Source organism: Selenomonas sputigena, from assembly GCF_026015965.1.
Classification (GTDB): domain Bacteria; phylum Bacillota; class Negativicutes; order Selenomonadales; family Selenomonadaceae; genus Selenomonas.
Map to the genome: position 1 here is coordinate 113,192 of NZ_CP110383.1, position 57,671 is coordinate 170,862.

Sequence of the window (57,671 nt, forward strand, 5' to 3'; positions counted from 1 at the left end):
GGTGTTTGTCCGTGCTTTTCGAAGAGGAGGGGCAAGATGAAGATCATGATGTCGGCGGGCGAGGCGTCAGGCGATTTGCACGGCGCACGCCTCGCGAAAGAAATGCTGGAGATGGAGCCGGACGTGGAGCTTTTCGGCTTCGGCGGAGCCAAGATGGCGGAGGCGGGCGTGCGCCTCGTGCGCGACTGTCGCGACTACAGCATCATGGGCGTGTGGGAGGTTGTCCTGGGACTCGGTCGCCTATTGCAGTTGGAAAAGACGCTCGTCGAGTCCATGCGCGAGGAAAAGCCCGATCTCCTTCTCATCATCGACTATCCCGACTTCAACTGGCGGCTTGCGGCGAAGGCGAAGGCACTCGGCGTCCCCGTCTTTTCCTACATCCCGCCGTCGGCTTGGGCATGGCGCAAGGGGCGTGCGAAGAAGTGCGCGGCGATCGCCAAGGAGATCGTCACGATCTTCCATCACGAGATCGGCCCCTACGTCACGGCGGGCGCGAACGTCTCCTTCCTCGGCAACCCGCTCGTCGACACCGTACGCGCTGATATGGAACCGGAGGCGGCGCGCGCCTTTTTCGGACTCAAGGACGGCGAGCGTGCCGTGCTGCTCCTGCCCGGCAGCCGACGGCAGGAGATCTCGTTTCTTCTGCCCGACATGCTCAAGGCGGTGCAAATCTTGAAGGAGAAGCGCCCCGAGACGCGCTTTTTCCTGCCCGTCGCGCCGGGACTCGAGCGCCAAGAGCTCGAACGCCATATCGAAAAGTCGGGCGCTCCCGTCGAACTGACGGAGGAGCACGTCTACGACCTCATGGGCGTCGCCGACTTCGCCATAGCGACATCGGGAACGGTCGTCATGGAAGCGGCGCTTATGGATCTGCCCGCCGTTGTCTGCTACCGCATGGGCAGGCTCAACTACGCCATCGGCAGGATGCTCGTGAAGATCGACCATTTCAGCCTGCCGAACATCATCCTCGGAGAGGAGGCGGAGCCGGAACTGCTGCAGGACGAGGTGACGCCGGAGCGCATCGCCGAGGAAGCTGCGAAGCTCTATAAGGGCGAGCCGCAGCGCGACTCCGTCATGGCGCGTCTCAAGGTCGCCGTGCTGCAGCTCGGACCTCCGGGCGCTTCCGTGCGCGTCGCGGCGCATGTGCTCGCGGCGGCCGCAGGAAGGGAAAACGAGAGGGAAGCATGAAGAACTACATCCGTTTGATGAACTACATACGGCCCTATGTGAAGCATCTGGCGTTTGCCATCGTCTGCATCGTGCTTGCGGCGGCAGCGAACCTTTATGTGCCGTGGATCATCAAGGACATGATCGACAAGGTGCTCATGGAGCGCGACATGGCGATGCTCAACCTCATCGCGGGTGGCATCATCGTCGTCTTTTTCTTCCGCGGCATATTCTACTATGGGCAGAGCTACCTCGTTTCCTTCGTTGGGCAGCGCGTCGTCATCGACATCCGCGAGGCGCTCTTCGAGAAGTTCCAGCGCATGCCGCTCGCCTATTTCGACCGCCATCAGACGGGGGAGATCATGAGCTTCGTGACGAACGACGTGCAGGCGCTGCAGAACGCGCTCGTCGATAAGCTCATCGAGCTTGTGACAGAAAGCTCCGTGCTTGTTGGTTCCATCGTGCTCATGTTTTATCTCGACTGGAAGCTCACGTTCATCACGCTCATCACCGTGCCGCTCGTCGGACAAGCGATGAATATTTTTGGCAAAAAGCTCAAGCAGTCGGGCATCGTCATACAGGAAAGGCTTGCCGACATCAATTCGCTTCTGCAGGAAAGCATCTCTGCCGTGCGCGTCGTCAAGTCCTTCGTGCGCGAGCGCTACGAGATTGAACGCTTTCATCGGCAGAACGAGTTGAATTTCCAGGCTGAGATGAAGAACGTGCAGCTTACGAGTCTCCTGACCCCGACCGTGGAGTTCCTAGCGGCGATCACGGTCACCTTTATCTTGTGGATCGGTGGCTACGAGGTTGTGCAAGGCGATCTGACGGCAGGCGCTCTCGTTGCGTTTCTGACGTATGCCGTGAATCTCGCGAACCCGGTCAAGCGCATCAGCCGCATCTACGGCACCGTGCAGCGTGCGATGGCGGCGGCCGATCGCGTCTTTGACGTGATTGATATGGAAGAGACGATTCATGACAAGGAAGGTGCCGTTCCGCTGCCCGAAATCGAAGGGCGCGTCGCTGTCAAGGACGTGTCCTTTTCCTACAAGGAGGGCGCTCCCGCGCTCTCTCATGTGTCGCTTGAGGCGAGTCCCGGCCAGCTCGTCGCCTTCGTCGGTCCTTCGGGCGCGGGCAAGTCGACGATCGCGAACCTCATCCCGCGTTTCTACGAGGTGAACGAAGGTGTGATCGAGATCGACGGTCACGACGTGCGCGACGTGACGCTCGACTCCTTGCGCGAGCAGATCGGCATCGTGCCGCAGGAAACGATGCTTTTTTCGAGCAGCGTGCGCGAAAACATCCGCTATGGCAGGCTCGACGCGACGGATGAGGAGATCGAGGAGGCGGCGCGTGCGGCGAACGCCGAGGAATTCATCTTGCAGCTTCCCCAAGGATATGAGACGAAGATTGGCGAACGCGGCTTGAATCTTTCGGGCGGCCAGCGTCAGCGCATCGCGATCGCACGCGCCATCCTGAAGAATCCGCGCATCCTGATCCTCGACGAGGCGACGTCGGCGCTCGATACGGAGAGCGAAAAGATCGTGCAGGCGGCGCTCGACAAGCTCATGGTGGGCAGGACGTCCTTTGCCATCGCGCACCGGCTGTCGACGATCTTCAACGCCGACTGCATCTACGTCATCGACGGAGGATGCATCGTCGAGCAGGGAACGCATGCGGAACTTCTGGCGGCGGGCGGGCTTTACAGCACGCTCTACAATATCCAGTTCCGAGGCGAGGGAGAAGGCGAGAAGAAGGGCGAAGGAGCTTTGCAGCCCGCTACATGAAGGAGAGGAAATATGCGGTTACTCTATAATCTCGCGGCGATCCTCGCCGTCGTCCTCATCATACCCGTGTTCCTCGTTCGCGCGGTGCGTGAGCGCGGCTTCGTCGAGCGCGTGCGCCAGAGCCTCGGCTTCTTTCCTGAGCACGCGCTCGACAAGGTGGCGAAGAAGAACTGTATATGGGTTCATGCGGCGTCCGTTGGCGAGATCGTCGCCGCCAGCCCACTGATCCGCGAGTTCCACAAGGAATTCCCGAAGAGCCCGATCCTCGTATCCGTTGTCACGACGGCGGGGTACGAGATGGCGAATCGCATCATCAAGGATGCGGACAGCATCATCTACTTCCCGCTCGATCTTCCGTGGCGCGCCGGCAGCATCCTGCGCCGCATCCATCCGCGCGTCTTCATGCCCGTCGAGACGGAGCTTTGGCCGAACTTCCTGCGGACGGCGAAGAAGCTCAAGATTCCCGTCATGATGGTCAACGGGCGCATCAGCGACAAGAGCGTCAAGCGCTATAAGCATCTGCACAGCGTCCTTGATGACATGATCGGCACGGTTCGGAAGTTCGCCATGCAGTCGCCCATCGACGCCGAGTACATCATGCGCCTCGGCGCACCACCCGAGCTTGTGACCGTCACGGGGAATACGAAATTCGATCAGACGTACACGGACGTGAGCCTTGCGGAGAAGGAAAAGCTCCTGCGTGAGATGGGGCTTTGCAAGGGCGGCGGCATCTTCCTCGCGGGCAGCACGCATCGGGGCGAGGAGACGCCCGTCCTCGAGGCATTTGCCGCGCTTCGGGAAAAGTTCCCCGAGGCCAAGCTCATCATTGCGCCGAGAGAGCTTCTGCGCACGACGGAAGTCGCTGCGCTCTGCAGGCACAAGGGATTTTCCGTCGCGCGCCGTACAGAACTTCTGAAAGAGCCGAGCGAAGGCCACGACATCGTGATCCTCGATACGATCGGCGAACTCGGCAGGGTCTACAGCATCGGCGACGTCATCTACGTCGGCGGCAGCCTCATCGCGCACGGCGGTCACAACATCCTGGAACCTGCGGCGCACGGCAAGGCGATCGTCGTCGGGCACAACATGTTCAACTTCAAGGATACGCATGTACTCTTTACAAAGAGGAATGCCTGCATCACGGTGCACGATGGAGAGGAGCTTTCTGCAGCTGTCTGCAGACTCTTCGAGGACGAAGGGGAAAGGCGGCGCATGGAGCGCGAGACGCTCGCCATCATCGGCGAGAACAAGGGCGCATCCCGAAAGACGGCTGTGCTCCTGCATGACTTCCTGGAGGACTTCGAACAGGGCGAGAGCGCGGGCAAGGTGCGCACGACGGAGCGCGTCGAGAACTTCCGCACCTACGTCACCGACCTCATGCGCCGCCGTCATGCCGATGGCTTTTGTCTGCGCGTCGTCATGGGGACGCTCTACAGTTTTTCCCTCATCTACCGCCAACTCGTGAACTTGAAACTCTGGGGCTACAAGGCGAGACTTTTCAAGCGCAAGCATCTCTCCTGCTACGTCATCAGCCTCGGCAACATCACGGTCGGCGGCACGGGCAAGACGCCGACCGCACAGTACCTGGCGGCGGCGATCCGCGACATGGGATATCGCGTCGTCATCTTGAATCGCGGCTACCGTGCGAAGTGGCGCGGCGACGTCGGCATTGTCTCCGACGGGCAGAAGCTCTACATGGACGCGACCGAGGCGGGCGACGAAGCCTTCATGCTCGCCAAGCATCTGCCTGAAGTGCCCGTGCTCATCGGCGCCGAACGATCGCTTACGGGGCAGTACGCGATCGAGCACTTCGGCGCGGAGGTCGCGATCTTGGACGATGGATACCAGCACTGGCAGCTCGCGCGCGACATGGACATCCTGCTCGTCGACGCGGTCAATGTCTTTGGCAACGGCTACATGCTGCCGCGCGGCACGCTCCGAGAGCCTGTTTCGCACATCGAGCGCGCCGACGTGTGCCTTTTGACGAAGGTCGATCAGGCGGTCGGCGTCTCGCGCGAGCACATCAAGAACACGATACGCAAGTACAACGAAAAGGCGCTGATCATGGAGAGCATCCATCAGCCGCGCCGCTTCGTCAACCTCAAGGACTGGCATCGCGACATCGCAGGCGAGGGCGTCGACATCAAGACGCTCGAAGGCAAACGCGTCATGGCGGTCTCCGCCATCGGCAATCCGATGTCGTTCGAGCAGACGCTCTTCGATATTGGCGCGAAGATTGTCGAGAGCCTGCGCTTCCCCGACCATCATGAGTACACGACGAAGGAACTGCAGGACGTCCTCGATCAGGCGATCTCCCTCGGGGCGGAAGCCATCGTCATCACGGAGAAGGATGCCGTGAAGATCCCGCTGACGATCATCGAGGCGAAGGTGCCGATCCCTGTATTCGTCATCTGCGTCGAGGTCACGTTCCAGGAGGGGGCAGAGGAGTTTCAGGATATGCTCGCCGCACATCTGCAGGAAAGGATCGCTGCCTTGCGAAAGGGAGGAGAAGAAACATGAGGACACTTTGCGTGATTCCGGCGCGCTATGCGTCGACGCGCTTGCCAGGCAAGCCACTCGCCGACGTCTGCGGCAAACCCATGATCTGCCGCGTCCTGGAGCGTGCGAACCGCGCGCAAAAGCCCGAGAAGGTGATCGTGGCGACGGACGACCAGCGCATCTACGATGTCGTGCGAGCGGAAGGCGGCGAGGCGCTCCTGACGCGTGCCGACCATCCGACGGGCACGGATCGGCTCGCTGAGGTGGCAGAGGCGTACCCTGAGGTCGACCTCATCGTCAACGTGCAGGGAGACGAGCCTCTGATCGAGCCGGCCGTGATCGACGATCTCATCGCGCCTTTCGAGATGGATGAGAACCTGCCGATGGCGACTGTCATGACGCGCATGGAAGACGCGGCGGAACAGCTCAATCCGAACAACGTCAAGGTCGTTGTGGACAAGCTTGGCTACGCACTCTACTTCTCGCGCTCGCTCGTGCCCTATCCGCGTGCAGCGGCTGGCCCCGTGTACAAGCATATCGGCATCTACGCCTATCGACGCGACTTTTTGCTGCGCTACGCGCGCCTTGAACCGACGCCCTTGGAGAGGGCGGAGTCGCTGGAGCAGCTTCGGGCGCTGGAAAACGGCTATGGCATCCGCGTGCTGGAAACGGACTGCCGCTTCGTCGGCGTTGATACGCCGGAAGACCTTGCGCTCGTGAACAAGATCTATCGTGAGCAGGGGCTGGCGTAAGAGATAAATGTGTTTCGGGCAAACGCGGTGCGGTGCAAAGAATCTATCAGCGAATCTTTAAGCATTTTTAAAGAAACCCTGATAAAATGAAGTCGCTCGGATGTGTGAGGCTGGGCGACTGAATTTATCCGTGACTCCCTAAGAGAAAGGCGGTACTATGATGATGAACAAGGTGAAGGTCAGAGATTTCACGATCGGCGGGGGAAGCCCGCTCGTGCTCATGGCGGGGCCGTGCGTCCTTGAGGAGATGGAGCGCTGCCTTTTGATCGGACGCACGATCAAGGAAATCACATCGAGGCTCGGCATCCCCTACATCTTCAAGGCCTCGTTCGACAAGGCGAACCGCTCGTCTTTCAACAGCTTCCGCGGCCCGGGGCTCAAGAAGGGACTCGAAATGCTGCAGGCGATCAAGGAAGAGCTCGATGTGCCCGTCGTGACCGACGTCCACAAGGAGTCGCAGATCGCGCCTGCGGCGAAGGTTGTCGACGTGCTGCAGATCCCTGCGTTTCTGTGCCGCCAGACAGACCTCATCTACGCGGCGGCAAAGTCCGGCTGCGTCGTCAACGTCAAGAAGGGGCAGTTCCTCGCGCCGCGCGACATGGGAAACGTCGTCGACAAGCTGCACGAAGGCGGCTGCTCTGACATCCTTCTGACGGAGCGCGGCGCCTCGTTCGGCTACAATAACCTCGTCGTCGACATGCGCAGTTTTCCCATCATGCGCACGTTTGGTGCTCCCGTCATCTTCGATGCGACACACAGCGTGCAGCTGCCGGGCGGCGCGGGCACGTCGTCGGGCGGCAACCGCGAATTCGTTGAGCCTCTGGCACGCGCCGCCGTCGCCGCTGGCGTCGACGGACTTTTCATGGAAGTGCACGACAATCCTGAGGAGGCGCTCTGCGATGGCCCGAATAGCCTCTACCTCGACAAGCTCGAAGAGCTCTTGAAGGAAGTGCTGGCAATCTACGACGTGGTGAAAGGGAAGCTGGTCTAAATGATTCTTTCTGCAGATGCGATGGAGCGTGCGCGTCGCGTGCGCTTCCTCATCTTCGATGTCGACGGTGTCCTGACGGATGGCGGCATTTATACGGGTGAGATGGGCGAACTGATGAAGCCGTTCCATGTGCGCGACGGTCTCGGCATATGCCAGTGGCAGAACGAAGGTTTCGGTACGGCGATTATCACAGGGCGCGACTCTGCCATTGTATCCCGACGTGCCGCCGAGTTGAAGATCGGGGATGTCTACCTCGGGCACGCCGACAAGCGTAGCGCCTATGCTGAGATCAAGGAGCGCCATGGTCTTCAAGATGATGAGGTCGCTTATGTCGGCGATGACCTCATCGACCTCGCTGTTATGGCGCAGGTCGGCTTTCCTGCCGCGCCCGCTGATGCGGTGGCCGAGGTGCAGAGACTCGCATGCCTTGTGTCCGGAAAGCCGGGAGGCAAGGGAGCTGTGCGCGAGATCATCGAGTTCCTTCTGAAGGCGCAGAGGCGCTGGGAAAACGTCGTCGCACGCTTCACCGCGTCGGCGAAGGTCGCAAACGTCTCGCAGTGACAGCTTTGACAAGGGCACGCAGCACTCTATGAGGTGGGCGCGCGTGCGCCCGAGATCTCACATATCTGAAGACAGCAGGTGAATGTTCATGCTCTACAACTCGTTAATGGCGCTGAGCCGTGCGCTGCGCTTCCTGCCGCACGGAGCGTTGCTCTTACTCGGCGCGCTGCTCGGCAGGCTCTATTATATGATCATCAAGAAGCAGCGCGAGCGTGCCGTGCGCCAGATGATGCAGGGGCTTTCCATTTCGGAGAAGGAAGCACGGAAAATCGTGCGCGCCTCCTTCGTGAACCTCGCGCAAAACATGCTGGAGATTCTCTACATGCCGAAGCTCAACCGAGAGAACCTGCATGAATACATCGAGATCGAGCACCTGGAGCGCCTTAAAGACGCGCTAGCCGAAGGGCACGGCGTCGTCGTCCTCACGGGTCACATCGGCACGTGGGAGTGGCTGTCCGCCGCTTTCTCACTGTCGGGCCTGCCCGTCACGGCAATCGCTAAGACGCAGCCGAATGCCGAGTATTCGCGCGTCCTCGATGATCTTCGTGCGACGATCGGTGCGGAGATCTTTTCGCGCGGCACGAGCGAACTTTTGGCGGCGGGGCGCGCCTTGAAGAATGGCAAGATCCTCGGCTTCCTCGCTGATCAGGATGCAGGTCCCGGCGGCGCTTTCATCGAGTTTCTCGGCAAGACGGCTGCGACGCCCTTGGGACCTGCCGTCTTTTCGCGCAAGTTTCGCGCGCCCGTCGTTCCCGCGTTCATCCTGCGCCGCCCCGACGGCAAGCATACGGTGCGCGTCTATGAGCGCATGGAGTACGTCGACACGGGCGATACGGAAAAGGATCTCTACGACCTGACCGTGCGCATGACGCGCCTTATGGAGGAGGTCATCCGCGAAAATCCGACGCAGTGGCTGTGGTTTCAGAAACGCTGGAATACGCCGCCTGAGATGAAGAAGGAGAAGCGCCACGGCGCGATGCTGCAAGGAGGGAAAGATGAAGCATAGGAAGACTCTTCTCGCAGTCCTCGCCGCAGCCCTCTTCGCCGCTGCACTCGCATGGGCAGTGCTCTCCGTTCCCGAGGTTCCGGCCTTGAACGATCCTGCGCGCACGTTGCGTTATGAGGGAAATACGCTGAGCTTGGAGAAGGACGGGCGTACCGTCTGGCAGCTGACGGCGGAATCGATCGAGGCGGATGCTGATGGCAAGGCGGCAGAGGCGAGAAACATCGAAGGCGTTTTTCATGAGGAAGGCGGGCGCGAACTGAAGTTCACTGCGCCTCGTGCTCATTATGATCTGACGTCTAAGGATCTTACCGTCGACGGCGGCGTGAGGATCGAGACATCGGACGGCATACACCTGACGAGCCGAGAGGTCATCTGGTCGTCAGAAAAGGAGACGCTCGCCGCCGTCGGCGACGTCCTGCTCACGCAGGATAAAGAGAAGCTTCGCGTGAGCGCGGAGCGCATCGAAAGCTCAGACGGCTTCGCGAAGTTCACGGCGAGTGGCAAGGAAGGCAAGAAGGCGCGGATTGAAAAGGGGAGTGGAGCGAATTGAGGAAGAGAAAAGGGAAGGCTGCACTCGTAGCTGCCGCCTTGGCTGCAGCTCTGAACATGGGGACGCTGCAGGCGGCGGATGAGCCATCGTCCTTGGAGGGAGAGAGCGTCAGCTACGACATGGCGACGGGCGAGATCACGGCGGAGGGCGGCATTACATTGAAGCGAGGCACGGCGACCATCACAGGGGCGAGAGCCAGCTACAACACGAAGACACAGCAGGGCGAGATCACGGGCGGCGTCATCGCTGTGCGCGATGCGATGCGTCTGACGGCACAGACCGTGACGCTCGAATCTGCCGACGCCATCCATGCGACGGGCGGTGCAGAGATCACGAAGGATGATCTTTGTCTGACTGCTGCAAGCCTCTCTGTATTTGATAAGGATCGCTACGTCGCGGAAGGTGACGTTCGTGCCGTGAAGGCGGATAAGACGTTTACAGGCGCGCGCGCCGAATTTACGCAGTCGGCGAACTACATGCTCGTTCCGGCGGGCGGCACGATGACGACGGCGGACGGCACCTTCACGGCAGATCGCATGGAAGGCTGGCTGACAGAAGAGCATTACCGCGGCACGGGCAACGTGCATGTCGTCAGTCCGCCGAGAAGCTTCGAGGGCGGCGGCGATACGGTCGACTACTTTGCCAAAGCTGAGGACGGCAAGGGCAAGTGCGTGCTCGATGGCAACGCCTGGGCATATCAGGGAAATAACATGCTCAAGAGCAAGCATCTGACGGTTTATCTTGCCAACACGGGCAATCTTGCGGTAGAATGAGAAGGATTCAATATAAGAAGAGAGGTGGAGGGTATTGCATCTGGAAGCGAAAGATCTGGTCAAGACGTTCAAGCGGCGCAGTGTCGTCGATCATGTGTCCCTGCGCGTCGACAAGGGCGAGATCGTCGGGCTTCTAGGGCCCAACGGCGCGGGCAAGACGACGACGTTCTACATGATTACGGGGCTTGAGCGGCCGACCTCGGGCGATGTCTTCGTTTCCGATGTGCGCATCACGAGCATGCCCATGTATGCGCGTGCGCGTCTCGGCATCAGCTACCTCGCGCAGGAAGCCTCGATCTTCCGCAAGATGACCGTCGAGGAAAATCTCCTCTCGATCCTGGAGATGACGAAGCTCTCCGCGCAGGAACGCAGGGAGAAGATGGAGAATCTGCTCGCGGAGTTCCGCATCGGCCATGTACGTAACCGTCTCGGCACGGAGCTTTCGGGCGGTGAGCGCCGCCGCGTTGAGATCGCGCGCTGCCTCGCCATCGAGCCGCAGTTCATCCTGCTCGACGAGCCGTTTGCAGGCGTCGATCCCATCGCCGTCGCCGACATACAGGAGATCATCGCGTATCTGCGCAAGCGAGGTATCGGCATCCTCATCACCGATCACAACGTGCGCGAGACGCTGCACATCGTCGATCGCGCCTATATCCTGAACGACGGCAAGATCCTCCTCGAAGGGGACAGTGCGACCATCGCTGCGAGCGATCTCGCACGCAAGTTCTACCTTGGCGACAACTTCACGTTATAGGAGCGTCCTTATGCAGATACGACTTTTGGACAAATACATCTTTCGTGAGGTCTGCCTCGCCTTCTTCTTCGGTATATGCGGCACGTCTGCCGTATTCGTTGGCTCAGGCACACTCTTTCGCATCGCACAGTACATTACGGAATACGGCGCATCGTTTGGCTCTGTCGTAAAGATGTTCATCTTTAGCCTGCCCGCTATCGCCATCTATACATTTCCCATGTCGATGCTCTTGGCGGCACTCTTGACGTTCGGCAGGCTGTCGAGTTCGAGCGAGATCACGGCGATGAAGTCGTGCGGCGTGAGCTTCTACCGCATCGCTGCGCCCGTCATTGTGCTCGGCGTCGTCGTCAGCATCTTTTCCATCCTCTTCACGGAGCATGTCGTACCGCGAGCGAACAACGCCTATGAGAATGTCATCGCCTACGAGATTCAGGGAAACGCCGCACCCAAGTCGCAGGATCACATCGTTATCAAGGAGATCAAGGACGGCGAGATGCAGCGCCTCATGTATGCGCGTCGCTACGATGCTGCAACGGAAACGCTCGAAGGCGTGACGCTGCAGTCGTTCGAGCAGGGTGAGACGAAGTACGTGCAGGATGCCGCTTATGCGAAGTGGGAGGGCACGCAGTGGACGATGTATAGGGGAGCGATCTACGAGGTTTCCGGCGGCAAGTCGGAGCATACGATGCGCTTCGACAAGCAGGTGCTGCCCATCAACGCTGGTCCCGGGCGCATCGTGCGTGAGCAGAAGAAGCCGGAGGAGCTGACGATGAAGGAGCTGCGTCAGCAGATCGAACTCATGCGCACGCAGTTCGTCGATACGAAGAAATTGGAGACGGAGCTTTATCAGCGCATCACGATTCCGATGGCGAGCCTCGTCTTCGCCATCATCGGCGTGCCGCTCGGCATCCAGCCGACGCGCAGCAGCTCCTCGCGCGGCATCGGCTTGAGCCTCTTGATCTTCTTTTGCTACTATGTTCTCATGACGCTCGCGGGGGCGCTCGGGCAGTCGGGCGCGCTGAACCCCGCCTATGCCGTCTGGCTGCCGAATGTCGCGGGTCTTCTCATCGGAGCGTACCTGATGCGCGAGGCGGCGCACTGACAAGAAAGAGGCGGATTTTCCCGCCATAAAGGGGAAAACTCTCGGGAGAGAAAGGAGCATGTCTTGATGTACGGGATCGTCTTGATACTCGTGCTGATCATCACGGGCGGCGCCATCGCCGTCATCGGCGACCGCGTGGGCACGAAGGTCGGCAAGAAGCGTCTGTCACTCTTCGGCCTCAGGCCGCGTCATACGTCGACTATCGTCACCATCGTCACGGGCTTCGTCATCACGACGCTGACGTTCATCATCCTTGCCGCCGCTTCAGAAAACGTGCGCACGGCGCTCTTCGGCATGGAGCAGCTCAACCGCTCGATGCGGGAAACGGAGGAAAAGCTCAAGGATGCGTCGGCCGAACTTACGGCGGCGCGCGCCGAGCAGGCGGCGGCGGACAAGGCGCTTGCCGATCTCAAGGGCAGTGTACGCTCACTAGAAGAGGAAGCCGAAAAGCTTTCTGCGGGCAACCGTGCGCTCGCAGCGAAGAACGATGAGCTCGCAAAGGAAAACACTGCGCTCGATGGGGTGAACCGTACACTGGCGGCAGAAAACGATGCGCTCGGTGCGGCGAACGAAACGCTTGGCACGGAGAATGCGGCGCTTGCGACGAGCAACGCGCAGCTTGCCGGCGATAAGAAGGCGCTGGAAACGCGCACGCAGGAGCTGCGCCGCGGGCTTGAGATCATCCGCGAGGGCGACATCGTCTATCGCGCGGGCGAGGTCATCGCGGCGGGCGTCATCAAGGGCGGACGGCCCGAGGACGATGTGCGCGCCGATGTCGCTGCACTCGCACAGCTCGCGAGCCGCAACGTCTCAGCACACCTCGGCAAAGATCTGCCCGACGGCGAGATCTGGGTCTACTCGCCCGAGGTCGATGACGCCGTCGCACGCATAGCTAAAGGCCCGGGCGATATGGTCGTGCGCATCGTCGCAGCGGGCAATCTCGTGCGCGGCGAAGCCGTGCGCGCCGCCCTCGACTTGCATCCGAACAGCATCGTCTATCGGCAGGGAGAATTCATCCTCGCGCAATCGTACCGTCTGACGGGTACGGGCGGTGCGCAGGCATCACAGGAAGTCGTCATGGACTTCTTGAAGCGCGTGAATGCCGCTGCTTCGGCACACGGCATTCTGCCCGATCCGATCCGCGGCACGGTCGGCGTCATCGATGGTGAGCAGATGTATGGCATCATGCAGACACTCGAACCGCTTTACGGCATGATCCTCCTCTCCGCCTATGCGCGAGATGACACCGATGCACTCGGTCCTCTGCGGCTCAACATCAAGGTTGAGCGAGCAGCCGAATGATGGAGAACGGGACGCTCGCCGCCGTCGATCCCGGTCGCGAGAAGTGCGGGATTGCGGTTCTCGATGTACACGGCGTGGTGCTTTTCCAAAAAGTGATCGAGACGCTTAATCTTGCGCGTGAAATCAACGATAAACATTCTAGGTATGCGTTTACTGTTCTTGTGCTTGGAAACGGCACGACGAGCAAGGAAGCGAAGGAACGCATAGAAGAGGCCGTGCCTGGTTTGCGCGTGGTGCTTGTCGACGAGTACCGTACGACGGACATGGCGAAGCGGGCGTACTGGCAGGCACGTCCGCCGCGTGGCTGGCGGAGGCTTCTGCCCGCCTCGATGCTCGTGCCGCCCGAGCCTGTCGATGATTTTGTTGCCATCATCCTTGCACGGCGCTTTCTTGAAAAAGCGCCGTTAAGCGATGTTTGAGAGCAGGAAACCTGGTTTCCGCAAATGTTAAAGATGTGTTGACGAACCTTTGGGCAGCACAATCCTTCCACAATGAAAAGGAGAGTTCACATGGCAGAAAAAGAAGAAAACCTCGAGGTAGAAACGAAAGGCGCGAAGAAGACGGCGAAGGCAGCAAAGGCAGCAGAGGCAGTAGAGACTGCGGAAGCTGTCAAATCCGAAAAAGCCGCGAAGTTTGACGCGATGCTCAAGGAGCTTGACATTCAGGCGTTCCAGAAGCAGGAAGTCGGCGATGAGTACGGTACGGTGCTCTACCGCTCCTCGATGGAAATCAAGGGGCAGTTCCTGCCCGTCATCGTCATCCTTGACGCCTCCATCTATGGGATTGTGCGCGTCATCGTCGGCAGCAAGGTCGTCAACGAGAAGAACGAGAGCGACCTCGCAGCATACATCAACGAGATGAACAGCCGCTACAAGGTGTTCAAGTACTACACGGTGGAAGACGGCAGCCTCGTCCTCGATGCCTGCCTGCCCGCCTCCGACGAGGGATTCGAGCCGGACATCGTGCGCACGATTCTCGACGTCATCCTGCAGCACCTCGATGAGACCTTCGGCGATACGATGAAGACCATCTGGGCGGACAACTGAGAAACGAATCAAGAGGGGCTGCTCCGAAAAGCGAGATTTCGCTTCTTGGAGCAGCCCTCTTTGCTTGGGAAACGCATGAAAAAACTGCCGCAAGCCTTCTGGCTTGCGGCAGTTTTTTTCGTGCAAATCAGCCCGCGGTGACAGCTTCGTTCAGACCCTTCATCAAGGCGTCGATGTCGATGCCGTGCGCGAGTGCACCCTGCTCGATGTTCTCGAAGTGCGAGGCGGCGCAGCCGATGCAACCCATGCCGGCACTCATGAATACGGGAACGGTGGCGGGATATTTCTGGACAACCTCTCCGATGCCCATATCTTTCGTTATGGTCATACAAAAACCTCCTTTGTTACAGGGAAACTCCCAAGAAGCCGACAGAAGTCAGCCGGTTGATTGGTTCCATGTAAGGGCGAGTATACGGCAGAGCCGCATACGAAAAACACCTTACTACTGGCTAGATTATATCATGTTTCCTAGCCGATAGCTAGAGGATATTTCGATTCTTGAGAATAGTTGCTGTCATGTTGCGTGGAACGCGGCGCATCTATCGGATGCAAAAAGGAGCTGTCATACATGCTTGCGACAGCTCCTTTTCGTATTTTGCATTTCGTACGCTATGCCTGCCAGTAGTGGGCGTGCGACTGACGATAGGCAGCGGAATCCTTGCTCTTGATCTGTGCGTCCAACTGGCGCAGCTGCTGCTGAAGCGCCGCCTTCTCATCGGGTGAGGCTGCTTCGGCGAGCTGCGCCTGCATCTGCTGCTTCTTGGCCTTGAGCTTCTGAATCTCGTCGTCCACGTTCTTGTCGGAGGACATCGTCACCTCTTGGCCGTCCTCTGCGGCTTTCGCCGCAGGAGCCGCGCTCGCATTCGCATCTGCGTCCTCGGCAGGGGCAGGGGCGTCGGATGCCGGCGCGTTGGCTGCCTGGACTCCGTACGCCTGCGCGGCTCGCATCTGGTTGATGCCGAGCTGCAGTGAAGCGAGTTCCTTCTGCCTGTTTTGCATGGCCTCCGGATTCGTCAGCCGAAGCGCTTCTATGGGATGGTTTGTCGCATAGTCAAGCTCGCGCTCCATGCGCTGTGCTGCCGACTGCGCCTTTGCTGCGAACGCGCCGCTCTCTTTCGACTGCTGCAGCGATGCTCCTGCAGAAAGCAGATCGGCGAGGCGTGCATCTTCTCGGCTCTTCTTGTCGACCTTTTTGTCCTGGACGCTCGCCGTGCCGAAGCGGTCACGAGCGCTGCCGGACGCATCGCTTTCGTCCTCGCTCTTCTTGTCCGCCCGCATCGCTTCCGCCATTTGCTTCTGCAAATCGGCAAGCTGCTGCATCATCGTTTTCAGCAGGGCGTCCTTCGCCTCCGGGCGCATCTCGTCGTTGCCCTTGACTTCTTCGATGCGTGCCTGCAAGCGTGAAATGTTTTCCTCCAAGGGATTAGCTTTTTTCGAGCTGGCAGGATTTGCAGCAGGAGCGCCGTTGGACGACTGCACGAGATTTTCCGTTTTGTTCTGCATGGCTGCAGCAGTCATGCCGCCTGCAGCACGGCGATGCGGGACGGGCGACATCAAAAATCTGGATATCTGCATGATGACCCTCCTCATTAAAAAAAGATTAGACTTCTTCCCTTGATTTATTCGTTTATTTGGGAGGAAAACTTAAGTGGCTGCTGCCTTAGGGCGAATTTTCCTTGCATTTTTCCACAACTGCGCTATAATGAATATTGCAAAAGGGGAGTCCACGAATGGGCTGAGAGGGAGCTTTTCGCTCCGACCCGAAACCTGATTTGGATCATGCCAACGTAGGGAATAGAGGGCGATTTTGACCGCATACACCACTTTGGCGTGTGCGGTTTTCTTTTTGGGAGGGATGAAGATGGTGAAGGTCAATGGCGAGGATACTGCGGCGGACGGCAGGATGCTCTTGGACTATCTGCGAGAAGCCGGCTATGTGCCCGCACGCATCGCCGTCGAGAGAAACGGCGAGATCGTGCCGCGGGCGACGTATGAATCGGTGCGGCTTGCGGCAGGCGATGTCGTGGAGATCGTGAGCTTCGTCGGCGGCGGCTGAGGCGATGCGGCGCGGGCGCACAGCATTTCTGCGTGGGTGCGCTGTTGATGGAGGGAAGGCTTCTCCCAAAGGGAGGGCGAAGGGGGAAATCGTATGGAAAAGAAGCAAGGGGAAGACATGTTGAAGCTTGGCGGCAAAATGTTCCGCTCGCGCTTCATCCTCGGCTCGGGCAAGTATTCGCTCGAACTCATCCGCGCCGCCGTGGAAAATGCGGGCGCGGAGATGGTGACGCTCGCCGTGCGGCGCACGAATACGCGCGAAGGGCAGAGTATCCTCGATTACATTCCTGAGCATGTGACGCTCCTGCCGAACACGTCGGGCGCACGCACGGCAGAGGAGGCGGTGCGCATCGCACGCATGGCGCGCGAGCTTGGCTGCGGCGACTTCGTCAAGGTGGAAATCATGCGCGACGCGAAGTATCTTCTGCCGGACAACGAGGAGACGGTTCGCGCGACGAAATTGCTTGCCGCTGAGGGCTTTACCGTCCTGCCGTACATGTTTCCCGACCTCTATGCGGCGCGTGCCCTTGAGGCGGCGGGAGCGGCGGCAGTCATGCCGCTCGCCGCTCCCATCGGCTCGAATCAAGGGCTGCAGGCGAAAGCGTTCATCAAGATTCTCGTCGAGGAGATCGACGTGCCGATCATCGTCGATGCGGGCATCGGCAGGCCGTCGGAAGCGTGCGAGGCGATGGAACTCGGCGCTGCCGCCGTCATGGCGAATACGGCGATCGCGACGGCGGGCGACGTGGCGCGGATGGCGGGGGCGTTCAAGTCGGCGATCGAGGCAGGGCGCGCGGCGTATCTTGCGGGACTTGGGAGAGTCCTAGAGCGCGGCGCGGCCGCTTCCGATCCGCTGACGGGATTTCTGCACGAGGAAGAGGCGACGAGATGAGAGAAGATGCAAGCTACTTCATAGATTCGGCGCGCTTGAGCGGCACGGCGCTTGAAAGGAAGCATCGGCTGGAAAACGATCCGGCGAGCCGCACGGACGTCATGGCGTATGCGAGCGATATGGAGCGGATTGATTCCGATGTGCGCGAAAAGGTGCTTTCTGCGGCAGCGGAGTACGATCCTGCCGCTTACAGTGCCGCCGACGTCGAGCGTACTCTCGCGCACGAGCGGTGCAGCATCGAGGACTTCGCGGCGCTCCTTTCTCCTGCCGCCGCGCCCTTTTTGGAACGCATGGCGAGGCGTGCCCAGCGGGAGACGGGGCGTCACTTCGGCAACACGGTCTACGTCTTCACGCCGCTTTACATTGCGAATTACTGCGACAATTACTGTATTTACTGCGGCTTCAATCGCTACAACGACATCGTGCGCCGAAGGCTCACGGAAGCGGAGATCGCGCGGGAGATGGAGGTCATCGCGGCGTCGGGCATCGAGGAGATCTTGCTGTTGACGGGCGAAAGCCCCGCGATGAGCGACATCGCCTACATCGGCGAGGCGTGCCGTCTGGCGCGGCGGCATTTCCGCAATGTCGGACTCGAAATCTATCCCGTGAATACGGTGGACTATTGCTATCTGCACGAGTGCGGTGCGGACTATGTGACGGTGTTTCAGGAGACGTATGACGCCGTGCGCTACGAGGAGCTTCACCTCGCGGGCCGAAAGCGCGTCTTTCCCTATCGTTTCGAGGCGCAGGAACGCGCCATCCTCGGCGGCATGAGGGGCGTCGGCTTCTCAGCTCTTCTGGGACTCGCCGACTTTCGGCGCGACGCCTTGGCGACGGCGCTGCACGTCTACTTCCTGCAGCGCAAATATCCGCATGTCGAATACTCGCTCTCCTGTCCAAGGCTTCGCCCCATCGTCAACAATGCGGGAATCAACCCGCGCGACGTACACGAAAGGGAGCTTTGCCAAGTGCTATGCGCCTATCGCATCTTTCTGCCCTATGTCGGCATCACGGTTTCCTCGCGCGAATCGGCGAGCTTTCGCGACGGTATCGTGAAGATCGCGGCGACGAAGGTGTCGGCGGGCGTCTCGACGGGCATCGGCGACCACGAGGAGAAGTACGAGGGAAAGGAAGCGCGGGCGGCGGGTGACGAGCAGTTTGAAATCGCCGACGCTCGCTCGCTCGCTGAGATGTACGCAGGACTCTCGCGCGGCGGTCTGCAGCCCGTGCTGAACGATTACGTCTATGTATAGGGGAAGAATCATCGCATGCATCACGAATCGCCGTCTGGTCGAGGGCGATTTCCTCGCGCAGATCGAGTGCGTCGCCGCGATGGAGCTGGTGGACTGGATCATCGTGCGCGAAAAGGACTTGAACGTGGAGGAGTATCGGATGCTTTTCGCAAAGGTCGCACGCATCGCGCATAAGGGCGGCAAGAAGTGTCTCGCGCACGGTCGGATTGCGCTCGGCGTGATGTCAGAACTCGGCGCGGACGGCATCCATCTGCCGCTCGATGCCTTGCGCGAATGGCGAGCGGCGAGCGGGCGGCGGTCAGCGCCGCAAGCGGGCGCTGTGCAGCTCGTTGGCGCATCGGCGCACTCCGCCTCCGAGCTTGCCGAAGCCGCCGCCCTTGGCGCAGACTACGCGACGCTCAGTCCCATCTTCGCCACGGCGTGCAAGCCGGGTGTTGCCCCTCTCGGCACGGCCGCCCTCGCCGCCGCCTGCAAGGCGTCGCCGCTCCCCGTATTCGCGCTCGGCGGCATCGGCATGGACAAGCTCGACGCTTGCATCGAAGCCGGCGTGGCGGGCTGCTGCATGATGTCGGAGCTGATGCGGTGCATTTATTCGATCCGCGCTGTACCTTTAGGGCTTGAGTTCTTGAAGGTTCATGGTACAATAAAATAGAAGGGCGGGAAAGGACGATGTCCTTTCCCGCCATATCCTTTTGTGCTGCTTTCAAGGAGGTGAAAGCGGCGCCTTGCCTGTGCGATGCGTCGCGAAGTGTATGGGAATCTTATTTATCGGAGGAATTGTTGGCGCCGTTGTGCTGGTCGTCGTGCTCTTGGCGATTTTAGCAGGCGGCTATGTGAAGGCTTCGCCGTCGACGGCACTCATTATTTCCGGCATCAAGAAGCGCCCGCGTATCCTCATCGGGCGGGGCGGAGCGCGCATCCCTTTCTTTGAGCGCATGGACAAGCTTTTCCTCGGGCAGATTTCTGTGGACATCAAGACGGAGACACCCGTGCCGACGAACGATTACATCAATGTGAATGTCGATGCTGTCGCCAAGGTCATGGTCGGGCGCGACGAGGAGAGCGTGCAGCTTGCAGCGCGGAACTTCCTGAACTTCACGGGAGAACAGATCGCGAAGGATCTGCAGGATTCCCTTGAGGGCAACATGCGCGAGATCATCGGTACGTTAACGCTGGAAGCCATCAATACGGATCGTGACAGCTTCTCTGATCAAGTGGTCAACAAGGCGGCGCAGGATATGAAGAAGCTCGGCATCGAGATCATTTCCTGCAACATACAGAATGTCACGGACAACAATGGTCTCATCGTCGACCTCGGTGCGGACAACACGGCGCGAATCAAGAAACGCGCGGCCATCTCGCGCGCCGAGGCGGAGCGCGATGTCGCTGTGGCCAAGGCGCAGGCGCAGAAGGAAGCGAACGATGCGCAGGTCGAGGCGGATCTTGAGATTGCCCAGAGGCAGACCGATCTTGCCATCCGGCAGGCGGAGCTTAAGCGGGCGTCCGATATCAAGCGTGCGGAGGCGGATGCAGCCTACGAAATTCAGGCGCAGGAGCAGCAGAAATCCGTTCAGGCCGCTACGGTCAACGCGCAGATCGCGAAGGCGGAGCGTGAGCAGGAGCTGAAGAAGCAGCAGGTGTCCGTGCGTGAGCAGGAGCTTGCGGCGCAGATTCAGAAGCAGGCGGACGCAGAAAAGTATGCCGTCGAGCAGAAGGCGGCTGCCGATCTTGCCAAGCGTCAGCGTGAAGCGGAAGCCGCGCTCTATGAAACGCAGCGCAAGGCGGAGGCGAAGAAGGCTGAGGCGGAGGCCTCGCGCTATGCGGCAGAGCAGGAAGCGGCAGGAATCAAGGCGCAGGGCGAGGCTGAAGCTGCCGCAATTCAGGCGAAAGGCGAGGCGGAAGCCGCTGCGATGGATCGCAAGGCAGAAGCGCTGAAGAAATACGGCAAGGCGGCTATGGCGCAGATGATCGTTGAGATTCTGCCGCAGATCGCTTCGGAAGTGGCAAAGCCGCTTGAGCGCATCGGCAATGTATCCATCATCGGCGGCAGCAGTGCCTCTGCGGTCGAGCCGATGGCAGACAACGTGCCGCTCGTCATGGCGAAGACATTTCAGACAGTCAAGGCGGCGACGGGCATCGACCTCGCGGACATCGTGCGCGGCGAGAGCTACGAGGCGAAGGTCACGAAGAATGTTAACGTCACAGGGGCGGATGCTGATGCTATAAAGGCGGCTGCCGTCAAGGCTGCAACGATAGCCAATGCGATTCGCGACTGAGGAGGAAAGAGATGACAAAATTTCTGCGGCGGTTTCTGCCGCTCTTCGTGCTGTTCTTTGCGCTGCTTATGGCGGCAGGTACGGGAGATCTTGATGCACGCATTTCGCAGGAGGTCGAGCAGGGGGCGAAGGTGCGCATTCTGAACTACCACATGGTCAACGACATGAATCATTCACTCGCCGTCGCACCGAAGGACTTTGATCGCCAGATGGCGTGGCTCAAGAAGAACGGCTTCCAGTCGATCACGCCTGAAGAGCTTTACGGCGCATTGACGGGAGCAGGCGATTTGCCTGAAAAGCCCGTGATGATTACATTTGACGACGGCTATGTCGACAACTATGAGAAGGCGTACCCGATTCTCAAGAAGTACGGCTTCAAGGCGACGATTCTCGTCGTCACGGAGATGGTGGGAAAGAAGAAGGGCTATCTGACGTGGGAGCAGCTGCGCGAGATGGAACAGAACGGCTTTTCCATCGAGGGGCACACGATGACACACCGCGCCTTGACGAGCCTCACGGATGATGAAGTCAAGGAGGAGCTTTCCGCTTCGAAGCGCATGATCGAGGAGAAGCTTGGCAAGACGGTCACATGTTTCGCCTACCCGGGGGGCGCGTACAACCTGCACATCGCGAATCTCGTGAAGGAAGCGGGCTACAAGATGGCGTTCACCGTGCGCTACGGCAACGCGGATCGCGCGAGCAATCTCTATGCGATCGACCGCGTGCCGATCTTCCATACGGAAAATACGGAAGGATCGTTTCAGAAGCGTCTACGCTACTTGCCGATTTTCGAGAATTTCGGCTGGCAGAAGCGGTAGGGAAAAGCGCGGCTTCTTCTTGCCTAAAAAAGAAAATATGTTTGTGGGAAAGCAGTCCCTTGTCTTTGGTAAAGGGGGTGCTTTCTCTTTATTTTTGCGGCAAATGGGCGCATGATGAAAAAAATGAAAGAGAGAGGCAGGAAAAAGAGGGGAAAGAAAGAATTAAAACTAGACAATGAAGTGGCGAAAAGTGGGGAAATGTGGTTTAATATAGAGAGCACTGGTGAAGGAGGTGGCAAGCGAGATGTTGATGGGCGAATACACGCATACGATCGACGCGAAGGGGCGCGTGATCCTGCCTGTGGATTTTCGCCCGGAGCTCGGCAGCTCGTTTGTCATCACGAAGGGGCTTGACAACTGCCTCTTTCTCTACGGCGAGGAGGAATGGGAGCGGCTGTCGGCAAAGCTCAAGGCGCTGCCGATGTCGAAGCCCGAGGCTCGCGCCTTTGCCCGCTTCTTCTTTGCGGGCGCACGCAAGCTGGAATTGGACAGGCAAGGACGCTTCCTCGTGCCTGCGAACCTGCGCGCCTATGCGAGTCTCAAGAAGGACGTCGTCCTGAACGGCGTCATGACGCGCGCCGAAATCTGGAGCCGCACGGCTTGGGATGCTTATAACGCCGAGGTGAATCCGATGGTCACGAAGATCGCGGAGACGCTGACGGATCTCGGGATTTGAGGTGAGTGCATGGAGTTTCGCCATACGAGCGTGATGCCGGAGGAGACTCTGGCGGCTCTCGCCGTGAAGCCTGCGGGCACTTACGTCGACTGTACGCTGGGCGGCGCGGGTCACGCGCGGCGCATCGCTGACAGGCTCTCTCCCGCAGGACGGCTCATCGGACTCGACCAGGATGAGGCGGCAATCCGCGCGGCGAAGAAGCGGCTTGCCAACGTCTCGTGCCGCGTCGACGTCGTGCGCTCGAATTTCCGTGCGCTCGACTCGGTTCTGCAAAGTCTCGGCGTCACCTCTGTCGACGGCGTGCTCTTCGACCTCGGCGTGTCGTCGCATCAGATCGATACGGCAGAGCGCGGCTTTTCCTACATGCAGGACGCACCGCTCGACATGCGCATGGACACGTCGCGTCTCCTGTCGGCGCACGAGGTTGTCAACGAATATGACGAGGCGGAGCTTTGGCGCATCTTCCGCGACTACGGCGAGGAGCGCTGGGCGAAGCGCATTGCCGCATTCATCGCAGCAGCGCGGCAGGAAAAGCCCATCGAGACGACGGGCGAACTCGTTGACATCGTCTGCCGCGCCGTGCCCAAGGGCGTGCGCCGCGCGGCGGGCGGCCATCCGGCGAAGCGCATCTTCCAGGCGATCCGCATCGAGGTGAACGACGAACTCGGCATCCTGCAGGCAAGCGTTGAGAATGCGGTGCACGCGCTCGCGCCCGGTGGCAGGATCGCCGTCCTCACGTTTCACTCGCTTGAAGACCGCATCGTCAAGCAGGCATTCAAGGAACTCGCACGCGGCTGTATCTGCCCGCCCGAGCTTCCCGTCTGCGTTTGCGGTCACGAGCCTAAGGTCAGGCTCTTGGGCAAGGCGCAGAAGCCGAGCGCCGCAGAGTCTGCAGAGAATCCGCGCGCCAAGAGCGCGAAATTGCGCGTGGCTGAGAAATTATAGGAAGCCGCTCTTCGGTAGAGGGCGTATGAGGAAGCAGGCGGAGGCCGCAGGAAGCGGCAGCACCGCTATCAAGGAGGGATCGACAGATGCTCGCAAGACAAAGGGAGTATGAGTATTATGAGGAGGAGCTGCAGCCGCAGCGGATCGAGAAGCCCGCGCCGCCTCCTAAGCGGCGGCCGACGCTCAACACGCATCTGCGCTCCCGCTGCTTCTTGCTGCTCGCGCTGGTCTCTATCATGGCGATGGCGGTGACGATCCGAAGCGGCATCACGGCGAGCCGCGGCTACGATCTCGTGAAGATCCAACAGCAGGCGGAAACGCTCGAAAAGGAAAATGAGCATCTGAAGATCGAGATCGCACAGATGAAATCGCCCGAGCGCGTGCGCCGCATCGCGACGGAAAAGCTCGGCATGAGCACGCCGAAGACGGTCTACTTTGCGACAGGTGCGAAGGAATAGGTCCGATAAATTTCATGGAGGGATGGCAATGAAGACGCTTGCCGAGTTGGCGGCGCTCGTCGAGGGCGCTGAAATCAAGGGAGATGCAGCTGCGAAGATCGCGGACATCGTGCACGATTCGCGCGAGGTGACGGAGGGGACGCTCTTCGTCGCCATCGAGGGGCTGCATGTCGACGGTCATTCCTTCATCGCGCAGGCGGTCGAGAAGGGCGCGTGCGCGATTCTGACGGAGCGCGGGATTGAGATTCCCGAGGGTGCGGCGGCGGTTCTTCGCGTGCCGAATCTTGCGGCGGCGCTTGAGGTCATCGTGCCGTTTTTCCATGACTACCCGTCGCGAAAGATGCGCATCATCGGCATCACGGGCACGAACGGCAAGACGACGACGAGTTACATGACGCGTGCCATCCTGCGCGAGGCGGGGTACAAGGTCGGAATCATTGGCACGATTCAGATCCTCGTTGAGGATGAGGCTCTGCCGATTCACAATACGACGCCCGACGTCGTCGTCCTGGAGCGAACGCTCGCCTATATGGCGCGGCGTGGCATGGATTTCGTCGTCATGGAGGTTTCTTCGCATGCGCTCGATCAGAACCGTGTGGCGGGCATCGAATTCGATACGGCGGTATTCACGAACCTCACGCAGGATCATCTCGACTATCATAAGACGCTCGAAAACTACAAGCGCGCGAAAGCGCGCCTTTTCGACCTTGTGAGCCGCAAGGGTGCGAAGGAGGGTAAGACGGCTGTCGTCAATATCGACGATGCGGCGGGCGAAACAATGCTCGCCCATGCGAAGTGTGCGCATCTCACGTATGCCGTGAAGAAGGAAGCCGCCCTTCGCGCCGAGAACATCCGCGTCCATGCGCGGGGCATGGAACTGACGCTTGCAGGCGCTTTCGGCAGGATGGATCTTTCGCTCGGCGTCACGGGAATCTTCAACGTCTACAACGTCATGAGCGCCGTCGGCGCGGCGCTCGCGGAAAGGATCGCGCCCGAGGCGATCAAGAGGGCGCTCGAAGCTTTCAAGAGCGTGCCCGGGCGCTTTGAGCTCGTCGATGCGGGGCAGGCGTTCTCCATCATCGTCGACTATGCGCATACGCCCGACGGCTTGGAGAACATCCTGAATACGGCGCGGGAGATTGCGGCGGGACGCATCCTCACGGTGTTCGGCTGCGGCGGCGACCGCGACCGCACGAAGCGGCCGATCATGGGGCGCATCGCGGCGGCTCTTTCTGACGTCGTACTCGTGACCTCGGACAATCCGCGCACGGAAGATCCCGCGCGCATCCTCGATGAGGTCGAGGTCGGCGTGCTTGAGAAGATCGGCGACAAGCGCCATGAAAAGATCGCCGACCGCCGCACGGCGATCGTGCGTGCCGTGGCGCTCGCCGAAAAGGACGACATCGTCATCATCGCGGGCAAGGGGCACGAGAATTACCAGATCTTGAAGGACAAGACGATCCACTTCGACGACAAGGAAGTCGCCCGCGAGGCCGTCGCCGCGCGGGAGAAAAGCTATGCGATGCGCTTTTCGCTCGCCGATGTCGAGCGCGCGGCGGAGGCTGAAGCCGTGCGCACGGCGGCGGACATCGCATTTTCCGACATCGTGACGGATACGCGAAAGATTGCGGCGGGATCGCTCTTCGTCGCGCTTCGGGGCGAGCGCTTTGACGGCGCGGACTTCGCGGTGCAGGCGGTCGAAAAGGGCGCGGCGGGCGTGCTCGTAGCGGCTGATACGCCCGAGGCGAAGCTGCCGAAGACGGGCGTCGTGCTCAAGGCGAAGGACACCCTGCTCGCCTATCAGCAGATCGCCGCCGCGTGGCGCAGGAAGTTTTCCATCCCCGTCGTCGCCATCACAGGATCGAACGGCAAGACGACGACCAAAGACTTGACGGCCGCTGTGCTCGGCGCACGCCTTCTTGTGCAGAAGACGGCGGCGAACTATAACAACGAGATCGGCCTGCCGCTGACGCTCCTTGGCCTTCGCACCGCGCACGAGGCGGCTGTCGTCGAGATCGGCATGAGAGGACTCGGGCAGATCGCCGCGCTCGCGCCGCTCGCCGCGCCGACCGTCGCCATCGTGACGAACGTCGGCGAGGTGCACATGGAGCTTCTCGGCTCGATCGAGAACATCGCGAGGGCGAAGGCGGAGCTTGTCGAGGCTGTGGAGCCGGGCGGCACGGTCATACTGAACGCCGACGATGCGCGCGTCCTAGCGATGCGCGAGAAGGCGAAGGCGGGCGTGCGCGTCGTGACCTTCGGGCTTTCGCGCGATGCCGATGTGCGTGCCGTCGCCGTCGGCAAGGCCGAGGGCGGCATGAGATTCATGCTGGAATGGAAAAACGAGCGCGGGCGACTGGAACGGCACGAGCTCTTCCTGCCGATGCCAGGGAGACACAATGTGTCGAATGCGCTCGCCGCCATCGCTGCGGCCCGCGTGCTCGGCCTTTCTCTCACGGATGTCCGGCGCGGACTCGCCGTGCCGCCTGCGCAGAAGATGCGCTTTGCCGTCGAGAAGTGCGGCGCATACACCTTCGTCAACGACGCTTACAATGCGAGTCCCGCATCGACACGCGCGTCCTTGAAGACGCTCGCTGAGATGTTCGCGGGCAGGAAGATCGCCGTTCTCGGCGACATGCTCGAACTCGGCAGCGCGTCGAAGAGCGGCCACGCGAGCGTGGGCGAGGAGGCGGCGCATCTGGGCTTTGCCGCCGTCCTCTCGCGCGGCGAGGAGAGCCGCTTCATCGTGGAGGCCGCAGAGGCGGGCGGCGTGCCGCTCGTCGAGCGCATGGCGTCGCACGAGGCGGCGGCGGCAAGGCTCAAAGAGATCCTGCAGCCGGGCGACGCCGTGCTCTTCAAAGGCTCGCGCGGCATGAAGATGGATGGGATCATCCCCCTGTTGAAGAAGGCGCTGGAGGCAGGCAAATGATGGATGTGAATACGACGGCGCTTTCTCTTGCAGGAGCGGCGGCGCTCGCCGCCGTCCTCGTGCTCGCGGCCGGCCCCTTCGTGATTCCCGAGCTGCACAAGCTGAAGTTCGGGCAGAGCATACGCGAGGAAGGGCCGAAGAGCCATCAGGCGAAGAGCGGCACGCCGACGATGGGCGGCATCGTGATCATCGCCGCCATCACGCTCGCGACGCTTGCCGCCGTGCCCTTGACGGCGGGCGTATGGCTCGCGCTCTTCGTGATGCTCGGGCACTTCGCGCTCGGCTTCCTCGATGACTACATCAAGGTCGTGAAGAAGCGCAACCTTGGCCTCAAGGCGCGGCAGAAGCTCTTGGGGCAGATCGTCATCGCCGTCGTCGTCATTTTTTTCGCACAGCATGAACTCGGCATTGCGACGACGGTCTGGCTGCCGCTCGTGCACGCGGAGCTTGACATCGGGCTCTTCTACTACCCGCTCGTGCTCTTCGTGCTCGTCGGCACGAGCAACGCCGTGAATCTCACGGACGGTCTCGACGGCCTCGCGGCGGGCACGGTCACGGTCGCCGCGCTCGCCTACATGGCGGTCGCGCTCGCTTTTGGCGCGACGGGGCTTGCCGTGTTCGCGGCGGCGATTGCGGGCGCTTCGTGCGCCTTTTTGCGCTTCAATCATCATCCGGCTCGCGTCTTCATGGGCGATACGGGATCCTTGGCGCTCGGCGGCGCGATCGCCGCGCTCGGCATTCTCACACATACGGAAATTTTGCTCGCCGTCATCGGCATCGTCTTTGTCGCCGAGGCGCTTTCCGTTATCATCCAGGTCATCTCCTTCAAGACGACGGGAAAGCGCGTCTTCCTCATGAGTCCGATTCATCACCACTTCGAGCTAAAGGGGTGGCAGGAGACGCGCGTCGTCCATACGTTCTGGCTCGTCGGTGCCGTCTTTGCGGCGCTCGGCGCATGGCTCGCATATTGACGCAGGCAGACGTTTGACATCTTGGGACGCCTCCCTCGGCTGCGGGGAAGAGATAAAGCGAGGAGGAAGCATATTGCATCTCGATACGGATTTCAAAGGAAAGAAGGTTCTCGTCGTCGGCGCCGGGATCAGCGGCTTTGCGGCGGCGAAGGTTCTCAGGAGGCTCGGCGCGAAGGTCATGCTTTCCGATGCGAAGGACGAGGCGGCGATCAAAGAAGATGTCTCTGAGCTTCGCGAACTCGGCATCGGGCTGATTTTCGGCGCACAGGAAGCCGCGCTCCTGGACAGCTGCGATCTTCTCGTGCTCTCGCCCGCCGTTCCCGTCGCCATCCCGCTCGCCGAGGAGGCGAAGCGGCGCGGCATCCGCATCACGAGCGAAGTGGAGTTGGCGGCGACGCTTGCCAAGTCGCCGATCTTCGCCGTGACGGGGACGAACGGCAAGACGACGACGACGACGCTCCTGGGGCTGCTGCTCGCCGAGAAGTTCGGCAAGGAGAAGACGCGCGTCGGCGGCAACATCGGCTATCCGCTGTCGGAGGCGGTGCTGGAGGCGGGCGAGGGCGGCGCGGTTGCCGCCGAGATTTCGAGCTACCAGATGGAGGCGACGGAGCACTTCCGTCCGAAGGTAGCCGCCGTCCTCAACGTGACGCCCGACCACATCAAGCGGCACGGCTCGATGGAAGTCTATCAGGCGATGAAGGAGCGGCTTTTCCGCGAGATGGCAACAGGCGATTGGCTCGTCCTGAACTACGACGACGAGAGGACGCGCTCGATGCAGGCGCGTGCCGCGTGCCCCGTATTTTTCTTCAGCCGCAGGGAGGCGCTCGAAGAGGGCGCTTTGCTCTTAGGCGACAAGCTCGTCCTGCGCCAGGGCGGCGAGGAGATCGTGCTCGTGACGACGGCGGAGCTTGGCATCAAGGGGGCGCACAACGTTGAGAATGCGCTCGCGGCGGCGGCGATGGCGCACCTCGCGGGCGTTGAGGCTGAGGCGATCCGCCGCGTGCTGCGCTCCTTCAAGGGCGTTGAGCACCGCATCGAGCATTTTCTCGATCTCGCGGGCGTCGCCTGGTACAACGATTCCAAGGCGACGAATACGGACTCGGCGATCAAGGCGCTCGAATCCTTCTCGGACGGCATCGTGCTGATTGCGGGCGGCGACGACAAGATGACGGATCTGACGGACTTCATGCATCTCGTCTCGGAGCGCTGCACGGAACTGATCCTCGTCGGCGACGCCGCTGTTCGCTTCGCCGAAGCGGCGCGCGCAGCGGGTTTTCCCGCCGCGCACATCCACGACGCCGCGTACTCGATGAAGACGGCGGTCTACATCGCGCGTCGTCTGGCGAAGCCGCCTGCCGTCGTGCTCTTGTCGCCCGCGTGCGCGAGCTTCGACATGTTCGACGGCTTCGAGGAGCGCGGCGAGGTGTTCAAGCGCTTGGCACGCGAGCTGGCATAGGAGTTTGCAGAAAAACGCAGAAATGGCAGGCAAAGGGGAACAGGCATGAAGATCATCGTTTCGGGCGGCGGCACGGGTGGCCACATATATCCGGCGCTGACGCTTGTGAGCGCTCTCGCCAAGAAGGAGCGCACGGCGGAATTTCTCTACGTCGGCACGCAGAAAGGCCTGGAAGCCGACATCATACCGAAGGAAGGCATCCCCTTTGAAACCGTCGATATCGAGGGGCTCAAGCGCAGTTTCTCGCCCGCGAACATCGTGCGGCTCGGACGCGCCATGCACGGCGTTGCAGAGGCGGCGGCCATCGTGCGCCGCTTCCGCCCCGACGTCGTGATCGGCACGGGCGGCTACGTCTGCGGGCCGATCCTCATGGCGGCGAGCCTCGCGCATGTGCCGACGCTCATTCAGGAGCAGAACGTCGTGCCCGGCGTGACGAACAAGATCTTGTCGAAGTTCGTGACGAAGATCGCCGTCGGCACGGAAGAGGCTCTGTGCCGCTTCCCGCGCAAAAAGGCGGTCTTTACGGGAAATCCCATCCGCCGCGAGGTCATGACGGCGAGCCGCGAGAAGGCGCTCGAAACGTTCGGCTTCGATGCGGCAAAGCGCACGGTACTCGTCTCGGGCGGCAGCCGCGGCGCGAGGAGCATCGACCGCGCGATGGTCGGCGTCCTGCAGGCGGCGCAGAAGTATCCCAAGGTGCAGTTCCTTCTCGTCACGGGAAGGGGCGAGTATGAGGACGTCATGCGCCGACTGGAGGAGGCGGGCGTGGATATTGCCGCCGCGCCGCACATCAAGGTCGAGCCTTACCTCTACAATATGCCCGAGGCGATGGCGATGGCGGATCTCGCCGTCTTCCGCGCAGGTGCGACGGGACTTGCCGAGCTCACGGCACGCGGCGTGCCCGCGATCTTGGTGCCGTATCCGTACGCGGCGGAGAACCATCAGGAGTACAATGCACGCGCCTTGGAGCGAGCGGGCGCGGCGCGCGTGATCTTGGATCGCGATCTCACGGACAAGACGCTTTCGGCGCTGCTCGGCGAGCTTTTGTCAGAAGAAGGAAAGCTCCGCCGCATGGCAGAGAAGAGCCGTGCGCTCGGCCGCCCCGAGGCGGCCGATGAGATTGCCGATCTCGTGCTGGAGATTGCGAAGGATTAGGAGGAGAGAGAGTTGCTGAAGGACATCCATAAGATACATTTTGTCGGTATCGGCGGTGCGGGCATGAGTGCGCTCGCGCACATTCTGCTGGAAAAGGGCTATGAGGTGACAGGCTCCGACCTCGGCTCTTCCGCGCTGATCGAGCAGCTCAAGGGTCTCGGCGCGCACATCCATCACGGGCATCGCGCAGAGAACGTGCACGGGGCAGAAGCCATCGTCGTCTCGACGGCGATTCCTGAGACGAATCCCGAGATTGTCGAGGCAGCGCGGCTCGGCCTGCGTCGCTTCCATCGCTCGGACATCAATGCCGCGCTCCTCAATGCGGCGAAAGGCATCGCCGTGGCGGGAGCGCACGGCAAGACGACGACGACCTCGATGCTCGGCGTCGCGCTCGACCATGCGGGCATCTCGCCGACGATCATCATCGGCGGAGAGGTCGATGTCCTCGGCGGCAACGCGAAGCTCGGCAAGGGCGAGTATCTCGTTTCCGAAGCTGATGAGAGTGACGGCTCGTTCCTGAAGCTCCGGCCGCACATCGCCGTCGTCACGAACATCGAGGACGATCATCTCGATCACTACGGCACGCTCGCGAACATTCGCAAGGCATTTCGCGAATTTCTGGAAAACATCAAGCCCGGCGGCCACGCCGTCCTGTGCTTTGACAACGAGAACGTGCGAGACATCGCTCAGACGCTCGGCCGCAAGGTCATCTCCTACGCCATCGACCATGAGGCGGACTACCGCGCGGGCAAGATCGAGATGCACGGCGCGGGCGTTGATTTCTCCGTGCTGCACAAAGGAAAGGATCTCGGCCGCGTGCGCCTCAATCTGCCCGGCAGGCACAACGTGCTCGACGCACTCGCGACCGTCGTCACGGGCCTGTCCATCGGCTTGACGGTCGAGCAGATGGCGGCGGGACTGGCGCTCTTTCACGGCGCGAAACGGCGCTTCCAGACGAAGGGGCGCGTGCAGGACGTATGGGTCGTCGACGATTACGCGCATCATCCGACGGAGATCGCGACGACGCTCCTCGCGGCGCGTCAGACGAAGCCGCGCCGCATCATCTGCGCCTTTCAGCCGCATCGCTACTCGCGCACGAAGCTTCTTGCCGCTGAGTTCGGCGGCGCTTTTCGCGAGGCGGACGTGCTCATACTGACGGATATTTATTCGGCGGGAGAAGCGCCGATCGAGGGCGTGTCGGGGCGCACGATCCTCGACGCCGTGCGGCAGACGACGGGACAGGACGTGGTCTATATTCCGCATCGGGAAGATATTGCCGCGCACCTCGCCGCCATCGCACAGTCCGGCGACATCATCCTCACGATGGGGGCGGGCGATATATGGAAAACGGGCGAGGAACTGGTCGCTCTTTTGGAGGGGAAATAATTTCATGAAGCAGGGAAAGATCGTCGTCGTCATGGGCGGGCCGTCGAGCGAGGCGGAAGTCTCGCGCCGCACGGGAGCCGCCATCGTCAGCGCCTTGGAGTCGAAGGGCTATGCAGTCGAGGGCATGGAACTCGATCCGCCGCACTTTGCCGAGGCGATAAGAAAGAGCGATTGCGCCATCGTCTTCAACGCGCTGCATGGCAGGTACGGCGAGGACGGCGTGCTGCAGGGCACGCTCGACATGCTCGGCATCCCCTATACGGGTTCGGGCGTCCTCGCCGCCGCCGTCACGATGGACAAGGTCATGTCAAAGCGCGTGTTCCTCGGCGCCGGCATCTCGACGCCGCGCTCCGAGACGTTTCATCGCTTTGAGTTTGACAGAGAGCTTCCCTCACGCATCCGAAAGGCTTTCTCCCTGCCCGTCGTCATCAAGGCGTCGTCGCAGGGATCGAGCATCGGCGTTGCCATCGTCGAAAAGGAGGAGGAGCTTGAGGCGGCGCTCAAGAACGCCTTCCGCTACGACGAGGAAGTGCTCGTCGAGGAGTTCATTCGCGGCAAGGAGCTGACCGTCGCCGTCTGGGGTGACGCGAGAGAAGCGCAGGCCTTTCCCGTCATTGAAATCACGACCGTTTCGGGACGCTACGACTACGCGAGCAAGTACACGAAGGGCGCTTCGACGCACATCATTCCCGCACGCATCCCTTTAGATGTGACGGAGCGCGTGCAGCAGCTCGCCGTCGACGCTTTCCGCGCCTGCGGCTGCCGCGGCGTGGCGCGTGCCGACATGATGCTCGGCGAGGATATGACGCCCTATGTGATCGAGATCAACTCGATGCCCGGCATGACAGAGACCTCGCTCGTGCCCGATGCGGGACGCGCCATGGGCGTCGAGTTCCCCGAACTCTGCGAAAGGATTTTGGAAATGGCAGGGTACGAGAAGTAAGAAATGAGCGAAGGTACGGGATACGGAAAGGAGGCGGGACGATGGCAGAGGAAAGGCAGGAGAATCTCGGCTTTACCGAGCCCGGCGCATTGCCGGGCGAGACGCATATCGTGCGCCGCCGCAGCCCGCGCCGCGTCCTCAAGGGATTCCTGTTCCTCGTCGTCTCGGGCGCTCTCCTCGCCGTCGCCGTCTACTCGCCGCTCTTTTCCGTGCGCGATGTGCGCATCATCGGCAACCACTACATGCCAGCCGATGACATCCGCCGCGTCGCTGGCGTCTATCCGGGCGTGCCGCTCTTCCAGGTGAAGACGGCAGAGATGGCGCAGCTCCTGATGAAGGATCTGCGCGTCGAGCAGGCGAGCGTGCGGCGCTCCTTGCCCTCGACGCTTGAGATTCAGATCGTCGAGCGCCGCCCCGTCGCCACCGTCGACTGCGATTTCGGCTACGTCGATCTCGACCGCGAAGGCACGGTCATCGACGCCTACAAGACGCTGAAGAAGATGGCGATTCCCATGGTCACGGGCATCAAGCTCAAGGACATCTACATCGGCGACAAAACGACGGATGAAAATCTCAAGGCGGCGCTCGTCTATCTCAATGCCCTGAAGCCTGAGACGAATGCGCAGATCTCCGAGGTGTCGCTGAAGAAGCCGGACGACGTCATGGCGTACACGACGGGCGGCGTGCAGATCCGCCTCGGTGCGCTCGACCGCTTGGAAGAAAAGGCGCATCTGACGGACAGTTTCATCGTCGATCAGGAGGTCAAGCAGCGTCCCGTCGAGTACGTCGATTTCAAGTACACGGCGCCGTTCATCAAGCTCAAGCAGTGATTCCTTTACATTCTCGAAACGCGGCAGTATAATAGCCTTGAAGACGTGTGGAATGGTACTTCGATGGAAGCCTTTTGCTGTCTGAATAGAAAGGGTGGCTGTCATGGCGACAAAGAGTTTCTTGAAGAGCGTGAATATCAAAGAGGACAGGCAGATTCGGATATTTGCGAATGCCTTGGAAAAGGCGGAGCAATATCGTGCCAAGAATCTGGGGCAGCCTGTATATGAGGTTCCGCCGGAGAAGATGCACGTCTTGTTGTCGAAGTATCGAAATGCGTAGGGCTTCATAATGCTCGGTACACCGATTGTCAATTTGCTGGATTTGATCGAGGGCGGCGAAGAAGAGGCGCTCAACAACATCCTCGTGGAGTTTTCATGTCCCTGCAATAAAGATGTGGAGAACTTTCTCAAGGAAAAGGCGGTTGCTTTTTCAAAGCAGAGAATAGCCGCCACATATCTTGTCTTTAAGCAATATAAAGGCGAAGATGTTGTGGTCGGCTATTTTTCTATCGCACAGAAGTATTTTCATATTGACTTGAAACGAGGGGCATTGAGCAAGACTTTGCGAAAAAGGATCAACAAGTTTGCCGTATGGGAAGAGTCGCTGCATAGATATATCGTTTCCGCCATCTTGATCGGACAGCTAGGGAAGAATTATGCGCATGGTTACGATAGACTGATTCGCGGCGATGAGCTTCTGGCGATCGCCTGTGACAAGGCGGCGCAGATTCAGCGTATATCCAGCGGAAAGGTCGTGTATTTGGAGTGTGAGGAAAAGCCTGCCCTCGTAGAATTTTATGAACGCAATGGGTTTCATGCTTTTGGCAGACGTATGCTCGACAGGGATGAGTCAGATGTTTTGGAAGGCGGCTGCCTGGTGCAGTTGTTTAGATATTTATGATTTTCCGCATAGTAGAGCGGCGGGGATATTCTATTGGCAGATAGGATCTTTTGCGTTATAATTCCTTTATTATCTCATTTCAGCAACAGTTCGGGAGGCATTTTATGATCAATTTCAAGCAGGGGCGGTGGTCCATCGCCTTTGTCTGCATGGTGCTGGGCTTCATGCTCGCCGTGCAGTTCCGTGCGACGGAGGACATGCGTCAGTCCGTATCGCAGCAGCGTGTGGAGGAACTTGCCACGCGTCTTCTGGAGACGGAGAAGGAGCGTGACCGTCTGCAGGAAGAACTGAAGGATACGAAAGACGCAGCGTCAGAGGGGCCAAGCAACGACTACCAGCGCATGAAGGGCGGCTTCACGGCGCTCGCGGGACCGGGCGTCATCGTCACGCTCGACGACAGCAAGGCGACGTCGAAGGCGGGCGAGAATCCGAACCTCTACCTCATTCATGACGACGATCTCCTGCGCGTCATCAACGAACTGCGTGCCGCAGGGGCAGAGGCCGTGTCCATCAATGGGCAGAGGCTCACGGGCACGTCGGAGATCCGCTGCGCGGGGCCGACGCTCTCCGTCAACAATGTGCGTTCGGCACCGCCCTACAAGATTCATGCCATCGGCGACCCCGACAGTTTGGAGAAGTCGATCAAGATGCGTGGCGGCGTCGAGGACACTCTGAAGGTCTGGGGCATACAGATCGACGTCAAGAAGGAAGAGCATGTCGAGGTGCCCGCCTACAAGGGCGCGGCGTCGTTCAAGTACGCGAAAGCCATCGAAACGCTTTCGGATGAAAAGGAGGGAGCAAGATGATCCTGCCCGTTCTCGGACTTCTCGTCGGCGTCGCCGTCGGCATGCTCTCGCCGATCACTGTGCCGCTCGCCTACGCGAAGCTTTCCTCCGTCGCCTTGCTCGCCTCGCTCGATTCCGTTTTCGGCGGCCTGCGGGCGGCGTCGGAAAACCACTTCGACAATGCCGTATTCATCTCGGGCTTCTTTATGAACGCTCTCATGGCCGCCTTTCTCGTCTACATCGGCGATCGGCTCGGCATCGACCTCTACTATGTGGCGCTCTTGGCGTTCGGCTTGCGTGTCTTCCAGAATCTGGCGATTCTGCGCCGTCATTTCTTCGAAAAGCATAATTAGAGAGGCAAAAAGAGAAAAAAGCAAGCATTTTCATAATTTTTTTATGGCGTACGTATTAAAATAATGATAGAATGGTAGGGAAACTTTTGAGGACGACTGCCGTACTCCCTCTGGTGGGACGAAAGGCGGACTATGCTATATTTTGGGGGTTGCTATCGTGTTTGAATTGGATGATATGGGTTTGGACCAGTTCGCCAAGATCAAGGTCATTGGCGTGGGAGGCGGCGGCAGCAATGCTGTGAACCGCATGATTTCAGCGGGATTGCAGGGCGTGGAGTTTATCGCTGTCAACACGGACGCGCAGGCTCTTTTGCACGCGATGGCGCCGAAACGCATCCAGATCGGCGAGAAACTTACGCGCGGCCTCGGTGCGGGTGCGCGTCCTGAGATCGGCGAGCAGGCGGCGGAGGAGAGCCGCGATGACATCCTGCAGTCGCTGCAGGGCGCGGACATGGTCTTCGTGACCGCCGGCATGGGCGGCGGCACGGGCACGGGAGCGGCGCCCGTCGTCGCTGAGTGTGCGCGTGAGATCGGCGCTCTGACCGTCGGGGTCGTCACACGCCCCTTCACGTTTGAAGGACGTCTGCGCCAGAAGAAGGCGGAGGCGGGCATCGATAAGCTGCAGCAGCACGTCGACACGATCATCACGATTCCGAATGACCGCCTGCTGCAGGTCGTCGACAAGAAGACCTCGATCACGGATGCGTTCAGCTTCGCCGACGACGTCCTGCGCCAGGGCGTCAAGGGCATTTCCGACCTCATCGCTGTGCCGGGGCTGATCAACCTCGACTTCGCTGACGTCAAGTCCATCATGAGCAATGCAGGTTCGGCGCTCATGGGCATCGGCGAGGCGACGGGCGAGAACGCCGCAGTCGCCGCCGCCAAGTACGCGATCGAGTCGCCGCTCTTGGAGACGAGCATCGAAGGGGCGCACGGCGTTCTCCTCAATATCTCCAGCTCGGCGGAGAACCTCAGCATGTACGAAGTCAACGAAGCCTCGTCGACGATTCAGGAGGCCGTCAACGTCGATGCGAACATCATCTTCGGCGCTTCCCTCGACGAAACGCTCGGCGATACCGTGCGCGTGACCGTCATCGCGACGGGATTTGACAACGATACGGTAGGCATCCAGCGTCCCGCTGCGACGGCTGCCCAGGGAAAGCCCGCGCAGCCCGGCGCAAAGCCCGTCCCCCAGGCCGACACGCCGCTGCCGAAGGCGCCGAGCTTCAGCAACTTCGACATCCCCGAATGGATGAATCGAAAGCGCGACTGAGGACGTGCGGAGAAATAACGCGAAAAACAACAGGCATCTTTCCGATGATGGAAGGATGCCTGTTTTGCGTGTGCATGATGCGGCGCATGTTCCGTTCCTTCGTTAAAGGATTTTCAGTCAAAGATTTTCCACCGATTCGCTTGAATCCGTGCTATAATAGTCTTCACTAGATGGATTTTGAGGGGATGGCGAGAGTATGAGGAAGATGGCGCTGAGTCTGGCTTTGGCTCTGGCGGTGGCCTTGGGAACAGATGCCGTTTCTTTTGCGGCACTGCCGCAAACGCAGGCTCGTGTGCAGGTGCAGCAGCAAGCGGCGAAGACGCTGACGGGCGTGCGCTTTGGTACGAGCGACGAGCGTGAGCGCGTCGTCTTCGACTTGACGACGCTGCCCGCCTACGAAGTCCATACGGAAAACGACGGACAGAGGATCGTGCTTTTCCTTGCGGGCGCACGCAGTCAGGCCGTGCAGCCGGAGATTTCGGGCAGCATGGTCGAGAACGTGCGTGTATCGGCCGTGCCGCAGGGCGTCAAGGTCGTCATCGATCTTGCGGCGCCGGCATCTTACGAGGTCAAGACGCTGGCGAACCCGACGCGCCTCTTCATCGATGTACAGAAAGAGTATGAGGTCGTTTCTGAGGAGACGCCTGCGCCCGGTTTGAAGCTCTCGACGCTCAAGAGGCTCGACGCTCGCGGCCGCCTGACGGGATGGGTGCTGGAGGCTGATCCTGCTCGCTACCGCGTTGTGCCTGTACTCGCCAAGGGAGCTGTGCCAGGACGCGCCACGGTCAGCGCGATGTCGGATATGGCAGAAGCCGCCGCGGCGATCAATGCATCCTACTTTGCACCGAGCGGCGAGATCCTTGGCCTTTTGAAGCTGGACGGCACGATCGTCGGCACGACGTACTTTCGGCGCAGCGCCGTGGGGTTTGCCGCTGACGGCAGGACATATTTCGGCCCTGTCGATTACAGCGGAACGGTGACGCTCGGCAAGAGAAGCTGGCCCGTGGGCGGCGTCGATGCGGAGCGCGGCGAGGACAGTCTCGTGATTTACAATCATTACTATGGCTCGACGACGCGCACGAATGAATATGGACAGGAGTACATTGTTCGAGGCGGCAGGGTCGCTGCGGTCAACTTGTCGGACAGCCCAATTCCGAAAGACGGCCTCGTCATCTCAGTGCACGGCAAGGCGAAGGACGCCTTCGCCCAAGTGAAGGTCGGCGACGCCGTACGTGTGGAGGAGGCGATCGGTGCGCCTTGGGAGAGCCTGCCGACAGTCATTGGCGCAGGCCCGATGCTTGTCAAGGACGGCATCGCTCATGTGACGGCGGAGGAGGAGGAATTTCCGCCCGACATCGCACGCGGCCGTGCGCCGCGCACGGCGTTCGGCGTGACGGCGGCCGGGCATTACCTGCTCGCTGTCGTTGACGGACGCCAGTCGCACAGCATTGGCTGCACGCTGCAGGAGATGGCGGAGTTCATGCTGCAGTTCGGCGCCGTTCAGGCGATCAACTTCGATGGCGGCGGTTCGAGTGCGCTCGTCGTCGGTGGCGAACTCGAAAACAGTCCGTCCGACGGGCAGGAGCGCGCCGTCGGCTCGGCGCTCGCGCTCTTGCCGCGCTGACGACGGTCTTCTTATAGTTTTTGTTGGCACATCAGAAAGAATTCGATATAATGGAGGAGATGTAAATGAAAAAAATACTGGCATTAGGCCTTTTTCTTGGCGTTATGATATTTGCTGTCCATGCGCTGACGGCAGAGGCGGCAGTGGACGCAACGTCCGGTATTGCTGGAACAGTTACATGGCGGGCTGAGCCGGGAAGTATGCTTGCGGCGGGTGCGGAGATCGTGCGCGTGCGCACATTGACGGGCGAGGTCGCGGCGGCGCGTGCCGAAGAGAATTGCAGCGTGAGTGAGATGCTCGTCTCCGTCGGTGATGACATCGCTGCGGGACAGGTCGTCGCGCGCCTGAAGAAACAAGATGAATGATTGCGAGGGGAGGCTCCCTCTTTTGTGTTGCTCTCCAATCTGTACGAGGTGATATATTTGCGTAATTTCAAAAAGAAGATGCTCGCGCTCGGTCTGTCCCTGTCTCTTTCCACGGGAGTGGCGGCAGCGGCTTCCCTGCCGCCGACGCTGCCGCTTTCGGAGGTATACCCGGGCATGGAGGGGACGGCGTACACCGTGGTCGATGAGTCGGGCGAGATCGTGCCATTCCATGTTGATGTCGTCGGCACGTACGAGGAAGGATCGTCGACGAACCGCATCATGGCGAAGGCATCAGGCCCTGTCGTTGAACGCACAGGCGGCACGCTGCAGGGCATGAGCGGCAGCCCAGTCTATGTGGATGGGGCGCTTGTCGGGGCGCTTTCGGCAGGCATCAAGGGCATGAGCCTCTATACGTTTTTCATCACGCCGATCGATGAGATGCTGCCCATCTGGGATATGCCCGATTACAAGGCGGTTCATCTAAAGAAGGAAAAGAAGGAAAAGGCAGCGGACGCCGATGAGCCGATGGGCGAAGGCATGGGCGAGGGCATCGGTGAAGGCGCCGGCGAAGGCGGCGAAGGTGGGACGGAGCAGACGGCAGGAAAGCGTGCCAAGCTCGAAAAGGAAGAACTGCCTGAGCTAGCCGAGGGGACGGCGGAAAAGCCCGACAAGAAGCCAGCAGGAAAGCAGGGGAAAGATTCCGAAAAGAGAAAGAAAGCAGAGAAGGAAAAAGCTGCAGCTGCTGAAGAAAAGAAGACAAAGGCAGAGAAGAAACCTGCGGCTGAGAAGGGAGAATCTGCAAAGGCAGAAAAGAAGCCTGCGGGAGAAAAGAAAAAGCCTGCAGAAGCGGAGAAGAGGCCTGCAGCGGAAAGAGAAAGATCCGAAGAAGCGAGGAAGAGGCCTGCCAAGGCGAAGGGAGATCCTGCTGAGACAGAGAAGCAACCCGCCGAGGCGATGAAAGAGCCAGTGAAGGAGACGAAAGAACCGGCAGGAGCATCAAAGAAACCGGTGGAAGAGAAACCTGCGGAGAAGAAGCCCGTCGCTGAAGAAGGCGTGAAGCCCGCAGCGAAACAGCACGAGACGCAGGCGAAGTCGGCGCTCTATCTCGCAGGCTTCGGCAGAAGCGGCTCCGCCTATATGGAGGAGAAGCTTTCCGCCCTCGGGTTCAAGGCGGGCGAGATGCCGGCCTTCGGCACGCCGACGCCAGGTGCGCATGTCGTCTATGATGCGGCTCTCGCGCCCGGGAGCGCCGTCGGCGTCGCCGTTTCCTACGGCGATTTTTCCGTCGGCGCGACGGGGACGGTGACGGCAGTCGACGGAAAGCGCGTGCTCGCCTTTGGTCATCCGTTCCTGCACAAGGGAAATGTCAATTACTTCATGACGGATGCCAGAGTCGTCGGCACGATCAGCGGTCCGACGGACGGCATGAAGATTGCGAGCATCGGCAACATCATCGGGCGCATCAATCAGGACCGAGAGGCGGGTGTCGCCGGCATCATCGGCGCATTTCCCGAGAGCGTGCCGATGCGCGTGCGCGTGAAGGACACGTCGCTCGGCTACGACAGGAAGTTTGCGGCGCAGATCGCCTATGACGAGGATTTTCTGCCGGTTCTCGTGCCTGGCATCGCTTACGCGGCGATGGGCAAGACGTCGGACACGCTCGGCGAGGCGACGGCGAACCTCAAGTTCACGATTCGCACGACGGCGGGCGAAGATGGCAAAATCGAGCGCTCGAACATGTACTATACAGCCTCGGACGTCGGACAGGCTTCCGTGGGCGAGTTGGCGCAGGTCATGACGCTCCTTTGTCAGAATGCGGAAGAGGAGGCCGACGTGACCTCTGTTGACGTCGACATCGAGATGGAAAGTACGCGCAAGACGGCCTCCTTGATTTCCGCTGTGCCCGAAAAGCCCTCGGCAAAACCGGGCGAGACGGTGAACTTCCGCACGACGATCAAGCCCTTCCGCAGGGAGAAGGAAGAGCTGCTGATTCCCTACCATGTGCCGGAGAGCCAAGCGCCGGGCGTCCTGAGCCTCGATGTGCGCGGCGGCAGTTTCATCCCCGTGACGGCGGCTCTTTTGCAGAACGCGCTCGGCATCGATACGAGCGCAGAGGAGGACAAGACGCAGACGACGGCGGACAAGCTCAAGCAGTTCCTGCAGCTCGGCAGGAACAATGAGATCATCGTAGCGCCTGCGATCGCGCCCAAGCTGCCCCTTTCGGCGGAGGAGAAGAAGGAAGCGAAGAAGCGCCTGAAGAAGCAGGAGGGCGCACCGCGTAAGAAGCAGGAGAAGCGCATTGACCTCCTCGGGCAGAAGGCGAAGAAGCAGGGTAATCCCTTTGAGGCGAGGTTTGAGACGGGGTATGTCATAGACAATGTGATCCATGCCTCGTTGCTGATCGAGGAAGAGGACAAGAGATGATGACGCGGCTGTTGGAGAAAATCGGTTCGTTCGTGCTCGAAAGATTCGAGTGGGTTGGCTCCGTCATTTTGCTCCTTGCCGCCGCCCTCAAAGAGATGCGCCGCCCCTTGCGCTTCCGACACGTCTTCGCGCAGATGTCGCATCTCGGCGTAGACTCACTCGCTATCGTCTCTCTGACGATGCTTTTCACGGGCATGGTCATGACCCTGCAGGTCGCGCATGAGTTCATCCGCTTCGGCGCGCAGTCGACGATCGGCGGCGTCATAGCCATCGCCGTCGGGCGCGAACTTGGCCCCGTGCTCGTCGGCGTCGTCTGCGCAGGGCGCGTGGGGTCTGCCATCACGGCGGAGATCAGCACGATGAAGGTCACGGAGCAGATCGACGCCCTGCGCGTCATGGCGACGAGTCCCATCGGCTACCTCGTCGTGCCGCGCATGATCGCGTGCATGTGCATGGTGCCGCTCCTGACGGTCTTCGGCGATGTCATCGGCGTCTTCGGCGGCTGGTTCGTCGCTGTGCACTATGCGGGCATCGCCTCCTATACCTTCACGAACTCCATCCATGTCTTTGCTGTGCCGCACGATGTCACGGGCGGACTCATCAAGGCGGCGGTGTTCGGCGTCGTCATCGCCGTCCTCGGCGCATGGTACGGGCTTCATGCGCCCGAAGGGGCGGAGGGCGTGGGACGCGCCACGACGAAGAGCGTCGTGGCGGCGATCGTCTGCATTTTCTTTTTGAATGTGTTCCTGTCGTTCTTGCTTTATTGACGGGCTGAGGTGGAAGATATGATACGGCTGGAAGGTGTGACGAAGAGCTTCGCTTCCCATGAGGTGCTGCACCCTCTCGATCTCTGCGTCAAAGACGGTGAGACGCTCGCCGTCATCGGCGGCTCGGGCTCGGGAAAGAGCACGCTCCTTCGGCTCATCATCGGGCTGATCCGCCCGACCTCGGGCAGGATTTGGATCGATGACGCCGAAATCTCACAGATGACGGAAAACGAGCTTGACCGGGTGCGCCTGAGGATGGGCATGGTCTTCCAGTATTCGGCGCTCTTCGACTCCATGACCGTAGGGGAGAACGTCGCCTTCGGGCTTCGCGAGCACAAGCGTCTCAAGGAGGCGGAGATCGTGCGCATTGTGCGCGAGAAGCTGCATCTCGTCGGTCTCGACGGCAGCGAGCGCATGATGCCGGGGGAACTGTCGGGCGGCATGAAGAAGCGCGTGAGCTTGGCGCGCGCCATCGCCATCGACCCGTCCATCATCCTCTACGATGAGCCGAGTTCGGGACTCGATCCCCTGACGTCGGCGAAGATCGACGACCTCATCATCGAGACGCAGAGGAAGCTTGGCGTGACGAGCGTCGTCGTGACGCATGACATGGCGAGCGCCTGCCGCATCGCCGACCGCATCGCCATGCTGCACAAGGGATCGCTCATTGCACTCGATACGGTCGAAGGGTTCAGAAAGCTCGAAGATCCGCGCGTCCGCGCGTTTTTTCGCGCGGTGGAGACGGAAGAGAAGGAGGCGGGTTTATGACGACGGAAGCGAAGGTGGGAGCGTTCACGCTTCTTGGCATCGCGATTTTGACGGCAGTGCTCCTGCAGCTTCAGGGATTTTCTTTTTCGACGAGCCGCAATTATACGATTTATGTAGGCTTCACGCAGGTCGTGGGGCTTGCCCCGGAAGCGGACGTGCGCTATGCGGGTGTGCCCGCGGGCAAGGTCAAATCCATTGAGCCGGAGGGGACGGGCGTGCGCGTGACGCTCTCCGTCTATCCTGACATTCAGATCCCGCGCGATGCGCGAATCTCTCTCTCGGCGAACAGCGTCCTCGGCGACAAGTTCGTTCTCATCTCGCCGGCTGGCTCGAAGAGTACGGATTACTTGAAGGACGGCGACTTCGTCATCGGCACGGACGAGACGAGCGTCGATTCCGTGCTGGAGAACGTGAGCGAGGCGGTGTCCGATGTGCACGATCTCCTCGGTTCGTTGAACGACATCCTCGGCAATCCGCGCATGAAGGAGTCCGTTCTCGGCTCGGCGGAAAATGTGCGCGAGGTCACGGCGCACATCCGCGATCTCACGGCTGTGCTCGGGCGCGTCGCGCTGCAGAACGAGGGCAATATGCACGCGATGATGCAGGAGATGCGCACAATCTTGGCGAATCTTGCCGCGACGACGGAGACGGTGCGCCAGATGGCGGCAGACGTCTCCGATGGCGGCGCGACGGCTGCCAATCTTCGCTTGACGCTACTGAACGTCGCCAAGGCGAGCGAGAACATCCGGCAAGTGGCGGAGGAACTGCACGACGTCACGGGCGATCCCACGGTGCGCGAAGATCTCAAGGCGACGATCCATCAGGCGCGCGCTGTCACGGAGAAGGCGAACGACACGCTCGATAACTTGAAGAGCATCGAGGCGCAGCCTTCGCTCGACGTCCTATACAGCGGCAAGGATCGCGACTGGATCACGAACTTCAATGTCGACGTTTCCAAGGAGGACAGGCCCGATCGCTTCCTGCGCGTCGGCGTCGAGGATATCGGCGAGGGGAACGATTTGAATCTTGAGGTCGGCCGCACGAAGGGCAGGCTCGGCGCACGCGCGGGACTCATCGCGGGCGAGCCGGGCATCGGACTTGATGCGAATGTGGGAAATCGCTGGTGCTTCTCCGCCGACGCCTACGACCCCAACGATTTCCGCCTGCGCCTTTCCGCGCAGTATCGTCTGCGTGAAGATACGTATCTGATGGGCCAACTCAAAGATCTCAATCGCAGCGAGCGGCGCACCGCCTACTTCGGTCTGCACCAGTCATTTTAGGAGGAATCATTGTGAAGCAGTCAAAACATTTTTCCAAGAAGCTTGCGGCGCTCGTCGCGGGCGGGCTCTTCTCCCTGAGCTTCGCATCTGCGTCCGCAGCGGAGACGCGCTCTCTTGCACTCTCCGAGAGCGTGGAACTGGCGCTTGAGAACAATCGCTCGATCAAGTCGTCCGTGACCGATGTGGATGCGGCGGACTGGGCATACCATGAGGCGCGCCGCACGGCAGGCCCGAAGCTCACGCTCTCGACGCAGGGCAACCGCGTCGGCGGCAAGGCATACAAGATGTACGACCACGACTATGCTTTTCGGAGCAGCGCGGCGCTTTCCTTCCCGCTCTACACGGGCGGCAGCATCGAGCGCGGCATCGAGGCGGCGCGCTACGGCGTGAACAATGCCGATCTCGCGCTCGAAGGCACGAAGCAGGCGGTGCGTTACCAGACGACGGGACAATATTTCAAGGCGCTCGAATACCGCAATCTCATCAAGGTCGGCGAGATGTCCGTCGCCAATTTGAAGAGTCATCTGGCAAATGTCAACGCGCAATACAAGGTGGGCACGGTCGCGCGTTCCGATGTGCTCGCATCCCAGGTCTCGCTCGCGAATGCTGAGCAGAGTCTCGTGAACGTGACGAACAACTACGACGTCGCCATCGCTGAACTCAATAAGATCATCGGCTTGCCGACGGACACGAAGCTCTCGTTGGCGGACGAACTCGCCTACAGAAAGTATGATCTGAGCCTTGAGGACTGCACGGAGTACGCGCTCGCGCACCGTGCGGACGGCATCGCGGCGGACTATGCCGTGCGTCAGGCGAACGCTGCCATGGAGGCGACGCGCGGCGCTTCGCTGCCGCAGGTCAGTGCAGCGGCATCCCGCACGGTCGGCGGCGACAGCCTCTTTTCCAACAACACGGATTCGGCGGACACTTGGTCGATCGGCATACAGGCGAACTGGGCGGCCTTTGATAACAACGTGACGCAGGCGCAGGTGAACCAGAAGCGTGCGGCGGTGCACAAGCTGCAGCAGGCGGCGGAGGACACGCGCGAGCAGATTGCGCTCGACGTGCAGACGGCGTACCTGAGTCTTCTGGCGGCGGAGAAGAATATCGAGACGACAAGTGTCGCCGTCGAGCATGCCATGGAGGACTTCAAGATCGCGCAGGTGCGCTACACGGCGGGCGTCGGCACGAACCTCGACGTGACGGACGCCGACGAAAAGCTTGTCGCGGCGCAGACGAATTACTACGATGCGCTCTACAACTACAACCTCAGCAAGGCGGCGCTCGATCGGGCCATGGGCCTGCCCGTCGATCTCGACACCGTTTCCTACCGTGAGAAAGTCGACGGCAAGTACTATAAGGCGGCGAAGGAACAGGCCGAGACAGCGCTCTACCATACGGATGAGGCGGCGGAGAAGATGGCCGCTGAGCAGAAGCTGCTCGATGAGAAGAGCAGGAAGAGCCGCACGGCGAAGGACGATGCGATGATTCCCGTGACGCACGGCTCACCCGTCAAGACCGCACCTGTCAAGACCGCAGAGAAGGATGCGGCAGCTGAAGCGGCTGCAGCGGGGGAGATGTAAAGCGCATCGAGCCGCGATGTCCTTTCGTGCCGCATAACTTGAAAAAGAGACAACGAGGAGGAAGAGCCGATGAAGAAGGGGTGCATTGTTTTCGCTGCAGTCGTCATCGCGCTCTTCCTTTTTGCGCTCGTTTGCGGCATGGCGGCTTACATCGCCCATACGGGCGCTTACGTTGAGGAGGCGGGCAGGACGCTTTCTGCAAAGGCGTCCGATTCGCTCGGCGTTCCCGTCGCCATCGACGCCGTGCGGGTCGAGTCTTGGCATACGCTTGCCCTTGACGGCATCGCGGTGCAGGATAGGGCGGGAGAGGAGATCCTGCGCGCTGCGCACGCCGAGGTGGAAATGAGTCTCTTTGCGGCTCTTTCCGCCTCGCCTGTTGCCGCGATTTCCCATGTGACGGTCATAGAGCCAGAGCTTTCCCTGCAGCAGCGCGCGGACGGAAGCTGGAACGTCGCCGACCTCGTGCAGCAGGAAGCAGGGGAAAATGATTTTTGCGGCAAGGTCAGCGTGAAGGAAGGAAAGGCGAACGTTGCCGTTTCGGGCAAGGAAATCGCCTTGGAAGATATCGGGGCGGAGCTTGACTTCGTGCACAAGTCTTCTGTCTCCGTTGAAGCTGAGGCCAGCTGCAAGGGCGCACCGCTCGCTGTCGAGGGAGAAGTCTCGAAAGAGCGGCAGGAACTGAAGCTCAAGGGGGAAAATATCAATGCGATGGATTATATCGCATTCCTACCCGAAGGCGTGCTTCCCGACGAGATCGAGCTGCAGGCGCTGCACGTCGACGAGACGGCGCTGAAGCTCGTGCGCGAGGCGGATGACGTTTCGCTTGCGGGCGACGTGCGCCTTTCGGGTGCGAAGGCGCTCGTCCATGGCATGGAGGTTGAGGCGTCGCGTGGACTCGTCGTCTTTTCGGGCAAGGAGGCGCGCATCTTTTTGCGTGCTTCTGCCGAAGAGCAGCAAGCGTCCATTCATGGGAAGGTCGCTTGGCAGGAGGAAGTGCCGAGCTTCAACTTCGTCGTCGAGTCCGCGGCCTTTGATCCGTCGAAAATCTTGGCGCAGAGCCCTTTCCAAGGTTCGGTGCGCGTCCTCGCTTCCGTTTACGGCACGCCGCAGGACTGGAAGGTTGACGGAGAGTGCGAAGCCCCGGTCGCGACGCTCTACGGCACATCGCTTTCAGCGGTGAAGGCAAAGGGGCACTACGAGGACGGCCTTCTGACGGCGAGCGGCGAGGCAGGAGCCTTGGGAGGCACGTTCGAGGGCGGGGGGATGCTCCGCACGGCGGACGGCTCCTACAGCGCACACGTCGAAGCGAAGGGGCTTTCGGGCGAGGAAATCGCTGCCGTGCTGCCTGTGGACGGTCTTTCCCTGACGGGGAAGTGCGCTGCGGACATCGCATTGAGCGGCAAGGGGACGGATTTGGCAGATCTTCTCGCTTACGGCACCTTTTCGGGCGAGGGCGCGTCCTTCGGCGGCGTTGCGGCCGAGAAGGTTTCCGCATCGTTCTTCAAGCAAGGGGAGCTTCTTCATTTTGATAACCTCAACGCGTCGTTTGCGGCGGGCGGCACGCTCGTTGTCGAGGGTGACGTGCGGGGCGGCACGGCGCTCGACCTGCGCTTTTACGGTACGGCGTTGCCGCTGGCGCTCGTCGATGCCTTTGTGCCAGAGGCCGAGGGCGCGGGCACGCTCGACATCGCGGGCGCCGTGCACGGCGTCGCGTCGAATCCTGCCATTGAGGCGGATTTCGAGGGAACGGCGGGAAGTCTCTTCCATCAGCCTTTCGACGCATTCCACGGCGCCGTGCACGGCAGCACCGACGGCATCGCCATTGACCGCTTCTCCGTGGAGCGTGCGGGCAAGGAGACGTGGATCGCCGAGGGCAGCGTCGGCCTTACGGGTGAGAGGCGCATCGACCTGCGCGTCGATTCCATTGGTGCGCGCATGGAGGACATCGCGGCTCTCGTCGCTCCCGACCAGCCGATCACGGGCAATGTCGACAATACGATCCGCTTCACGGGCACGCTCGACAATCCGTCGGCAGTCGGCTACATCCATCTCTATCGCGGCAGCTACAACGGCTACATCCTCTCGGGCATGGACGGCGACTATTATCTGGAGAACGGCGTCGTGCGCCTGCAGGACTTCCATATCTTCTCCCCGCTCGTCGACGTCGACCTCAACGGCACGGTCACGCGCGACGGTGCGCTTGACCTCTATGCCGATGTGCACGATGTGAGCCTCGACCGCTTCGGCAGCAGACTGCCGTATCCGGTCAGCGGCCACGGCACGTTTGCCGGGCATATCGCGGGTACGCTGCAATCGCCTGAATTCATCGGCGTGCTCGATGCAAAGACGCTTCGACTCAACGGACAGGCGATCGAGTCCGTGCACGGCGAGATCGTCTATGGCGCAGATGTGCTGCGCGCCGAGAATATCCGCTTCCAGCAGAACGGCGGCGCCTACGCGATGAAATGCACGGCGAATCTCGAAACGCAGGCGCTTGACGGCATCTTGAACGTCGAGAACGGTGACGTGCGCGCGCTCTTTGCGATTGCGAACCTCAAGAATGACATTCTCGACGGAAGACTGAACGGCACGATCCGCCTTGGGGGCACTTTGGATAATCCCATGGCGGCGCTTGACGCCGTCGTCGTCGAGGGAAAGGCGGCAGGCTACGAGATTCGTGATATGGCGCTGGACATCAAGCTCGCCGACCACATCGTGACGATCGATGAACTGCACGGCAGGCAGGGCGACGGCGTATTCGCCGCCAAGGGACGCATTCCATTGGACGGTGCAGTGATGGATGCGCAGTTCGCTGCGAACGGTATCCCCGCCGGCATGGTTGCGAAGGCGGCGGGGGCAGACGCTGACGTGCGCGGCACGATCGATCTCGCCGTGCAGTTCGGCGGCACGCTGGAGAACCCGCAGGCAAACGCTTCCGTCGAAGTGAAGAACGGCGGCGTGGGCGCGTCGACCTTCGACGATATGACGGGCTTGGCGAGTCTCAAGGACAGCGTCATCAACATCGAGCAGCTTCGCGTGAAGAAGAAACTTGGTGAGCGCGAATACAGCGCGAGCGCCAAGGGTAAGATTCCCGTGAGAAGCCTGACGGCGGCCGCCGATGAAACGGTTGCGTCGTCCGAGCAGATCGATCTTTCGCTCGCGCTCGACGATGCCGATCTTTCGCTTCTGCCGATCCTCTCGCCCGCCGTCGAGTGGGCGATCGGTCCGACGAAGGGCAAGGTGCGCGTGACAGGGACGCTCGAAAGGCCGCAGTTCGCGGGTGAGGTCAGTCTCGCGGACGGAGCGCTGAAGTTTAAGGACGTCGCGACGCCCGTCACGGAGATGAAGGCGCGGCTGCGCTTCTTTGGCAGCAGCATCACGCTTGAGGACTGCACGGGCAAGATGGGCACGGGCTCTTACCGCATCGCGGGCAGGACGTCGTTCGGCGGCGGCAGGTGGCGCGATTATGCGCTCGATTTTAAGGCGGATGAGCTTTCTGTCGTCAGCAGTTTCTATGACGGCCCCTTGAGTGCAGACTTTCACATCGAAGAGGGTGAGATGTTCGGACGGAAGATGCCGAAAATCACGGGGGATGTCCGCATCCATCATGCGACGCTTTCCGTTCCCTCCCTTCCCGATGCCGAGAGCGCACTGCCCGAGATGATCTTGGACGTCGGCGTGACGCTCGGCGAGCGCGTGCGCTTCTACGATCCCGCACTCTACGACATGCGCCTTTCGGGCGCTTTCCGCTACGGCGGTACGACGCAGCACGTCGAGCCTTCCGGCACGATCCTCGTCGAGCGCGGCACGATTACATACAACAAGACGCGCTTTACGATCCGAGACGGCGAGGCGTACTTCAATCAGATCGGTTCGTTCTTGCCGAGCCTCACGCTCGAAGCGGAGGCGCATGTCGGCAAGGTGCGCATCTTCCTGCACTCGAAAGGTCCCATCGGGGCGATGGAAACGCACCTCAGTTCGATGCCCGAGATGAGTGAGACGGAGATCGTAAGTCTCCTGACCTTTCAGACGCCCGATTTGAAAAGTTCCCAGGCGCTCACATCGCTTTTGACCTTCGGCCTTTCCATGACGGTTCTCGGCGAATTCGAGACGAACGTGAAGAATGCGCTCGGCCTCGATGAATTCCGCATCGCGGGCGAGGACGTGACGACGACGGACAAGGACGTCATGAAGCCGGGTGAAACGGCGCACGGACTCGAATACATGCTGGAAGTGGGCAAGTACATCAACGACAGGGTCATGCTGCGCTACAAGCAGGGCATCGGCAACAAGGTGCGCGAATTCGGTGTGCGCTACGACTTCAATGACCGCATGAGCATCTATTGGAATCGCGACGAGGACGCGAAATCTGTCGTTGGCATCGAAGCGCGCATCAAATTCTAAGCGCGAGGAGGATTGTCATGAGACTTGAGGAATATTTGCAGGAACTCGAAAAGGTCGAACTCCTTGCGCCCGAGGAAGAAACGTCCTTGTGGCAGGCCTTCAAAGAGCGTGGCGAGAGGGCGGCGAGGCAACGCCTGATCGAGTCGTACCAGCCGCTCGTGTTCAAGACGGCGCTGCCGTGGCGCACGAGCGAGAGCATTATGGACATCATACAGGAAGGAACAGTTGGACTCATCGAGGCGGTGGAAAATTTCGACTGGAAGCGCGGCGTTGCCTTCAGTCTCTTCGCCGTCCATCGCATACGCGGCAGGATGCTGAATTTCCTGCAGAAAGAAGGCAGACGCGATGTCACCTGCATGGATGCGCCTCGCGCCGATGGCAAGGTGCCTTGGGAACTTCTGCCCGACACGACGCCTTCCGTCGCTGAGCAAGCGGAACTGGGCTTCATGACGCGGGAGCTTCATCGGGCGCTCGCACGGCTGCCGCAGAAGGAGCGCGTCGTCCTCGAAAGCGTGTACCTGAAGAGCGAAACGATTCCGAAGATCGCCGATGTGCTCGACGTCAGCGCTTCGCACATCTACCGCTTGCAGAAGAATGGCATACGCCGCGTGCGCGGCATGCTCTCGCGCCTCATGCGCTTCTAGGGGAGGAGGGAGAGGAAGATGGCGGAGGAAAGAGAAAGGATCTGTGCGCACGTCAAGGCGGCGAAGGACTGGCTGGGGCGTGCAGAGTCCTCATTGGAGAAGGAAGAGGATGTCCGAGGCGGACTCAATCTCATGCTGGCGGAGGCGGAACTGCAGCGTGCGAGAGAGACGCGCAAAGGGAAGCGCTTCGCACGTTTCGTAGCGCCAGCGCTTGCCGTGCTCCTCGCCTTGGGCGGCATCACCCTGCAGAGGAGTGCAGAACCGACGGCGGCACCTGCCGAGAAAAGTCCTGCGCCGATCGTCGGACAGGGGACGATGATTCACGAGGAGAAGGGAAGTGAGACTCTCGCCGAACGAATGGGATCTGCGGCGAATCTTTCGGAATCTCGTGAGATCGAGCTGCCCGTCATGCCTGTTCGGGTGCAGGAAAGCCCGATTGTACAGGCACAAGAACAGGCGCAGTCTACCGAGCCGCCGGAGCCGCAGCCTGCCTTGGAGCAGCAGACGGAGAAGCCGAAGCAGATCTCTGCCGCTTCGCCGCCGACCGAAGACATGCAGAAGCTCATGGTCACTGCAGGGCGCGTGCTGCGCGAATGATTCTTATTGATTCCTATAATTCGATGAGTCTGCTGTTAAGTCTTTGCGTCCCCCTTGACCTCGTGGGCATTCATGGTACAATAAAGGGGATGTGAAGCATAGGAGGTTGAAAACTTGGATATGAAGAGAACGCGAATCCTCGCCGGGGCCGTCGCACTTGCTGCGGGCTTTGCCGGCTTTTCCGCAGACGCCTCTGCGGCCGTCGCCGTCGTGGGTACGATGCAAGGCGAACAGGAGATGAAGAACGCCGCTGCAGACGCCGAAGAAATCCGGCGCGTGGATGCGCAGACTGCTGCTGAGAGCGCTGCCGCTAAGACGCAGCTGAAGGATGCGCGTGTCGAGGCGTGGGAAGCCAAGCGCCCCGAGGAGCGCAAGATTGACGAGGAGGCGAAGATCGCCGACGGCAAGACCATCGTCGACATCGTCATCGACGGCGCGGGCAAGGATACGATGGCGACGGCGCGCGCTGCCCTCGTGCAGCGCGTAGGTGATGTGTATGATGCGAAGAAGGCACAGGGCGATCGCTCTGCCATCTTCGATACGGGCTATTTTTACGACCTCTACCCATCGTGGGAGTATGTGCCTGAGGGCGTCGTTCTCACCTATCACGTCTTGGAAAACCCTGTGCTTCATTCCGTGAAGATCGAGGGAAATACGGTCGAGACGACAGAAGACCTTGAGAAGCTCATCACGCTCGAGAAGGAGCGTGTGATGAACAGCCGCGAACTGCAGAAGAATGTTTCTGCCATACAGGAAAAATATAGGGCGGACGGCTTCATCCTCGCCAAGATCGAGGACATGAATATCGACTCTTCGGGAGACCTCACGCTCAAAATCAATGAGGGAAAGCTTGAAGGATTCGCCGTCAAGGGCAATACGAAGACGAAGGATCGCGTCATCCTGCGCGAGATGCGCCTGAAGATTGGCGAACCGTTCGACGTGAAGAAGGCGCGCCGCAGCATGCAGCGCATCTATAATCTCGGCTTCTTCGAAGATGTGAACATGAAGCTCAATCCGGGTGAGGCATCGGGATCCGTCATTCTCGAAGCGGACGTCGTCGAAAAGCGCACGGGCAACTTCGGCATTGGCGCCGGCTACAGCTCGTCGGACGGGCTCGTCGGCATGATCAATGTCGGCGATACGAACTTTCGCGGTACAGGAGATGCCGTGAGCCTGCTCTACGAGGTGAGTGGTGACGATACGGACGCACACGGATTCGTCTTCTCCTATCGTCGTCCCTGGCTCGACAGCAAGGAAACGGCGGCCTCCTTGCGCATTTACAACCGTACCTACGAGTACGATGACTATGACACGGACGGCAACTTGGAGGAAGAGTACATGCGCAAGTACTCGGGCGGTGAGATCACCTTGAGCCGTCCCGTCAACGAGTATGCGACGAACTCCATTACGCTGCGCAACCGCAAGGACACTTACGAGAGTCACAAGAGCAGCGGCAACAAGGGAAATCGCAGCACGCCGGCGTGGAAGGCATGGCGCGATGCGAACTTTGGCACGACGCGCAGCATCACGCTGTCGCGCGTGAACGATACGCGCGACAACATCTACAATCCGACATCGGGCGGACGCATGAGCCTTGAGGCAGAATTTGCGGGCTTCGGCGGCGATTTCAACTACCAGAAGTTTACGGCTGAGGATAAGCGCTTCTTCAAGGTCGGCCGGTCGCAGACCGTCGCTGTGCGCGGACAGCTTGGCTACGCGCGCGGCTCAATTTCCGAATCGAACCTCTACAAGATCGGCGGACAGGACTCCCTGCGCGGCTACCGTGACGACCAGTTCCGCGGCACGCGCCTTCTGCTCGCGACGGTCGAGTACCGCTTCCCCATCGTGAAGAAGGTGCAGGGCGCCGTCTTCACCGACTGGGGAAATGCTTGGAGCAACGATCGCTGGCCGAATACGATCAAGGGCAGCGTCGGCGTGGGACTGCAGCTTGAGACGCCGATCGGCCCGATCCGCCTCGACTACGGACGCGGCTCGGACGGCGGGCGCGTGCACTTCAGCGTCGGCGGATCCTTCTGATGCCGGGGCGAAGGGCAAGGGTGCGGGCGTTCTTCGCGCTCTTTGTCCTCGCGCTCCTTTGGATGGGGGGCGGATATGCCCTTGCTTCGGGTACGATCGCAGCGGTTCGCGCCGAGGTTGCAGCGGATGGCGAAGCCTTGCCGCCCACGGTCAAGGTGCGCATGGAAAAAAGCGTCGCGGCCATCTCCTCACAACTCATCGAGGGAAAACCGCTCTCTTCGTATGAAGAGCGCAGGGCGGCGGATGAGGCGACAATCCGTGAGGTATTCGACAAGGTGCTCGTCGGCTACTCCGTTACGGCCGTTGCCATTGAGCCTGGCGAGGAAGCGCACGTCCGTGTGACTCTTGCGCCTTGGGCAGAGCGCGTCGAGGCGGTCGAGGTCGAAGTTTCGGTCGATGGCGTCTCACCTGTCATCGGGAAGATGGCGAAAGAAGACCTCAGAGGCGTTGAGACGGTGTTTCGACAGAGCTTGGAGGGGCTTCCATCTGCAGCTGTCGACTGGACGAACGGCGTCCTGAAGGAGAGTCTGAACGCCTATATGGCGGAGCATCTGCCCGAGTTTCGCGCCGACTTCGATGTCGAGACGGCAAGGCGCACGCACGTCGCGCTGACGGTTTATCCGAAGATGCCTGTCGTGCGCACGATCGATCTCGCCATGCGTTCGGATACGATCGCAAACTTCGCTCTGCTCGAAAAGCGCAGCGTTTTGCAGGCGAAGGCGGATGAAATGCTCGGTGTTCCCGTTGCATTCGTGGCACGCCACGAGAAGGAATTTGCTAGGGGAATGGAAGAAGTTCTCGACGCGTCAGGCGAGTTTCGCACGCTCGGTTTGAAGACACATGCGACGATCGCAGCGGGTGAGCAGACCTCGGTCATGAGTCGCAGCGATACTTCGCGCTATCGTCTGCGCCTTGAGGGATGGGGCGATGTCGGCAGACGATCTGCCGACGGCAATGACATAACGTTTCGCGCCCATGCGGGAGCGATGCTGTCGGCGGCGGATGAGATATTCGTACAGGCCGATGTGCTGCCGCAGGATTTCGACTGGGGTTGGGAAGCAGCCTACGAGAGACGCGTCTTCCCAGGAGTCTTTGCGAGTATTCGCTACGACATGCGCGAACATGCGTGGACGACGGGCGTGCGCACAGCCCCCCTGCCGCGCGTCGAAGTGCGCTGGGAGTACCGCCGTGCCGACCATACGGGCGAGGCGGGACTCAGCTACCGCCTGCACGATTTTCTGCGCGCCGAACTCGTGCGGGACTCTTCAGGGGGCTGGCTGCGCCTGATTGGCGATTTTTAAGAGCGTTTGCGCCCTCTTGGGCTTGAATCCCCGAAGAGAGTTTGCTATAATGTTTATCGTTGGATATTTGAGGAAGAATCGCGATGCAGCGTTCTTCAAAAGGGTAAAGGAGACAAGGAAATGGTAAAACTTCAAAAGACACAGGTCAAGATCTTTTGCGTGGCGCTTGCACTCGTATTCATTGGATCGGTCGTGGCTCTCGGCCTTTCGCAGCTCGGCACGAGCACGGCGTCTGCAGCGTCGTCGTCCGTCGGCGTCGTCGATTACCGCAAGGTGATGATGAGTCATCCGGATTACGCTTCGGCTTCGAACGAGATGCAGAAGGCGATGCAGGAAGCACAGATGCGCTTCGAGGCGGACAACGCAAACAAGAGCGATGAGGAGAAGGCAAAGGCGATGCAGCAGGCGCAGATGGAGCTGCAGCAGAAGGAACAGGATCTCATCTCGGGCATCCAGAAGAAGATCGACGATGCCGTCAAGCAGGTCGCTGAAGCCAAGGGGCTTTCCGTCGTCATCGACAAGAGCGCTGTCGTCTATGGCGGTCAGGACATCACGGACGATGTCATGAAGAAGTTCAAATAAGAAAATACGGATATGAGCGCGCGAGCGCATGATGTACCGGGCGGGCTTCCTGCCCGGTACTTTTAAATGTAGGGGCTTTTGGGGAGGTGGATGCGATGCCGCAGGAAAAGGCGCAGGGCGGCGGCTTTTGGGAAAAGCGCCGGAAGGAAATTTGCGGCACTCTTGCTGTCCTGTTCTTGACGGCTCTTGGCGGCGCGTTCTTTTTCTTTCGAGATGCGCCGCCGCCCGCCGCTCCAACGAAGCAGGAAGAGGGCGGGATCGGCGTCATCGATGTGGCGCGAGCTGAGAAGGCGCATGAGGCGTATGTGCAGCTGGCGGATCTTGAAGCGCAGTATGCATCGCTCGCCACCGACATTGATCGACTGAGTCGTGCGCGCCGCACCCTGAAGCCGCCTGCGCTTGCAGATGAGCCGTTCCAGCTTGCAGCGAAAGAGAAGAATCTGCAGCAGCAGCGTCTCGCGGCGGAAGAGCAGGCGCGTGAGCGCCGCAAGGCGCTCGCTGCCTGGGAGGAAGACACGAAGGACGCCTTTCTCAAGGAAAAGAAGGCGCTAGAAGACGCCTATCAGAATCGCATCGTTAACATCGAGATGAAGATTGACAACCGAGAAGCGATGTTCCTTTCGGAGGCTGATGTAAAAAGCCTGCTCGACGAACTCAAGGCTTTGCGCGAGGAGCGCGGCGAGCGCATACGGGCGCTCTTTGCCGCCCGCGACGAGGAGAAGCGAAAATATCTTGACGCGCTCATCGCGCGCGACGCAAAGAGGAAGACGCCTGCCGCAGCAAGTGCACAGGAAGAAGCCGCACGCCAAAAGGCGGAAGCGGAAAGGCGCAACAGCGAGGCGCTCCTGCAGGCGATGCAGGGCGTCGAGATCGATGAGATCCTGCGCCGCAAGAGGGCGGCGCTCGCGGCAAAGGGCGAAGAAGTGCGCATCATTCGCGAGCACATCCGCAAGGATATTGAGAGCAAGGCGGCGAAGCTCGCGCTCCTCCATCATCTTTCCATCGTCGTTGCGAAGGAAACGGATGAAGCTGCAGATATGCGGCGAGAAGAGACAGACGCTCCCTCGCTTCGCTTTCCTGTCGTCGCTCCCGCCGCACTCGATCTGACAGAAGAATTGATTGCCGAGCTTGCGCCCGGAAATACTTAGAAAGAAGTGGAAAATCATGAAGCAGAACAAGAAGCGCATGGCGATGCTCGCAGGCGCCTTTGCCGTCATGACGCTCGCCGCAGGCTGCGGCAAGGCAGAGATCGGCTATGTCGATCCGAGCCGCGTCGAGAAGGAAGCGCCGGCCATCGTGAATATTGACGCCGAGATGAAGTCGAAAATGGAAGAAGTGCAGAAGCAGGCACAAGAGGAGTTGAAGGCGAAGCAGGCGCAGGGTGCGCCGCCCGAGGAGATGCAGCAGGCGCAGCAGCAGGCGATGGGCAAGATGCAGCAGACGAGCAGCATTTACGACCAGCAGAAGACGATCAAACTGCAGACGGCCGTCGGCGAGATTGCACGCACGAAGAAGTTGGATGCTGTTCTCTTCAACGTGGATGAGCAGAAGCTCGTCCATCTCGGCGGTACGGACATCACGGACGATGTGATCAAAGCGCTTCAGTGAGACTGGGAGAGGACATGACGATGAAAAAGACGTTGGGGGAAATCGCCCGCTTCTTGGAAGGCCGGCTTGCAGGCGATGAAAGCATCGTCGTCACGGGCGCGACGAACATCGAGGCGGCGGGCAGGACGGAGATCACCTTTGCCGCCCCGCCCCATATCGAGGAGGCCAAGGCGTCGCGGGCGGCCGCCGTCCTCCTGCCCGAAGATGTGCAGGACTTTCCTCTGCCCGCCGTCCATGTGAAGGAGCCGCGTGCCGCCTTCGCGAAGCTTTTGGGGCTTTTCACGCCGCCGCTGCAGATTCCCGCGGGCATCAGCCCGCAGGCTTTCGTGGCGAAGACCGCCGAGGTGGAAGAGGGCGCCTCGATTCTTCCTTTTGCCGTCGTCGACGAGCACGCGAAGATCGCTGCGGGCGCCGTCATTTACCCGCACGTCTACGTCGGGCAGTACGCTGAAATCGGTGAAAAGAGCGTCCTCTACGCGAGCGTCACAGTGCGCGAGCGCTGCCGCATCGGCAAGTGCTGCGTGCTTCACGCAAACTCGGTCGTCGGCTCCGACGGCTTCGGCTTCACGACGTCGGGCGGCGTTCACACGAAGGTGCCGCAGGTCGGCAATGTTGTCCTCGAAGATGACGTCGAGATCGGCTCGCATGTCGGCATCGATCGCGCTACGACGGGATCGACCGTCATCGGACGCGGCACGAAGATCGACAATCTCGTCCACATCGGGCATAACTGCAAGATCGGCGAAGGAAATCTCATCGTCGCGCAGACGGGCATTTCCGGCTCGACGACGACAGGGCCGAATGTGACCTTCGGCGGGCAGGTCGGCACGGTCGGGCACATCCACATCGGCGGAAATTCCGTCTATGCAGCGCGTTCAGGCATCATCGGCGATATGCCCGAGGGCGTGTTCTGCGCGGGATTCCCTGTGCAGAGCCATCAGGAATGGCTGCGCATGCAGGCTGCTATGAAGCGTCTGCCCGATCTCGTCAAGAAGGTCAAGCAGCTGGAAAAGGCGCTCAAAGAGAGGGACGCGAAGGCATG

The 57,671-nt window shown here is 60.5% G+C and carries 54 protein-coding genes and 1 riboswitch (2 of these 55 running past the window's edge); of the genes, 52 read left to right on the top strand and 2 right to left on the bottom strand.

The genetic code is table 11. The annotated features are described in order from the left end of the window. Positions 1 to 36: 36 nt before the first annotated feature. The 14 genes from lpxB to OL236_RS00625 all read left to right on the top strand — a co-directional run bounded on the left by lpxB (position 37) and on the right by OL236_RS00625 (position 14,290). A complete protein-coding gene (lpxB, locus tag OL236_RS00560) occupies positions 37 to 1,188 on the top strand; it encodes a lipid-A-disaccharide synthase (protein ID WP_265070950.1) in 1,152 nt (383 codons plus the stop codon). Continuing rightward, complete coding sequence (locus OL236_RS00565; RefSeq protein ID WP_265070951.1) at positions 1,185 to 2,954, top strand: ABC transporter ATP-binding protein; 1,770 nt, start codon at positions 1,185 to 1,187, stop codon at positions 2,952 to 2,954. Before lpxB ends, OL236_RS00565 begins: the two co-directional genes overlap by 4 nt. Positions 2,955 to 2,966: 12 nt before the next feature. After that, entirely contained in the window at positions 2,967 to 5,474 is a 2,508-nt protein-coding gene (lpxK, locus tag OL236_RS00570; protein ID WP_265070952.1) for a tetraacyldisaccharide 4'-kinase, read from the top strand. Continuing rightward, entirely contained in the window at positions 5,471 to 6,205 is a 735-nt protein-coding gene (gene kdsB / locus OL236_RS00575; RefSeq protein ID WP_265070953.1) for a 3-deoxy-manno-octulosonate cytidylyltransferase, read from the top strand. Before lpxK ends, kdsB begins: the two co-directional genes overlap by 4 nt. Before the next feature lie 157 nt (positions 6,206 to 6,362). Next, positions 6,363 to 7,196 (top strand): 3-deoxy-8-phosphooctulonate synthase, encoded by an 834-nt coding sequence (gene kdsA / locus OL236_RS00580; RefSeq protein WP_413777380.1) that lies wholly within the window; start codon positions 6,363 to 6,365, stop codon positions 7,194 to 7,196. Continuing rightward, positions 7,197 to 7,757, top strand: coding sequence for a KdsC family phosphatase (locus OL236_RS00585; RefSeq protein ID WP_265070954.1), 561 nt, complete (start codon positions 7,197 to 7,199; stop codon positions 7,755 to 7,757). A gap of 88 nt (positions 7,758 to 7,845) precedes the next feature. Continuing rightward, complete coding sequence (locus tag OL236_RS00590) at positions 7,846 to 8,763, top strand: lysophospholipid acyltransferase family protein (RefSeq protein WP_198003331.1); 918 nt, start codon at positions 7,846 to 7,848, stop codon at positions 8,761 to 8,763. Next, positions 8,753 to 9,313 carry an LPS export ABC transporter periplasmic protein LptC gene (gene lptC, locus OL236_RS00595; protein ID WP_265070955.1) on the top strand — a complete coding sequence of 187 codons (561 nt, stop codon included), beginning with the start codon at positions 8,753 to 8,755 and terminating at the stop codon, positions 9,311 to 9,313. The genes OL236_RS00590 and lptC overlap by 11 nt, the downstream gene beginning before the upstream one ends. Further along, positions 9,310 to 10,086, top strand: coding sequence for an LptA/OstA family protein (locus OL236_RS00600; protein WP_265070956.1), 777 nt, complete (start codon positions 9,310 to 9,312; stop codon positions 10,084 to 10,086). The genes lptC and OL236_RS00600 overlap by 4 nt, the downstream gene beginning before the upstream one ends. Before the next feature lie 34 nt (positions 10,087 to 10,120). Further along, positions 10,121 to 10,840: an LPS export ABC transporter ATP-binding protein gene (lptB, locus tag OL236_RS00605; RefSeq protein WP_265070957.1), complete on the top strand. Its 720-nt coding sequence runs from the start codon at positions 10,121 to 10,123 to the stop codon at positions 10,838 to 10,840. 10 nt (positions 10,841 to 10,850) lie between these two features. Then, positions 10,851 to 11,942, top strand: a complete 1,092-nt coding sequence (locus OL236_RS00610; protein ID WP_265070958.1) for an LptF/LptG family permease — start codon at positions 10,851 to 10,853, stop codon at positions 11,940 to 11,942. Positions 11,943 to 12,008: 66 nt separating this feature from the next. Continuing rightward, on the top strand, positions 12,009 to 13,244 hold the full coding sequence (locus OL236_RS00615; RefSeq protein ID WP_265070959.1) for a DUF3084 domain-containing protein: 1,236 nt from the start codon (positions 12,009 to 12,011) through the stop codon (positions 13,242 to 13,244). Further along, the gene (locus OL236_RS00620) at positions 13,241 to 13,663 is read left to right on the top strand and encodes a resolvase (protein WP_009646304.1); all 423 of its coding nucleotides are present in this window, start codon (positions 13,241 to 13,243) and stop codon (positions 13,661 to 13,663) included. The genes OL236_RS00615 and OL236_RS00620 overlap by 4 nt, the downstream gene beginning before the upstream one ends. Positions 13,664 to 13,753: 90 nt before the next feature. Beyond that, positions 13,754 to 14,290, top strand: a complete 537-nt coding sequence (locus OL236_RS00625; protein ID WP_265070960.1) for a YbjN domain-containing protein — start codon at positions 13,754 to 13,756, stop codon at positions 14,288 to 14,290. A gap of 127 nt (positions 14,291 to 14,417) precedes the next feature. On the opposite strand, the gene OL236_RS00630 is transcribed toward OL236_RS00625, so the two are convergent. After that, positions 14,418 to 14,618, bottom strand: a complete 201-nt coding sequence (locus OL236_RS00630) for a DUF1858 domain-containing protein (protein ID WP_009646335.1) — start codon at positions 14,616 to 14,618, stop codon at positions 14,418 to 14,420. 281 nt (positions 14,619 to 14,899) lie between these two features. Next, on the bottom strand, positions 14,900 to 15,865 hold the full coding sequence (locus OL236_RS00635) for a hypothetical protein (RefSeq protein ID WP_265070961.1): 966 nt from the start codon (positions 15,863 to 15,865) through the stop codon (positions 14,900 to 14,902). A 131-nt stretch (positions 15,866 to 15,996) separates the two neighbouring features. Beyond that, positions 15,997 to 16,101: riboswitch (TPP riboswitch) on the top strand. 50 nt (positions 16,102 to 16,151) lie between these two features. Between OL236_RS00635 and thiS the strand changes: the two genes are divergently transcribed. Further along, the gene (gene thiS / locus OL236_RS00640) at positions 16,152 to 16,346 is read left to right on the top strand and encodes a sulfur carrier protein ThiS (RefSeq protein ID WP_265070962.1); all 195 of its coding nucleotides are present in this window, start codon (positions 16,152 to 16,154) and stop codon (positions 16,344 to 16,346) included. A 93-nt stretch (positions 16,347 to 16,439) separates the two neighbouring features. Next, a complete protein-coding gene (locus OL236_RS00645) occupies positions 16,440 to 17,237 on the top strand; it encodes a thiazole synthase (protein WP_265070963.1) in 798 nt (265 codons plus the stop codon). After that, the gene (thiH, locus tag OL236_RS00650) at positions 17,234 to 18,490 is read left to right on the top strand and encodes a 2-iminoacetate synthase ThiH (protein ID WP_265070964.1); all 1,257 of its coding nucleotides are present in this window, start codon (positions 17,234 to 17,236) and stop codon (positions 18,488 to 18,490) included. The genes OL236_RS00645 and thiH overlap by 4 nt, the downstream gene beginning before the upstream one ends. Further along, positions 18,483 to 19,142 carry a thiamine phosphate synthase gene (locus OL236_RS00655; protein ID WP_265070965.1) on the top strand — a complete coding sequence of 220 codons (660 nt, stop codon included), beginning with the start codon at positions 18,483 to 18,485 and terminating at the stop codon, positions 19,140 to 19,142. The genes thiH and OL236_RS00655 overlap by 8 nt, the downstream gene beginning before the upstream one ends. A gap of 100 nt (positions 19,143 to 19,242) precedes the next feature. Further along, positions 19,243 to 20,766 (top strand): flotillin family protein, encoded by a 1,524-nt coding sequence (locus OL236_RS00660; RefSeq protein ID WP_265070966.1) that lies wholly within the window; start codon positions 19,243 to 19,245, stop codon positions 20,764 to 20,766. 11 nt (positions 20,767 to 20,777) lie between these two features. Then, the gene (locus OL236_RS00665; RefSeq protein ID WP_265070967.1) at positions 20,778 to 21,584 is read left to right on the top strand and encodes a polysaccharide deacetylase family protein; all 807 of its coding nucleotides are present in this window, start codon (positions 20,778 to 20,780) and stop codon (positions 21,582 to 21,584) included. 244 nt (positions 21,585 to 21,828) lie between these two features. Further along, complete coding sequence (gene mraZ, locus OL236_RS00670; protein ID WP_009645462.1) at positions 21,829 to 22,260, top strand: division/cell wall cluster transcriptional repressor MraZ; 432 nt, start codon at positions 21,829 to 21,831, stop codon at positions 22,258 to 22,260. Positions 22,261 to 22,269: 9 nt separating this feature from the next. Further along, positions 22,270 to 23,205 carry a 16S rRNA (cytosine(1402)-N(4))-methyltransferase RsmH gene (gene rsmH, locus OL236_RS00675; protein WP_265070968.1) on the top strand — a complete coding sequence of 312 codons (936 nt, stop codon included), beginning with the start codon at positions 22,270 to 22,272 and terminating at the stop codon, positions 23,203 to 23,205. An 86-nt stretch (positions 23,206 to 23,291) separates the two neighbouring features. Next, positions 23,292 to 23,663, top strand: a complete 372-nt coding sequence (gene ftsL, locus OL236_RS00680; protein ID WP_006191060.1) for a cell division protein FtsL — start codon at positions 23,292 to 23,294, stop codon at positions 23,661 to 23,663. Positions 23,664 to 23,685: 22 nt separating this feature from the next. Next, positions 23,686 to 26,592, top strand: a complete 2,907-nt coding sequence (locus OL236_RS12445) for a UDP-N-acetylmuramoyl-L-alanyl-D-glutamate--2,6-diaminopimelate ligase (RefSeq protein ID WP_320109801.1) — start codon at positions 23,686 to 23,688, stop codon at positions 26,590 to 26,592. Beyond that, complete coding sequence (gene mraY / locus OL236_RS00695; protein WP_265070969.1) at positions 26,589 to 27,563, top strand: phospho-N-acetylmuramoyl-pentapeptide-transferase; 975 nt, start codon at positions 26,589 to 26,591, stop codon at positions 27,561 to 27,563. Before OL236_RS12445 ends, mraY begins: the two co-directional genes overlap by 4 nt. A 73-nt stretch (positions 27,564 to 27,636) precedes the next feature. Beyond that, positions 27,637 to 29,019: a UDP-N-acetylmuramoyl-L-alanine--D-glutamate ligase gene (gene murD / locus OL236_RS00700; protein WP_265070970.1), complete on the top strand. Its 1,383-nt coding sequence runs from the start codon at positions 27,637 to 27,639 to the stop codon at positions 29,017 to 29,019. A gap of 45 nt (positions 29,020 to 29,064) precedes the next feature. Next, complete coding sequence (murG, locus tag OL236_RS00705; protein WP_265070971.1) at positions 29,065 to 30,174, top strand: undecaprenyldiphospho-muramoylpentapeptide beta-N-acetylglucosaminyltransferase; 1,110 nt, start codon at positions 29,065 to 29,067, stop codon at positions 30,172 to 30,174. A 12-nt stretch (positions 30,175 to 30,186) separates the two neighbouring features. Continuing rightward, positions 30,187 to 31,560 (top strand): UDP-N-acetylmuramate--L-alanine ligase, encoded by a 1,374-nt coding sequence (gene murC, locus OL236_RS00710; RefSeq protein ID WP_265070972.1) that lies wholly within the window; start codon positions 30,187 to 30,189, stop codon positions 31,558 to 31,560. Positions 31,561 to 31,564: 4 nt separating this feature from the next. Further along, a complete protein-coding gene (locus OL236_RS00715; RefSeq protein ID WP_265070973.1) occupies positions 31,565 to 32,503 on the top strand; it encodes a D-alanine--D-alanine ligase in 939 nt (312 codons plus the stop codon). A gap of 41 nt (positions 32,504 to 32,544) precedes the next feature. After that, entirely contained in the window at positions 32,545 to 33,333 is a 789-nt protein-coding gene (locus tag OL236_RS00720) for a cell division protein FtsQ/DivIB (protein WP_009645443.1), read from the top strand. A gap of 103 nt (positions 33,334 to 33,436) precedes the next feature. Further along, positions 33,437 to 33,613 (top strand): hypothetical protein, encoded by a 177-nt coding sequence (locus tag OL236_RS00725; RefSeq protein WP_265070974.1) that lies wholly within the window; start codon positions 33,437 to 33,439, stop codon positions 33,611 to 33,613. 9 nt (positions 33,614 to 33,622) lie between these two features. Next, a complete protein-coding gene (locus OL236_RS00730; protein ID WP_265070975.1) occupies positions 33,623 to 34,234 on the top strand; it encodes an N-acetyltransferase in 612 nt (203 codons plus the stop codon). A 104-nt stretch (positions 34,235 to 34,338) separates the two neighbouring features. Then, entirely contained in the window at positions 34,339 to 35,040 is a 702-nt protein-coding gene (locus OL236_RS00735; RefSeq protein WP_265070976.1) for a DUF881 domain-containing protein, read from the top strand. Further along, on the top strand, positions 35,037 to 35,372 hold the full coding sequence (locus OL236_RS00740) for a small basic family protein (protein WP_006191080.1): 336 nt from the start codon (positions 35,037 to 35,039) through the stop codon (positions 35,370 to 35,372). The genes OL236_RS00735 and OL236_RS00740 overlap by 4 nt, the downstream gene beginning before the upstream one ends. 157 nt (positions 35,373 to 35,529) lie before the next feature. After that, positions 35,530 to 36,645: a cell division protein FtsZ gene (gene ftsZ / locus OL236_RS00745; protein WP_265070977.1), complete on the top strand. Its 1,116-nt coding sequence runs from the start codon at positions 35,530 to 35,532 to the stop codon at positions 36,643 to 36,645. 196 nt (positions 36,646 to 36,841) lie between these two features. Continuing rightward, the gene (locus tag OL236_RS00750) at positions 36,842 to 38,269 is read left to right on the top strand and encodes a phosphodiester glycosidase family protein (RefSeq protein WP_009645436.1); all 1,428 of its coding nucleotides are present in this window, start codon (positions 36,842 to 36,844) and stop codon (positions 38,267 to 38,269) included. A 65-nt stretch (positions 38,270 to 38,334) separates the two neighbouring features. Beyond that, complete coding sequence (locus tag OL236_RS00755; RefSeq protein ID WP_009645435.1) at positions 38,335 to 38,634, top strand: hypothetical protein; 300 nt, start codon at positions 38,335 to 38,337, stop codon at positions 38,632 to 38,634. 48 nt (positions 38,635 to 38,682) lie between these two features. Further along, the gene (locus OL236_RS00760; protein WP_265071754.1) at positions 38,683 to 41,058 is read left to right on the top strand and encodes a SpoIVB peptidase S55 domain-containing protein; all 2,376 of its coding nucleotides are present in this window, start codon (positions 38,683 to 38,685) and stop codon (positions 41,056 to 41,058) included. Then, positions 41,058 to 41,825 carry an MlaE family ABC transporter permease gene (locus tag OL236_RS00765; protein WP_265071755.1) on the top strand — a complete coding sequence of 256 codons (768 nt, stop codon included), beginning with the start codon at positions 41,058 to 41,060 and terminating at the stop codon, positions 41,823 to 41,825. The genes OL236_RS00760 and OL236_RS00765 overlap by 1 nt, the downstream gene beginning before the upstream one ends. Before the next feature lie 18 nt (positions 41,826 to 41,843). Continuing rightward, a complete protein-coding gene (locus OL236_RS00770) occupies positions 41,844 to 42,593 on the top strand; it encodes an ABC transporter ATP-binding protein (RefSeq protein WP_265070978.1) in 750 nt (249 codons plus the stop codon). After that, the gene (locus tag OL236_RS00775) at positions 42,590 to 43,873 is read left to right on the top strand and encodes an MlaD family protein (protein WP_265070979.1); all 1,284 of its coding nucleotides are present in this window, start codon (positions 42,590 to 42,592) and stop codon (positions 43,871 to 43,873) included. Before OL236_RS00770 ends, OL236_RS00775 begins: the two co-directional genes overlap by 4 nt. A gap of 11 nt (positions 43,874 to 43,884) precedes the next feature. Continuing rightward, on the top strand, positions 43,885 to 45,456 hold the full coding sequence (locus OL236_RS00780; protein ID WP_265070980.1) for a TolC family protein: 1,572 nt from the start codon (positions 43,885 to 43,887) through the stop codon (positions 45,454 to 45,456). Between the two features lie 69 nt (positions 45,457 to 45,525). Next, positions 45,526 to 49,860 (top strand): translocation/assembly module TamB domain-containing protein, encoded by a 4,335-nt coding sequence (locus tag OL236_RS00785; protein WP_265070981.1) that lies wholly within the window; start codon positions 45,526 to 45,528, stop codon positions 49,858 to 49,860. A 17-nt stretch (positions 49,861 to 49,877) separates the two neighbouring features. After that, on the top strand, positions 49,878 to 50,504 hold the full coding sequence (locus tag OL236_RS00790) for a sigma-70 family RNA polymerase sigma factor (RefSeq protein ID WP_265070982.1): 627 nt from the start codon (positions 49,878 to 49,880) through the stop codon (positions 50,502 to 50,504). A gap of 18 nt (positions 50,505 to 50,522) precedes the next feature. Then, entirely contained in the window at positions 50,523 to 51,101 is a 579-nt protein-coding gene (locus OL236_RS00795) for a hypothetical protein (RefSeq protein WP_265070983.1), read from the top strand. Between the two features lie 114 nt (positions 51,102 to 51,215). Then, on the top strand, positions 51,216 to 53,138 hold the full coding sequence (locus tag OL236_RS00800; RefSeq protein WP_265070984.1) for an outer membrane protein assembly factor: 1,923 nt from the start codon (positions 51,216 to 51,218) through the stop codon (positions 53,136 to 53,138). Continuing rightward, positions 53,138 to 54,439 (top strand): hypothetical protein, encoded by a 1,302-nt coding sequence (locus OL236_RS00805; RefSeq protein WP_265070985.1) that lies wholly within the window; start codon positions 53,138 to 53,140, stop codon positions 54,437 to 54,439. Before OL236_RS00800 ends, OL236_RS00805 begins: the two co-directional genes overlap by 1 nt. Positions 54,440 to 54,559: 120 nt before the next feature. Next, positions 54,560 to 55,021 carry an OmpH family outer membrane protein gene (locus OL236_RS00810; RefSeq protein WP_006191103.1) on the top strand — a complete coding sequence of 154 codons (462 nt, stop codon included), beginning with the start codon at positions 54,560 to 54,562 and terminating at the stop codon, positions 55,019 to 55,021. Between the two features lie 95 nt (positions 55,022 to 55,116). Next, positions 55,117 to 56,169: a hypothetical protein gene (locus OL236_RS00815; RefSeq protein ID WP_265070986.1), complete on the top strand. Its 1,053-nt coding sequence runs from the start codon at positions 55,117 to 55,119 to the stop codon at positions 56,167 to 56,169. A gap of 16 nt (positions 56,170 to 56,185) precedes the next feature. Continuing rightward, positions 56,186 to 56,629 (top strand): OmpH family outer membrane protein, encoded by a 444-nt coding sequence (locus OL236_RS00820; RefSeq protein WP_265070987.1) that lies wholly within the window; start codon positions 56,186 to 56,188, stop codon positions 56,627 to 56,629. 14 nt (positions 56,630 to 56,643) lie between these two features. Next, a protein-coding gene (gene lpxD / locus OL236_RS00825; protein WP_413777381.1) for a UDP-3-O-(3-hydroxymyristoyl)glucosamine N-acyltransferase crosses the window boundary here: on the top strand, positions 56,644 to 57,671 show its 5' portion. The gene runs 1 nt beyond the window's last position; 1,028 of the gene's 1,029 nt are visible here — the first part of the coding sequence; its start codon is at positions 56,644 to 56,646; its stop codon straddles the right edge of the window (only 2 of its three bases are visible, at positions 57,670 to 57,671). Then, positions 57,669 to 57,671 carry the beginning of a lysophospholipid acyltransferase family protein gene (locus tag OL236_RS00830; protein WP_265070989.1) on the top strand. Its footprint extends 864 nt past the window's final position, so the window shows 3 of its 867 coding nt (coding positions 1–3); it begins with the start codon at positions 57,669 to 57,671; its stop codon lies off the right edge, out of view. The genes lpxD and OL236_RS00830 overlap by 4 nt, the downstream gene beginning before the upstream one ends.

Bases quoted from the DNA above. Each gene is read 5' to 3' on its own strand.
- lpxB (WP_265070950.1), top strand. From the start codon at position 37: ATGAAGATCATGATGTCGGCGGGCGAGGCGTCAGGCGATTTGCACGGC.
- OL236_RS00565 (WP_265070951.1), top strand. From the start codon at position 1,185: ATGAAGAACTACATCCGTTTGATGAACTACATACGGCCCTATGTGAAG.
- lpxK (WP_265070952.1), top strand. From the start codon at position 2,967: ATGCGGTTACTCTATAATCTCGCGGCGATCCTCGCCGTCGTCCTCATC.
- kdsB (WP_265070953.1), top strand. From the start codon at position 5,471: ATGAGGACACTTTGCGTGATTCCGGCGCGCTATGCGTCGACGCGCTTG.
- kdsA (WP_413777380.1), top strand. From the start codon at position 6,363: ATGATGATGAACAAGGTGAAGGTCAGAGATTTCACGATCGGCGGGGGA.
- OL236_RS00585 (WP_265070954.1), top strand. From the start codon at position 7,197: ATGATTCTTTCTGCAGATGCGATGGAGCGTGCGCGTCGCGTGCGCTTC.
- OL236_RS00590 (WP_198003331.1), top strand. From the start codon at position 7,846: ATGCTCTACAACTCGTTAATGGCGCTGAGCCGTGCGCTGCGCTTCCTG.
- lptC (WP_265070955.1), top strand. From the start codon at position 8,753: ATGAAGCATAGGAAGACTCTTCTCGCAGTCCTCGCCGCAGCCCTCTTC.
- OL236_RS00610 (WP_265070958.1), top strand. From the start codon at position 10,851: ATGCAGATACGACTTTTGGACAAATACATCTTTCGTGAGGTCTGCCTC.
- OL236_RS00615 (WP_265070959.1), top strand. From the start codon at position 12,009: ATGTACGGGATCGTCTTGATACTCGTGCTGATCATCACGGGCGGCGCC.
- OL236_RS00620 (WP_009646304.1), top strand. From the start codon at position 13,241: ATGATGGAGAACGGGACGCTCGCCGCCGTCGATCCCGGTCGCGAGAAG.
- OL236_RS00625 (WP_265070960.1), top strand. From the start codon at position 13,754: ATGGCAGAAAAAGAAGAAAACCTCGAGGTAGAAACGAAAGGCGCGAAG.
- OL236_RS00630 (WP_009646335.1), bottom strand. From the start codon at position 14,618: ATGACCATAACGAAAGATATGGGCATCGGAGAGGTTGTCCAGAAATAT.
- OL236_RS00635 (WP_265070961.1), bottom strand. From the start codon at position 15,865: ATGCAGATATCCAGATTTTTGATGTCGCCCGTCCCGCATCGCCGTGCT.
- thiS (WP_265070962.1), top strand. From the start codon at position 16,152: ATGGTGAAGGTCAATGGCGAGGATACTGCGGCGGACGGCAGGATGCTC.
- OL236_RS00645 (WP_265070963.1), top strand. From the start codon at position 16,440: ATGGAAAAGAAGCAAGGGGAAGACATGTTGAAGCTTGGCGGCAAAATG.
- thiH (WP_265070964.1), top strand. From the start codon at position 17,234: ATGAGAGAAGATGCAAGCTACTTCATAGATTCGGCGCGCTTGAGCGGC.
- OL236_RS00655 (WP_265070965.1), top strand. From the start codon at position 18,483: ATGTATAGGGGAAGAATCATCGCATGCATCACGAATCGCCGTCTGGTC.
- OL236_RS00660 (WP_265070966.1), top strand. From the start codon at position 19,243: ATGGGAATCTTATTTATCGGAGGAATTGTTGGCGCCGTTGTGCTGGTC.
- OL236_RS00665 (WP_265070967.1), top strand. From the start codon at position 20,778: ATGACAAAATTTCTGCGGCGGTTTCTGCCGCTCTTCGTGCTGTTCTTT.
- mraZ (WP_009645462.1), top strand. From the start codon at position 21,829: ATGTTGATGGGCGAATACACGCATACGATCGACGCGAAGGGGCGCGTG.
- rsmH (WP_265070968.1), top strand. From the start codon at position 22,270: ATGGAGTTTCGCCATACGAGCGTGATGCCGGAGGAGACTCTGGCGGCT.
- ftsL (WP_006191060.1), top strand. From the start codon at position 23,292: ATGCTCGCAAGACAAAGGGAGTATGAGTATTATGAGGAGGAGCTGCAG.
- OL236_RS12445 (WP_320109801.1), top strand. From the start codon at position 23,686: ATGGCAATGAAGACGCTTGCCGAGTTGGCGGCGCTCGTCGAGGGCGCT.
- mraY (WP_265070969.1), top strand. From the start codon at position 26,589: ATGATGGATGTGAATACGACGGCGCTTTCTCTTGCAGGAGCGGCGGCG.
- murG (WP_265070971.1), top strand. From the start codon at position 29,065: ATGAAGATCATCGTTTCGGGCGGCGGCACGGGTGGCCACATATATCCG.
- OL236_RS00715 (WP_265070973.1), top strand. From the start codon at position 31,565: ATGAAGCAGGGAAAGATCGTCGTCGTCATGGGCGGGCCGTCGAGCGAG.
- OL236_RS00720 (WP_009645443.1), top strand. From the start codon at position 32,545: ATGGCAGAGGAAAGGCAGGAGAATCTCGGCTTTACCGAGCCCGGCGCA.
- OL236_RS00725 (WP_265070974.1), top strand. From the start codon at position 33,437: ATGGCGACAAAGAGTTTCTTGAAGAGCGTGAATATCAAAGAGGACAGG.
- OL236_RS00730 (WP_265070975.1), top strand. From the start codon at position 33,623: ATGCTCGGTACACCGATTGTCAATTTGCTGGATTTGATCGAGGGCGGC.
- OL236_RS00735 (WP_265070976.1), top strand. From the start codon at position 34,339: ATGATCAATTTCAAGCAGGGGCGGTGGTCCATCGCCTTTGTCTGCATG.
- OL236_RS00740 (WP_006191080.1), top strand. From the start codon at position 35,037: ATGATCCTGCCCGTTCTCGGACTTCTCGTCGGCGTCGCCGTCGGCATG.
- OL236_RS00750 (WP_009645436.1), top strand. From the start codon at position 36,842: ATGAGGAAGATGGCGCTGAGTCTGGCTTTGGCTCTGGCGGTGGCCTTG.
- OL236_RS00755 (WP_009645435.1), top strand. From the start codon at position 38,335: ATGAAAAAAATACTGGCATTAGGCCTTTTTCTTGGCGTTATGATATTT.
- OL236_RS00765 (WP_265071755.1), top strand. From the start codon at position 41,058: ATGACGCGGCTGTTGGAGAAAATCGGTTCGTTCGTGCTCGAAAGATTC.
- OL236_RS00770 (WP_265070978.1), top strand. From the start codon at position 41,844: ATGATACGGCTGGAAGGTGTGACGAAGAGCTTCGCTTCCCATGAGGTG.
- OL236_RS00775 (WP_265070979.1), top strand. From the start codon at position 42,590: ATGACGACGGAAGCGAAGGTGGGAGCGTTCACGCTTCTTGGCATCGCG.
- OL236_RS00785 (WP_265070981.1), top strand. From the start codon at position 45,526: ATGAAGAAGGGGTGCATTGTTTTCGCTGCAGTCGTCATCGCGCTCTTC.
- OL236_RS00790 (WP_265070982.1), top strand. From the start codon at position 49,878: ATGAGACTTGAGGAATATTTGCAGGAACTCGAAAAGGTCGAACTCCTT.
- OL236_RS00795 (WP_265070983.1), top strand. From the start codon at position 50,523: ATGGCGGAGGAAAGAGAAAGGATCTGTGCGCACGTCAAGGCGGCGAAG.
- OL236_RS00805 (WP_265070985.1), top strand. From the start codon at position 53,138: ATGCCGGGGCGAAGGGCAAGGGTGCGGGCGTTCTTCGCGCTCTTTGTC.
- OL236_RS00810 (WP_006191103.1), top strand. From the start codon at position 54,560: ATGGTAAAACTTCAAAAGACACAGGTCAAGATCTTTTGCGTGGCGCTT.
- OL236_RS00815 (WP_265070986.1), top strand. From the start codon at position 55,117: ATGCCGCAGGAAAAGGCGCAGGGCGGCGGCTTTTGGGAAAAGCGCCGG.
- OL236_RS00820 (WP_265070987.1), top strand. From the start codon at position 56,186: ATGAAGCAGAACAAGAAGCGCATGGCGATGCTCGCAGGCGCCTTTGCC.